Source organism: Saccharothrix sp. NRRL B-16348 (assembly GCF_001280085.1).
Taxonomy (GTDB): Bacteria; Actinomycetota; Actinomycetes; order Mycobacteriales; family Pseudonocardiaceae; genus Actinosynnema.
The window spans coordinates 1-43560 of sequence record NZ_LGED01000271.1 but is presented as its reverse complement, the minus strand read 5'-3'; the positions used below and the strand labels follow the sequence as shown (position 1 = coordinate 43560).

Here is a 43560-nt window from a genome sequence, read left to right as displayed (position 1 = left end):
AAGAGCTGCCGCGCACTCGTCCAACCGGGCCCTGAACACCGGCGACGACCCGTACAGCTCCACCGCCATCCCCGACCACTGCGAACCCTGACCCGGGAACACGAACGCCACGCCGGTCGAGGCGGCGGCCTGGCCGGTGACCACGTCGACCGACGGCTCGTCCCGGGACAGCGCGGCCAGACCCGCCCGCACGTCACCGAGCACCACCGCGCGGTGCGGGAACGCCGTCCGAGTGCGCACGAGCGACCTCGCGACGGCGCTCGGGTGCTGCTCCGGGTGTTCCGCCAGGTGCTCCAGCAACTGCCGGGCCTGCGCGCGCAGCGCGTCGCCGTCCTTGCCGGACAGCACCCAGGCCACCGCGTCTCCGGCCGGTTCCTCCGTGAGCGGCGGTTCGGCCTGTTCGAGGATCACGTGGGCGTTCGTGCCGCTGATCCCGAACGACGACACGGCCGCCCTGCGCGGCCGGTCCGCGGCCGGCCACGGCTCGGCGTCGGCGAGCAGCCGCACCGCGCCCCGGTCCCAGTCCACGTGGGGCGAGGGTCGGTCGGCGTGCAGGGTCCTCGGCGCGACACCGTGCCGCATCGCCTGCACGACCTTGATCACGCCCGCGACGCCCGCGGCGGTCTGGGTGTGGCCGATGTTGGACTTCACCGAGCCGAGCAGCACCGGTGTGTCGCGGTCCTGACCGTAGGTGGCCAGCAACGCCTGCGCCTCGATCGGGTCGCCCAGCCGGGTGCCGGTGCCGTGCGCCTCCACCACGTCCACGTCGGCCGCGGTCAGGCCCGCGTCGGCCAGCGCTTGCCGGATCACCCGCTCCTGGGCGGGCCCGTTGGGCGCGGTGAGTCCGCTGCTCGCGCCGTCCTGGTCGACCGCGCTGCCGGTGACGATCGCCAACACCGGGTGGCCGTTGCGGCGTGCGTCGGACAGCCGTTCCAGCAGGAGGATGCCCGCGCCCTCGGACCAGCCGGTGCCGTCGGCGTCGGCGGAGAACGCCTTGCAGCGCCCGTCCGACGCCAGGCCTCCCTGCTTGGCGAACTCGGTGAACGTGCGCTCGGTCGCCATGACCGCGACACCGCCCGCCAGCGCGAGGTCGCACTCCCCCGCCCGCAGCGACCGTGCCGCCAGGTGCAGGGCGACCAGCGACGACGAGCACGCCGTGTCGATCGTGACGGCGGGTCCGGTCAAGCCGAAGGTGTAGGCGAGGCGGCCGGACGCGACGCTGCCCGCGCTGCCGGTGCCGAGGTGGCCCGCGACCTCCTCCGGCGGTGTGCGGAACCGTGACGCGTAGTCGCCGTACATCACGCCCGCGAACACGCCGGTCCGGCTGCCGCGCACGGCGTCCGCGGTGAGGCCGCCGCGCTCGAACGCCTCCCACGCCACCTCCAGCAGCAGCCGCTGCTGCGGGTCCGTGGCCAGCGCCTCGCGCGGGCTGATGCCGAAGAACCCGGCGTCGAAGTCGGCCGCGTCGTAGAGGAAGCCGCCCTTGCCCTCGCCGTCCCAGCCGCGGTCGGTCGGGAAGTCGCCGATCGCGTCGACGCCCTCGGCGACCAGCCGCCACAGATCTTCCGGCGACCGGACGCCACCGGGGTAGCGGCAGGCCATCGCGACGATCGCGACCGGCTCCTCCGCGTCGGCCAGGCGCTGCCTGGTCTCCTGGAGCTCAGCGGTGACCCGCTTCAGGTACTCCAGCAGTTTCTGGTCACTGGCCACCGGGACGACCTCGCTTCACCTTGAGGCTGTTGTCGATGAACGCGAACAGCTCCTCGGCCGTCGCCGACGCGATGTCGTCGGACTGCCCGACGACCTGCTCGGCGGCTGCGGGAACCGGTTCGGCGGAGGGGAGTTCGGAGGACGGGGGTTCGGCGGGCAGCAGCTCGACGCCGAGCCGTCGGGCGAGGTCGGCCGCCGTGGGGTGGTCGAACACGACCGTGGCGGGCAGCCGCACGCCGGTCAGCGCGGCGAGCCGGTTGCGCAGCTCGACCGCAGTCAGCGAGTCGAACCCGAGGTCGAGGAAGCCCTGGTCCGGCGACACGTCGGCGTTCGACCCGAGGCCGAGCACACCCGCCACCTCGGACCGCACCACGTCCAGCAGCACGTGCGGCCTGCGTTCGGGTGGCGCTTCGGCGAGCCGCCGCGCCACCAAGGGCAGCCCGGCCGCGGAATCGGCACCCGGCGAGTCGGCTGAACCTCCGTCCGGCAAGCCCTGCCCAGGCACGGAATCAGGACCCGGCACCGCGGCTGAACGTCCGTCCGGCCAGCCCTGCCCAGATGCGGAACCGGCAGCCGGACGTCGGTCCAGCCGTGCCGCGACCAGCGCCGGCTCGTCGTGCCCGAGCGCCGCGTCGAACAGGGCCAGGGCGGTATCCGGGTCGAGCGGCCTCATGCCGGTTCGGGCGATCCGCTCGCGGTCGGTCTCCGACAGCGCGCCGGCCATGCCGTCCTCGTCGTCCCACCAGCCCCAAGCGATCGAGACGGCGGGGAGGCCCGCGGCCCGGCGGTGCGCGGCGAGCGCGTCGAGGTAGGCGTTGGCGGCGGCGTAGTTGGCCTGGCCCGCGGAACCCAGCGTGCCCGCCGTCGAGGAGAAGAACACCAGCGGCACGTCGGTCAGCTCGTGCAGGTGCCGTGCGGCGTCGACCTTGGGCCGCGCCACGTCCGCGAGCCGGGCGGGGGTCAGCGACTCCAGCACCCCGTCGTCCAGCACGCCCGCGCAGTGCACCACCGCGTCCACCGGGTGCTCGGCGAGCAGGCGGGCCAGCGCGTCGCGGTCGGCCACGTCGCACGCGATCACCTCGAACCCGGGCACCGGCGTCCCGGACCGGCTCGCGAGCACCACGCGGGAGCCGTGCACGTCACGCAGGTGCCGTGCGACGCGGCGGCCGAGCGCCCCCGTGCCGCCCGTGACCAGGACCGTGCCGGTGAGCCGCACGTCCGCGGCCGGACCGACCGGCCGCAGCCGCGGCACGAAGACCTCGCCGGCGCGGATCAGGACGTGCGGCTCGCCCTCGGGAACGACCAGGGTGTCCGGGTCGTCGGTCTCGACCAGCACGACGCGGCCCGGCTGTTCGAGCTGCGCCGACCGCGCCAGGCCCCGGACCGTGCTCGCGGCGAGCCCGCCGTCGGTCACCAGCACGAGGTTCGACACGTCCGACTGGATGGCGTGCAGCGCGCGCTCCGCCGCCGTGTGCGGGTCGTCCGCGTCGATCCGGACCACCTCCGGCGGCACCACGCCGTTCCCCTTCAGCGGTTCCCACCGCAGCACGTGCAGGTCGTGCGCCCGCGGCCGGGTGACCACGGACTCGATCACCAGCACCGGCCGGCCGTGCTCGTCGGTCAGCGCGACCGAACCGTCGCGGGTGAGCCGGACCCGGGCCGTGGTCGCCTCCCCGAACCGGGAGATGCCGGTGAGCGAGAACGGCAGACCGCTGCCGCCCAGCAGCCCCAGCCCCTGCAACGCCCCGTCGAGCAACGTCGGGAACTCCTCTGCCGACACCTCGGCGTACACCGCGTCGCCGTCCCGCCGCACCTCGCGCAGGCCCCGGAACGCCGGCCCGTACTCCAGCCCGTGCTCGACCAACGCCCGGTACACGTCCGCCACGTCCACGGGCGGGCCGTCGGGCCGCTCGAACGGCTCCGGCGCGACCGCCGTGCCCGAGTCGAGCACGCCGGTCGCGTGGCGGGTCCACTCGCCGGTGGTGCGGCTGTGCACGCGCAGCGCCCGCCGCCCGGACTCCGCGCCGTCCACGGTCACCAGCAGCTCCACCGGCCCGGTCAGCACCAGCGGCCGTTCCAGCGTCAGCTCGGCCACGCGGTCGCAGCCGACGTGCTCGGCCGCCCGCAGCGCCACGTCCACGAACGCGGCGGCGGGCACCACGACCCGGCCGTGCACGCGATGGTCGGCCAGCCACGGCTGCCGGTGGGTCGACAGCTTCCCGGTCAGCACCGCGCCGCCGGTGTCGGGGACCGTGACGCCGGTGTCCAGCAGCGGCGCGGTGTCGTCGAGCCAGAGCCGCCTGCGCTGGAACGCGTAGGTGGGCAGGTCGACGTGCCGGGCGCCGCGGAAGAACGTCGCCCAGTCCACGTCCGCGCCACGCGCGTGCAGTGCGCCGATCGCCTCGACCAGCGCGGTCGGCTCGGCCCGGTCACGGCGCTGCGCGGGTTGGGCGTCCACCAGCGCGCTCAACGCGCTGTCCGACCCGATCTCCAGCATCGTCGCGCCGTCGAGCCGGTCGACGGCGTCGGCGAACCGCACGGTGTGCCGGACGTGCCGCACCCAGTAGTCCGGGGTCGACAGCTCGTCGTCGGCGGGCGCGCCGGTCAGGGTCGACACGATCGGCACCGTCGGCGGCCGGAAGTCCAGCCGTTCGACCACCGCGCGGAACGCGGCCAGCATCCCGTCCAGGTGCGCGGAGTGGAACGCGTGGCTGACGTTGAGCCGCTTCGCCGAGTCGAACGCCGACGCGACGTCCAGCACCGCGTCCTCGTCACCGGTGAGCACCACCGACCGCGGCCCGTTCACCGCCGCCAGCTCGACCCCGGCGCGCAGGTGGGCGCGCACCTCGTCCTCGCCCGCCCGGACCGCGACCATCGCGCCACGGCTCGTCACCTCGCGCATCAGCGCGCCGCGCGCGGCGACCAGCGCCGCCGCGTCGGGCAGCGACAGCACGCCCGCGACGTGCGCGGCGCTCACCTCGCCGACCGAGTGGCCGACCAGCACGTCCGGCCGGACGCCCCAGTGCGCCAGCAGCCGGGCCAGCGCCACCTGGAACGCGAACAGCGCGGGCTGGGTGAACTCGGTGCGGTGCACCAGGTCCGACCCCATCGCCTCGCGCAGCGGGAAGTCGAAGTGCGCGCACACCTCGTCCAGCGCCGCCGCGAACACCGGGAACGCCTCGGCCAGCTCCGCGCCCATGCCTGGGCGTTGGCTGCCCTGGCCGGAGAACAGGAACGCGAGCCTGCCGTCGGTGGCCCGTTCGACGGGCAGCCGGAGCAGGTTGTCGGTGTCCACCACCACCGCCCGGTGCTCGAACCGCGATCGCGCGGCCAACGTCCACCCCACGTCCGCGGCCGGCAGGTCGGTGTCCCGGAGTGCCCGGTGCAGGCGTTCCCCTTGTGCCCGCAGGGCTTCCGGGGTCTTCGCGGACAGCACCAGCGGCACGACGGGGAGGTCCGCGGCCGGCGCCTCCGGCACGAACGGCGCCTCTTCGAGGACCACGTGCGCGTTGGTGCCCGAGATGCCGAACGACGACACACCCGCCCGGCGCGGCCTGCCGAGGACCGGCCACGGCGTGGCGTCGGTCGCCAGCTCCACCGCGCCGGACGTCCAGTCCACGTGCGAGGACGGTGCGTCCACGTGCAGGGTGCGCGGCACGACGCCGTGCCGCATCGCCTGCACCACCTTGATCACACCGGCGACCCCGGCGGCGGCCTGGGTGTGCCCGATGTTCGACTTCACCGACCCGAGCAGCAGCGGCGTCTGCCGGTCCCGGCCGTAGGTGGCCAGCAGCGCCTGCGCCTCGATCGGGTCGCCGAGGCGGGTGCCGGTGCCGTGCGCCTCGACCACGTCGACCTCGGACGTGGTCAGCCCCGCGTCGGCCAGGGCGGCGCGGATGACGCGTTGCTGCGCGGGGCCGTTGGGCGCGGTGAGGCCGTTCGACGCGCCGTCCTGGTTGACCGCGCTGCCCTTCACCACGGCGAGCACGGGGTGGCCGTTGCGCCGTGCGTCGGACAGCCGTTCCACCAGCAGCATCCCGGCGCCCTCGCCCCAGCCGGTGCCGTCGGCGGCGTCGGCGAACGACTTGCACCGGCCGTCCTCCGCCAGCCCGCGCTGCCTGCTGAACTCCACGAACGGCGCGGGGGTCGCCATCACCGTCACCCCGCCGACCAGCGCGAGCGAGCACTCGCCGCGGCGCAGCGCCTGCGCCGCGAGGTGCAGTGCCACCAACGACGAGGAGCACGCCGTGTCGACCGTGACCGCCGGGCCTTCCAGCCCGAACGTGTAGGCCACCCGCCCGGACGCGACGCTGCCCGCGCTGCCGTTGATGAGGTAGCCCTCGACGTCCTCCGGCACGTGGCGCAGCCGTGAGCCGTAGTCGTGGTACATGACGCCCGCGAAAACGCCGGTCTGGGAGCCGCGCACGGACGCGGGGTCGATCCCGGCGCGTTCGAAGGCCTCCCAGGAGGTTTCCAGCAGGAGCCGCTGTTGCGGGTCCATCGCGAGCGCTTCGCGGGGCGAGATCCCGAAGAAGGAGGGGTCGAACCACGCGGCGTCGTCCAGGAACGCGCCCTTCCTGGTGTGCGAGGTGCCCCGCCGGTCCGGATCGGCGTCGTAGAGCGCGTCGAGGTCCCAGCCGCGGTCGGTCGGCAGGTCGCCGACCGCGTCCCGGCCGTGCGCCAGCAGGTCCCACAGGGCTTCCGGCGTGTCCAGGCCACCGGGGAACCGGCAGGCCATGGCGACGATCGCGATCGGCTCGTCCACCGGGCGCGGCGCTTCGACCTCGGCGGTGACGGGCCCGGACCGCTCCAGGTGCGCGGCGAGGGCGGCCGGGGTCGGGTAGTCGAACACGAGGCTGGACGGGAGCCGCTGCCCGGTCACCGCGCTGAGCCGGTTGCCCAGCTCCACGGAGGCGAGGGAGTCGAAGCCCAGCTCGGCGAACTTCCGGTCCGCGGACAGGCGTTCCACCGGGTAGGACAACACGGCCGCCGCCGCGGCGCGCACGACGTCCAGCAGGGAGCCCTTCGGCTGGGTGGTCGTGGTCGGTTCCGTCCGGGCCAGCGGGAGCCCGGTGCCGACCCTCCGGGCGGCCTCGGGGTCCAACCGCACCGGCAGGACCACGGGTTCGGCCCGCCGCAACGCCGCGTCGAGCAGGGTCAGACCGTCCTCAGTGGACAGTTCGCCGAGGCCGATCGCGCTCATCCGGCGGACGTCCGCGTTCGCGCTCATCGCGCTCCGCTGTGCCCACAGGCCCCAGGCGAGCGAGATCCCGGGCAGCCCTGCGGCACGCCTGCGCGTGGCGAGCGCGTCGACCGCCGCGTTCGCCGCCGCGTACGCGGACTGGCCGGCGGAGCCGAGCGTCCCGGCGGCGGAGGAGAAGAGGACCAGCGGCACCGGGGTGAGGTCGTGCAGGTTGACCGCGCCGTCGAACTTGGGGCGCAGCACGAGGTCGAGCCGTTCCGGTGTCACCGAGTCCACGACGCTGTCGTCGAGCACACCCGCCGCGTGCACCACGGCGCGCAGGTCGGGGATGCCGGCCAGCACGGCGGCGAGGGACTCCCGGTCGGCCACGTCGCACGCCACGGTCTCGAACCCGTCGACGGGATCACCAGTACGGCTGAGCAGGACGACCCGGTGGCGTTCCTGGAGCCACTGCCCCACGAGCCGCCCGAGGACGCCGGTCCCGCCGGTGATCAGGACCGTGCCACCCGCCGGCCACGAGACCGCTTCGCCGGAGGGATCTTGCCCCGCCGCACCCAGACCCGCCGGCGCACCCAGCCCTGCCGTCGTGTCTTCCCCGTCCGGTGATTGCTCGACCGGGGCGAGCACCAGGCGTGGCGCGTGCAGGACTCCGTTGCGCACCGCCACCTGCGGCTCGCCGGACGCCACCGCCGCCGTGACGGCGCGGTCGTCGTCCACGTCCACCAGCGCGAACCGGCCCGGCCGCTCCGTCTGCGCCGATCGGACCAGGCCCCAGACCGCCGCGTGAGCCGGGTCGGGGTCGTCCGTCAGCACCGCCGACCTCGTCACCACCGTCAACCGGTCCGCGCTCCGCAACCGCTCCAACACCGCGGCGGTGACCTCGCGGACGTCACCCCGCGGCGCGACGAAGACCTCCGTCGGGCCGCCGCCGGTGGTCGCGGGGATCGGGTCCCAGCGGACCACGCACAGCGAGCCGCCGCGTTCCCTCAGCTGGTCGCCGCGAATCGGCCGGACCTCCAGCGACTCCACCGCGAACACCGGCTCGCCGTGCTCGTCCGTCGCCGCGATCGCGACACCCTGGCCGGTGACCAACAGGTGGACGCGCAGCCGGGTCGCCGCGGTCCGCGCCAAGGAGACGCCCCGGAACCGGAACGGCAGCACCGTGTCGTCCTCCGCGCGCGACAGGAACACCGTGTGCAGCGCCGCGTCCAACAACGCGGCCAACGCCGTCCCCTCGACCTCCGCGAACACCTCCCCGGCACGCCGCCAAGCCCGCCGCAAGCCGCGGAACTCCGGGCCGTAGTGGTAGCCGCGCGCCGCGAGCCCCGGGTAGAGGTCCTCGACCTCGACCGGTTCCGCACCTCGCGGCGGCCAGTCGACCGGAACCGCCAAAGCCGCCGCCGTCGTCACCGCGCCGGTGGCGTGCGTGGTCCACGAACCGTCCGCGCGCCGGGACCACACGGTGACCCGACGCGCCGAGTCGACCCGCACCTGCACGTCCACCGGACCCGACAGGACCAGCGGCGCGGTGAGCGTGAGGTCCGCGACCGCGGGGCACCCCAGCTCCTCACCCGCCCGCGCGGCCAAGTCGAGCAACGCCGTGCCCGGCACCACGACCGCATCCCGGATCACGTGGTCGCCGAGCCACGGTTGGGCGTCGAACCGCCCGCTGAACACCCACTCGTCCGACCCGGCCAGCCGCACCGCCGCGGTCAGCACCGGGTGCCCCAGCTCGCCGCGCGGCGGCGCCGCTTCGAGCCAGAAGCGCTCGCGCTGGAACGGGTAGGTCGGCAGCTGCACCACCCGCCCGGTCACCGGCCGTTCCTCGATCAGCGGCGTGCTGCCCCGCACCACGGCCGCGAGACCGTCCAGCAGTTCGGCGAGGTCGGTGCCCTCGACCGTGACCCGGTGCTCGAACGCGGTGCGCGCGGCCAACGTCGCCGCCACGTCGCGCGGCCGCAGGTCGGGGTTGGCCTCGACGTGCGCGGCGAGCCGCGCGGCCGACTCGCGCAACGCCACCTCGGACCGGGCCGACAACGTCCACGTGACCGGCCCGTCGACCTCCGGCAGGACGCCGTCGTCGGGTGGCGCCTGTTCCAGGACGACGTGCGCGTTGGTGCCGCTGATCCCGAACGACGACACGGCGGCCCGACGCGGACGCCCGGTGCTCGGCCACTCCCGCTGCTCGGTCAGCAGCTCGATCGACCCGGCGCTCCAGTCGATCTCGGGCGTCGGCTCGTCCACGTGCAGGGTGCGCGGCACCACGCCGTCACGCAGCGCGTGCACGAGCTTGAGCACGCCCGCCGCACCGGCCGCCGCCTGGGTGTGGCCGATGTTCGACTTGACCGACCCGAGCAGCAGCGGCGTGTCCCGGTCGCGGCCGTAGGTGGCCAGCAACGCCTGCACCTCGATCGGGTCACCGAGCTTGGTGCCCGTGCCGTGCGCCTCGACCACGTCCACGTCGAGCGGCGAGAGGCCGGCGTCGGCCAGGGCGGCCTGGATCACGCGTTGCTGCGACGGCCCGTTCGGCGCGGTCAGCCCGTTGGACGCGCCGTCCTGGTTCACCGCCGTGCCCCGCACCAACGCCAGCACCGGGTGCCCGTTGCGGCGCGCGTCGGACAACCGCTCCACCAGCAGCACGCCGACGCCCTCGGCGGCGCCGAAGCCGTCCGCGTCGGCGGAGAACGCCTTGCTCCGCCCGTCCGCCGCGAGCCCGCGCTGCCTGCTCAGCTCGACGAACAGGTGCGGGCTCGCCATCACCGCGACGCCGCCGGCCAGCGCCAGGTCGCACTCGCCCCGGCGCAGCGACTGGACCGCCAGGTGCAGCGCCACCAGCGACGACGAGCACGCCGTGTCCACCGTGACCGCCGGGCCTTCCAGCCCGAACGTGTAGGCCACCCGCCCGGACGCGACGCTGGCCGTGCCGCCGGTGAGCAGGTAGCCCTCCACCTCGGGCGGCGGGCTCGTGACCCGGGACGCGTAGTCCTGGAAGGTCAGCCCGACGAACACGCCCGTGCGGCTGCCGCGCAACGACTCCGGCGCCACACCGCCGCGCTCGAACGCCTCCCACGAGGTCTCCAGCAGCAACCGCTGCTGCGGGTCCATGGCCAGCGCCTCGCGCGGGCTGATGCCGAAGAACTCGGCGTCGAAGTCCGCCACGTCGTGCAGGAACCCGCCCGACCGCGTGTAGCTGGTGCCGGGGTGGTCGGGATCGGGGTGGAACAACGCGTCGTGGTCCCAGCCCCGGTCGGTCGGGAAGCCGGTGATCCCGTCGACGCCGTCCAGCGCGACGCGCCAGAGGTCGTCGGGCGTGCGCACGCCGGCCGGGTAGCGGCAGGCCATGGCGACGATCGCGATCGGGTCGTCCCCGTCGCGGGTGGCGACGACCGGCGTGACCGGGTCGGCCGAGCCGCTCAGGTGCCGGGCCAGCGCGCGGGCCGTCGGGTAGTCGAACACGACGGTCTTCGGCAGCTTCAGCCCGGTCGCGGCGTTCAGCTTCGTCCGCAGCCGCACCGCGCCGAGCGAGTCGAACCCGAGGTCGCGGAACGCGGTGTCCGGCGGCACCGCGTCGGCCGAGTCGTGCCCGAGCACCTCGGCGGCGAGCGTGCGGACCAGCGCGGTGAGGTCGGTCGGCCGGGACGGCTGCACGGGCCGTTCCCGCACGTCCGCGATGGTCACGCAGACGTCGCCGGCGGCCAGCGCGTGCCCGAGCGCGGCGAGCGCGCGGTGCGGCGGCATCGGCCGGTAGTCGGGCAGCTCCACCCCGGCCGCCATGCCCTTGCCCGCCCACGGCCCCCACGCGATGGACGTGGCGGGCAGGCCGAGGTCGTGGCGGTGCCTGGCCAGGGCGTCGAGGTAGGCGTTGCCGGGCGCGTAGCCCGCCTGCCCCTCGATGCCGCGGGTGCCCGCGACCGAGGAGAACAGCACGAACGCGTCGAGGTCGCGGGTCAGCTCGTGCAGGTTCCGCGCCGCGACCGCCTTGGCCCGCAGGGCGCGGTCGAGCTGGGCCGGGCTCAGCTCGTCCACCAGCGCGTCGTCCAGCACGGCCGCCGCGTGCACGACGGTGGTCACCCGGTGCGCGGCCAGCACCTCGGCCAACGCCTCGCGGTCGGCCGCGTCGCAGGCCACGATCGTGACCCGGTCGCCGAACTCGCGCCGCAGGTCGGCGGCACCCGGCGCGTCCGGGCCGCGGCGGCTGAGCAGCACCAGGTGCTCGGCGCCCGCGCGGACCAGCCAGCGCGCGACCTGGGCGCCCAACGCCCCCGTGCCGCCGGTGACCAGGGCCGTGCCGCTGGTGCGCCACTCGCCCGGCTCGCCGAGCGGCGCGGGGACGACGCGGCGGGCGAAGACACCGTCGGGCCGCAGCGCGACCTGGTCCTCGCCGCTCGCGAGCACCGACGGCAGCAGCGCCGCGGCCTCGTCGTCGGGGACGGACAGCTCGACCAGGCCGCCCCACCGTTCCGGGTGCTCGGCGGCCACCACCCGGGCCAGGCCCCACACCTGCGCCTGGGCCGGTGTGTCGCGGGTGCCGAACCACAGCGGCGCGGTGAAGCCGAGGTCGCCCCACGCCTGCGCCAGCGCCAGCGTGCCGGCCAGCCCCACCGGCACGGCCGCGTGCTCGGGGTGCGGTTCCTCGGCGAACGCCAGCAGCGACAGCACGCCGGCGGGTCGCTCCCCCGCCAACGCGCCGGTGATCGCGCCGGCCAGCTCGGCACGCCCGGCCGGGCCGTCGACCACGACGCGACGCGCACCCGGGAGCGTCAGCTCCACGTCGGGCGGCGTGAGCACGACCCAGGTGCCGGAGATCGTGCCGCTCGGCGTGATCGGCTCCCACTGCACGCGGGAGCGGTCGAGGGTGGGCCGTTCGCGGACCGCGGGCGTGCCGTCGAGCCAGAACCGCTGCCGCTGGAACGGGTAGGTCGGCAGGTCGAGCACCGTGCCGGACAGCTTCCAGTCCACGTCGACACCGCTCACCGACGCCTCGGCCAGCGCGGTGTGGAACCTGCCGGGCCCGCCGTCGTCACGGCGCAGCGACCCGACCGCGGTCGCGACCGCGCCGACCTCGTTCGCGGTGTCCTGGACGGCGGGCGTCAGCACCGGGTGCGGGCTCGACTCCACGAACACCGTGCAGCCGTCGGCCAGCACCGCGCGGGTCGCGCGCTCGAACTCCACCGTCTCCCGCAGGTTGCGGCACCAGTACGCGGCGTCCAAAGTGGACGTGTCGATCCGCCCGCCGGTCACCGTGGAGTAGAACGGGACCTCGACGGACGCGGGCGTGACGCCGGACAGCGCCGCCGCCAGCTCGTCCTCGATCACCTCGACCTGCGCGGAGTGCGCCGCGTAGTCAACCGGGATGCGCCGTGCCCGCACACCGTCCGCCGCGCAGGCCGCCACCAGTTCGTCCAGCGCCGCGGGCTGACCGGACACGACGACCGCGCGCGGCCCGTTCACCGCCGCCACGGACAGCCGGGAGCCGAAGGGTCGCAAACGTTCGCGCGCCGCGTCGGCGCCCAGTGCCAGCGAGGCCATCCCGCCCTGCCCTGCCAGCGCGATCAACGCCTTGCTGCGCAGCGCGACGACCTTGGCGCCGTCTTCGAGCGACAACGCCCCGGCCACGACCGCCGCCGCGATCTCGCCCTGCGAATGACCCACCACCGCGTCCGGTGTCACACCGTGCGAACAAGAGCTGCCGCGCACTCGTCCAACCGGGCCCTGAACACCGGCGACGACCCGTACAGCTCCACCGCCATCCCCGACCACTGCGAACCCTGACCCGGGAAGACGAACGCGGTCCCGCCGCGGGTCGCGGTCCCGGTGACCACGGTCGCCGCGGGCTCGTCACGGCTCAACGCGCGCAGCCCGTCGAGCACCTGGTCGCCGATCAGGACCGCCCGGTGGTCGAACCGGGTGCGGGAGGCCAACGTGAAGCCGACCGAGGCGGGCTCGGCGTCAGGCCGTTCGGCCAGGTAGCGGTGCAGTTCGCGGGCCTGGGCGCGGAGCGCTTGGCGGGTGCGGGCGGACAGCGTCAGCACCGCCGGCCCGTCCGCCCGCGCCACGGGCGCCTCGGGCGCTTCCTCCAGCACGACGTGCGCGTTGGTGCCGGAGATGCCGAACGACGACACACCCGCCCGGCGCGGCCGGTCGGCACGCGGCCACGGCGTGGCTTCGGTGGCCAGCTCCAGCCGGCCCGCGGTCCAGTCGACGTGGGGCGAGGGCCGGTCGACGTGCAGGGTGCCCGGCACGAGGTCGTGCCGCATCGACTGCACCACCTTGATCACACCGCCCACGCCCGCCGCGGCCTGGGTGTGGCCGATGTTCGACTTCAGCGAGCCGAGCAGCACCGGCGTGTCCCGGTCCTGGCCGTAGGTGGCCAGCAACGCCTGCGCCTCGATCGGGTCACCGAGCCGCGTGCCGGTGCCGTGCGCCTCCACCACGTCGACCTCGGCCGGCGTCAGACCCGCGTCGGCCAGCGCGTGCTGGATCACGGACCGCTGCGACCGGCCGTTCGGCGCGGTGAGGCCGTTGGACGCGCCGTCCTGGTTCACCGCGCTGCCCCGGACCACGGCCAGCACCTGGTGCCCGTGGCGGCGCGCGTCGGTCAACCGCTCGACCAGCAGCACGCCGACGCCCTCGGACCAGCCGGTGCCGTCCGCGGCCTCCGCGAACGACTTGCACCGGCCGTCCGGCGCCAGCCCGCCCTGCGTGCCGAACTCGGTGAACAGGCCCGGTGTCGCCATCACGGTCACGCCGGCCGCCAGCGCCAGCGAGGACTCGCCCCGCCGCAGCGACTGGACCGCCAGGTGCAGCGCCACCAGCGACGACGAGCACGCCGTGTCCACCGTGATGGCGGGGCCGTCGAACCCGAAGGTGTACGCGAGCCGGCCGGACGCGACGCTCGCCGTGCTGCCGGTGAGCCGGTACCCGACGAGGTCGTCGGAGGACTCGTGCAGCCGCGGCCCGTACTCCTGGGACATCGCGCCGACGAACACGCCCACCCGGTCGCCGCGCAGGGACGCGGGCGGGATGCCCGCCCGTTCGAACGTCTCCCAGGTCACCTCCAGCAGCAGGCGCTGCTGCGGGTCCATGGCGAGCGCCTCGCGGGGCGAGATGCCGAAGAACGCCGGGTCGAACGCGGCGGCGTCGGGCAGGAAACCGCCCTCGCCGGTGTCGTCCCAGCCGCGGTCGGTCGGGAAGCCGCCGATCGCGTCGACGCCCTCGGCCACCAGCCGCCACAGGTCTTCCGGTGACCGCACCCCGCCGGGGTAGCGGCACCCCATGGCCACGATCGCGATCGGCTCGTCCGGCTCGGCCTTCGGCAGCGGCACCCGTTCCACGACCGACGCGCGGGCAGGCGCCGACACGACCGGTCCGGCGAGCGGCGGCTCGGGCTGGACCGGCTGCTCCGCGGCCAGGCGTGCGGCCAGCTCCGGCGGGGTCGGGTGCTCGAACACCACGCCGGGCGGCAGGCGCAGCCCGGTCGCGTCGTTCAGCCGCCGCACCAGCTCCACGGCGCCCTGGGACTCCAGGCCGAGCTGCTGGAACGTCCGCTCCGGCGACACCTCGGCGTACCCGAGCAGGGCCGCCGTGTGCGCCAGCACCAGGGACACCAGGTCACCGGACGGTTCGGGGGTGACCGGCGCGGACTCCGCCAGCCAGTGCCGCGTGCGCTGGAACGGGTAGGTGGGCAGCGGCACGCGCCTGCCGCGCGGCAGGATCGCCGTCCAGTCGACCGCGACGCCGGAGACGTGCAGCCGGGCGACGGCTTCCAGCAGCGTGCGCCGCTCCGACTGGTCGCGCCGCAACGTCGGCACGAGGCGGGTCCGCTCGTCGGGGTCGAGGCAGTCCTCGGCCATGCCGGTGAGCACGCCGTCCGGGCCGGACTCCAGGAACGTCGTGACGCCCTCGTCGTGGAGGGTGCGGACGGCGTCGAGGAACCGGACCGTGCCGCGCACGTTGCGCACCCAGTGCTCCGGAGAGGACAGGTCGTCGACCACCCGCCCGGTGACCGTGGAGACGATCGGGATCGTCGGCGGGTGGAACGTCAGGCCCCGCACGACCTCGGCGAACCGCGCCACCATCGGCGCCATGCGCGGCGAGTGGAACGCGTGGCTCACCCGCAGCCGCTTCGTGCTGTGGCCGCGTGCCGCGAAGTCCGCGGCGACCTCGAGTACGACGTCCTCGTCACCGGAGATCACTGTTTCGGTGGGCCCGTTGACGGCGGCGACGGCCGCTCGGTCCTCGAACCCGGCCAACCCCGTGAGCACGTCGGCTTCGGCGGCCTGCACGGCGACCATCGCGCCGCCTTCGGGCAGTGCGCCCATCAGGGTGGCGCGGGCGGTCACGAGCGCGGCGGCGTCGGGCAGGGAGAGCACACCTGCCGCGTGGGCGGCGGCCACCTCGCCGATCGAGTGGCCCACCACGAAGTCCGGTCGGACGCCCCAGTGCGCCAGCAGCCGGGACAAGGCCACTTCCAGCGCGAACAGCGCGGGCTGGGTGAACTCGGTCCGGTGCACCAGGTCCGAGCCCAGCGCGTCCCGCACCGAGGCGTCGAAGTGCGCCAACACCTCGTCGAACGCCGCCGCGAACACCGGGAACGCCGCCGACAGCTCCCGTCCCATGCCGGCGCGCTGGCTGCCCTGACCGGCGAACATCAAGGCCGGCCGCCGTGGTGAGGCGACGTCCCGGAGCACGTCGCGCGACCGCCGGTCGTCCGCCAACGCGGCCAGCCCGTCGCCGAACACCACCGCGCGGTGCTCGAACGTGGTCCGGCCGGTGGCCAACGAGTGCGCCACGTCGACCGGATCGCGGTCCAGAGTGGACAGTGCGGCGGCCTGTGCCACCAACGCCGCGGGCGTGCGGGCGGACAGCACCAGCGGCACAACCGCCTCACCACCGGCACCGTCACCGGCCGGCTCGTCGCCGACCGGCTGGGCCGTCGTGGACTCGGGCGCTTCGGTCAGCACCAGGTGGCAGTTCGTGCCGCCCATGCCGAACGACGACACGCCCGCGACCAGCGACCGGTCCGCCTCCGGCCACGGTGACAGCTCGGTCTGCACCGCCAGGTTCAGCTCGTCCAGCGGGATGCGCGGGTTGGGCGTGGTGAAGTTCAGGCTCGCGGGCAGCTCGCGGTGGTGGATGGCGAGTGCCGTCTTGAGCAGGCCGACGATGCCCGCCGCGCCTTCGAGGTGGCCGACGTTCGTCTTCGCCGAGCCGACCCGGAGCCTGCGGTCCGCCCTCATCGCCGCGCCGAGGGCCGCCGCCTCGACCGGGTCGCCCACCGGTGTGCCGGTGCCGTGCAACTCCACGTACTGCACGTCCGAGACCGGCACCGACGCGTGCTCGTACGCGCGCCGGATCACCGCCTCCTGCGCCGCGGCGTCCGGCACGGTCAGCGGTCCGGCGCCGCCGTCGTGGTTGACCGCTCCGCCCCGGATCACGCAGTAGATCCGGTCGCCGTCGGCGAGCGCCCGGTCCAGCGGCTTCAGCACCACCAGCCCGCCGCCCTCGCCGCGGACGTAGCCGTTGGCCCTGGCGTCGAACGTGTAGCAGCGGCCGTCCGGGGACAGCGCGCCGAACCGCTCCAGCCCGACCGTGCCGGCGAACAGCAGGTTCAGGTTCACCCCGCCCGCCAGCGCGACCGCGCTCTCACCTCGGCGCAGGCTCTCGCCGGCGAGGTGCACCGCGACCAGCGCGGACGACTGGCCGGTGTCCACCACCAGGCTCGGGCCGCGGGTGTCGAGCAGGTGCGACACCCGGTTGGCGATCATGCTCCGGTGCCCGCCCGGCACGGTGTACCGGTCCGGTTCGCCGCCGAGCTTGGCGTAGTCGTCGGCGATGGCCCCGATGAACACGCCGGTGGCCGAGCCCGCGAGCGAGGCGGGCACCACGTGCGCGTCCTCCAACGCCTCCCAGGCCAACTCCAACACCAGCCGCTGCTGCGGGTCCATCGCCGACGCGGCCCGTGGTGGCACACCGAAGAACTCCGCGTCGAATGATTCGACATCGGCGAGGAAGCCACCTCTGCGAGGCTCCGGCCAACGACCGGCCGGCGCTTCCCCAATAGCATTCCGGCCATCTCGCAACAATCGCCAGAACGAGTCGGGATCGGGCGCTCCCGGTAACCGGCAAGCCACTCCGACGACCGCGACCGGCACCGCGTAACCTTTGCCCATCAAGGACGAACCCCCGTGCGTCTCCCGACCCGGGTACCGGGCCAACCGCGCGTCAACGCGGTGCGGTAACGAAAGACATTTGTCCGATAGCCGTGCACCAACCCCTCGATCCAGCATGGCAGACGCATTCACTGAGCGGCAACTGTAAACTCACTTCGCCATACCGAAGGGAGGTAATCGGGTAAACCTGGTATGGTCTGCGTACGGTCTTTCGCAGGAAACACAGAATTCACATGAAGTGAATTGACAAAGACCCCGGCCACCATGCGCGACCCCGATCCGCGTCCAGTCCATTGTGGACACACATCTGGGCGTCCTGGCGCCCGCCACAGCACGATGCCGCCGCACCGGTGGGTGCGGCGGCGGTCGGGTCACCGACTTGTGCGAACCGGTCGAGGTCCGAGAGCTCAGGGCGCGATGACGGGGAAGTACGTGAGCGCTTCGCCGGTTCCCGGGTCGTAGTAGCCGGCGAGTTCGAGGTTCCGCCACACGCCGGACCAGGTCCCGGTGTGCGGGTCGCGGATCGTCTCCGGGGACTGCCAGGCGCCCTCACCGGCTGCCATCACGTCCTCGTTGGTCCAGTCCAGCGGAAAGTAGGTGTGGTCGACGACGACGGGTCGCGCCGCGCCGGAGTCCTGGTGCTCGGTGGTGGCCCGGAAGACTTCCGGGTAGTCGGCGGGGCGGGCGAGGGTGGGTTCCCGGGCGGCGCCGGCCATGAACCCGTGCAGTCCTTCGAGGACAGGCCAGAACAACGATTCCGGTATGACCGCGCGAGGCCACCGCCCGTAGCTGCTCTCCAGCAGCACGACATCGTTGACCAAGTCGACCGAGCAGCCGTTGCCCACCAGCGTGCGGCCTTCGCGTTGGCAGTGCCGGATCAGGCCGACGAGGTGGTCCAGTCCGGAGAGGTGGGGTTGGGCGTCGGTGGTGAGCCAGGCCGCCAGGGGCAGGTAGTCGGCGGGCACCGACACCCGGAGCCTGCGTTGCCCGTCGAAGGTGAACTCGATCGAGTCGCCGATGCCGAACATGTCCACTCCGAAACTCCTCTGCGGATCACTGCTCTTCGGACGGGTAGTAGTGCAGCACACTTCTGTCGACCGGGTTGGTCGCCTTGCTGACGTGGCCGCTGATACGTATCGGACTGCCATCCGGCAAGCTTGCGATCCCCTCCCACGCAACACGCCCGTCCGCCTCGGTGTAATATCCGTAAAATGGCCTGCCGCCGTTCCATGCCTCTTCGGCGAGTTGCTTCACCTGGGCAGGCGTGAGGCCGCGCGGGAACATCGTGTGGGGCAATGGCTTGTCGATCAACTCGGTCGAGTTTCCGCGCTCCACCTCGATCCGCGGATTGGGATGCTTGTAAACGCCATTCTGAAAGTAGTGCCCACCCCCAGGTGGCGGATCTGCGTGCTGACCGCCCCGGAATCGCGGCCACAGGTCGGCGGGTCGTTGGCCCACGTCGCCTCGCCACACGTGCCCGCCCCGCACTCGGGGATAATTACCGCCAGGGTCTTGGCCGTAGATAGCTTGGTTGTGCACGCTCCGTGAGATTGGGCGGTTCTCGCCAGGGTCTTTCTGTATCCACTCGGCAGGGCCGGTGATCGACCTGGTAGCGCTCCGTTCCACGCCCGCCGGGAATCGCGGCTGCCATTGCCCGGCACCGCCCGAATGCCCGCCTCCCGAGCCACCGCCTCGTTGAGCGCCTTGATTGCCGCCGCCTCGAAAACCACCTCGCGGCTGGTTCCATCCCGACCGAGGACTTGCCGGCGGGAGCCCACCTCCACCGGTCCCACCCGTGCCGCGCCCCTGTCCCTGCTCCCGCATGGACTCTTGCAGCATCTGAGCCCAGGTGCGAAAACCAACGCTGCCGACGTTCGTTTGCTGCACTGCCGTAGAGATCGTGGGGCGTGGTGAGCCACCCCGTGGGGCAGTGCTCTCGGTCGGGGGCTGGGGCGGTCCGGGGGACGAAGGCCGGGGAGAGGGCGAGCGCTGGGGCGCGGGCTTCGGCCCACCGGGGTTGTTGTTGCGGCCGCGAGGCATCGGGTGGTCTCCTTTCCGGATTGGGGCTCGGTCACGGTTGTTTCCTCGGTGTCGGCGTGCGCGCCGTCGCCTCGCCGATTCCCGGAAAGGAGTCCGGTGGCTCGATGAGGACTACGCGGTCACCACAGTGGTGCCTCCCAGTCCTCTTCCTCGTTGTCGCCCGGCGCGCGGCGCGTCGTCCTGGCCTGTGTTGCGGATGCGGCCATCGCGGGAGGGCGCGGGTGGGGGTCCTGGACCGGGGCGGCGGGCGGCGCCGGCTCCATGTCCATCTCGGACAGTCCAAAAGCGAGGTTCTCGGCCAGCGGTGACGGCGGCTCGCCGGCCACCTCGGACAGGGACGGGAAGCGGTTCTGGTACTCCTCGGCGATGGCCTGGCCGCCGGCGGCGTCACCGATGGTGTCGGCGACGACCGCGCCCACCCGGTCGGCCAAGCGCGCCTGCGCACGCCGCAGGCAGGCCATGATCTGGGCGGCGATCTGGTCCGGCTTCATCCGGTCGACGTCGCCACCGAGCCGCAGGTCGGTCGGGATGCCGGAGGACGCCACGGTGAGCACGATGGCTCCGCCGGCGGCGGTCTCCGTCACCGACACCTCGTCGATCGCGCGGCGCGCCGCGTCGAACCGCTGGGCCTGCTCGGTGACCCCGGCCCGCCATTCGGTGATCAGCCGTGCGACATCATCAGCCGTTTCCACGGCGATTTCCTCCTTGGAAGTCACTTCCGCGCCAGGCCGTTCGGACCGACCCGTCCGGATTGAGGGCTACCGTCACGCCGTTGTAGCCGACGTACAGATATGAGTTGTGCCTTGGCTGCCAAATGCGCTCGCGCCAGTTGGTGTATGCCTCGTGACGCTCGCGGTGCGTAGGGCTGCGCTCATTGAGCCGGTCAGTGCCGTGCTGGGTGTCGCCTTGCATGTGTGGAGGGGGTGGCGGTGGTCGTCGCGGTGGCTGACCGACAGGCCGATATCTCGGTTGTGGGGTCGGGACCGACGCGATCACGCCAGGTGTGGCGGCGAAACCTGCATACGTGGTCGGGCGGGCACGAGTGGTCGGGGTAGCGACCGGCGCGAGGGATCCGGTGGTGGGGTTGGCTTGTCCGGCGTGGCCGGTTCCTCCGCCCGTGGTCAAGATCGGGATCGCCGACCTGCCCTGGCCCGTGCCCGGACCCGACCCGCGACTACCACGGCCTACCCCCGCAGTGCTTCCCTGCATGAGCGGCCGAATCGCTTGAGCGGATCCGGTCAGGTTCGCGGAACTTCTCGTCGAAGCGGTCACGATGCGAGTGATCCCGGAGTTGCTCCCGGAGTTGCTCCCGCCGCGCCCTCGTGAGGTGTTCGGCGTGTTGGGGTTCCCGCGATTTCCCCGGTTCCTGGTGGGCGGCGTCGTGCCGCGGCCGGCTGGGGGCACTGGACATCTCCTTCGTGGTGGCCGGATTCGGCTTCGTGGGATCAGGCCCAGGCGTCGACGATGGCGGCGACGTCGGCGAGCACGTGGTTCAGCGCGGCGGGGTGGCCGGAGTTGAGCACGTTGTAGTAGTCGGGCAGCCGGGTGATGATGTCGTTGACGCAGTGCGTCACCGACTCCTGGATCTGCGCGCGGGTGCTGCCCGCCATGTCCCCCGCGGCGGTCACCAGGGCGACGATCGACTCCGCCGCCTCGACCACCATGTCCAGGTCGTCCTGTTGGGTGGTGGCGTTCTCCCGGTACAGGACGCCCGCCTCGCCGCCCCAGTCCGCGGTGTGCCGGCGAACGCTCGTGTCGAAGCGGGTGCCGGCTTCCCGGGCGAGGTCGGCCACGCGCTGCCACTTCTCCGCGTACTCGGTGACCGACGCCGGGTCCCCGGCGAACCACTGCTGGGCCTCGCGCAACGGCCGCAACTGGTCGAGCAGGCCGGGGATGTCGGTGTTCGACAACGCGTCCACCGGATCCGGGGCCGGCCCGAGCGCGGACGTGCCGCCGGGCACCACGACGCTGTCCGGGTGCGCCCAGTCGTTGCGCCGCACCGACTCCTTGAGCTCGCGGAGCTCGTCGGCGCGGCGCAGTCCCTTGGTCGGTGGGGCGGTCGTGGTCGTCAGCTCCGTCATCACGACTCCACTTCGCGGATGTGCAGCATGTCCGCGTTCGCGCGCTCGACCTCGTCGTACTCGCGAACGGTGCGGAGCATGCCGTCCTGGTGAGCGCCCACCGACTCGACGGCCCGCTCGAACGCGCCGCGCGCCTCCTCGGCCGTGGGTTTGATCGCCGCCGCCAGCGGGGCGCCGAACGGCCCGAACGCCTCCTCGGGCAGGTGCGCGTCGGACGCGGCCTGCAGTGCGTCCGCCAGCTGCTCCAGGACCGCGCCGAGGTGCTGCTGGTGCGTGACCAACGCGGTGAGGTCGACGTCGAAGCCGGGTGCGGTGCCCGGGGCGGACCCCGGTTCGAAAGTGGTCATGGTGCGGTCGTCCTCGCGGTAGGGGCGTTGCTAGTTGGCGGGCGGAGGAGTGGTCGCGGGCGGCGTGTCACCGATCACCGGGGGCGGCGGGTTCACGTCGGTCATGGCGAACAGGTCCTCGCCCTTGATGTACGAGGCCGTCTTGCGCTCTTGGTCGCCGCCCTGGCCGGCGCCGGGACCCGTGCCGCCGCCCAAGGGCGCGCCTGCCGGGGGTGTGCCGCCGTGACCACCGGGCATGCCGAGCTGCGGTCCCCCTCCGGTGGGCGCGGACACGGCACCGGGCGGTGGGCTCACGCTGCTGTAGGTGGACAGCGCACCGGGCGGCAGGGGGCCGTTGCCGGGACCGGGGCTCGGTGACGAACCGCCGCCGCCGAACCCACCACCGCCGACGCCACCACCGCCACCGCCACTACTGCGGGTGAACAGGTCGGGCGGGTTGACCGGCAGCAGTTTGTGCAGGGCACGGTCGGTCGCGGGACGAGTGGTGCTCAGGTCGGTTTCGAGCCGATTGCGGACGTTCGCGGCCCTGGTGTCGCCGGGGAACTGGGCTCCGGGGATCTGGGTGACGGGCAGGTGCGGTCGTGGCGGCGTGAACGGGGGCGTGAACGACGCCGGAGCGGACGCCGGCACCGTGCGGCCGGACATGGACGGCGGCGTGAACGAGGGCGGCGTGAACGATGCCGGAGCGGACGCCGGCCTCGTGCTGTCGGGCATCGAGGGCAGCGGCGGCATCGACGGCGGCACGAACGACGACGGAGCGGAAGACGGCGACGTGCCACCCGGCATCGGCGGCAACGGCGGCATCGACGGCGGCACGAACGACGACGGTGCAGAAGACGGCGAGGTACCACCGGGCATCGACGGCAACGGCGGCACCGGTGGCGGCACGAACGACGACGGCGACGGCGCGGAAGACATCCCCGTGTCACCGGACATGGACGGCGGCATCATCGTTGACGGGTCGGGCACCTCGGGCGGCACGAAGGTGCCCCTGGGCGGAGCGCCGGAACCACCGGTCGTGCCGTCCGGCGACGGCATGCCACCACCGGCCATCATGGGATCCCCGGGATACCCGCCAGCACCGCTGAACATCGGGTCGCCCGGGCCACCGGCCATCATCGGATCCACGGGATACCCACCGCCGGACATCGGGTCGCCCGGACCGCCGGCCATCATGGGATCGACCGGGTACCCGCCCTCACCGCCGAACATCGGATCCCCGGAACCGCCGGCCATCATCGGATCCACCGGGTACCCGCCCTCACCGCCGGGCAACGGGTGCGGCAGCTCGCCGCCCTCGATGCTGCCGAAGCCCTGGGCGTTCTGCTCCTCCACCGCGGCGTACTCCTCAGCGGTGGCCTTGGTGCCCACGGCGGCGTTCTCCACGGCTTCGGCGGCACGCTCCAGCAGCTCGGTGATCCGCTGGGTGGTCTGCGCCATCGCGTCGGTGAAACCCTGCTTGCGGGCGGCCGGGCCGAACAGGTCCGGCGGGACCTCGATCACGCCCAACGTGGCCGCCGCCGTGCTCACCACGTCGGACGACCCGGAAAGCCGATTGCCGAAGTCGTTGATCTCTTCGCCCGTTACGCTGAAACCGGCGCCCATGCCTTGCCCTCCAAGCCCTTCTCGTTGTCCGGAGTCACGGCACCGAGGCGCCCCGAGGTGTCCTGTCCGAGCCCGGCGGCCTTCTCGAACCGCTTGAGCGCGTCGGCGATCTCCTCGCCGATGGTCTCCAGGGTGCCCATCCGCTCGGTCTGCCGACCGAGCGCGTCCTGCAGCATCGTGATGCGGCGGGCGGATTCCACCGCGGTGACCGCGGCGGCGGCGATCGACGCGGCGAGTCCGATCGCGATCGAGGCGCCGAACGTCCAGACCGCCGCCGCCATCGCGGCGCCCATAATGATGACGATGGCGCCCAGCGCGGAGGCGACCAGCTCACGGACGATCTTCCGCAGGGTGATCACCATGGAGATGGTCACGGCGGTCAACGTGCCCAGCCCCCGCACGACGTGCATGAGGCCCAGCAGCTCCTCGTGGAGCTGTTTCATGCTGGCGCGGAACGCCTCCCCGGCGTCACCCTCCCAGTCCTGGAGGGACGTGATGTCTGCCTGGTGCCCTCGCGCCAGGAAGGACAGGCCCTCGGAAGCCTCCTTCATCGAGTCCACCACGGTCTGCGCGGCGGCCGCGTCACCGTCCAACTCGTCGATGGCGTCGCGGAGGAAGCCGACCTTGTCGATCATCCAGCCGAACCCGGACGAGAAGAACTGGACGAACGGATCAGCGGGCGGGCCGCCGCCGTCACCGACGTTGTCCATGCCTTCCAGGACGTGGCCGACGATCGGCACACCTTCCTGCTTGGCCTCGTTGGCCAGGACGTTGACCTGGTGCTCGATCTCGATGGCGAACTGGCCTTCCGGCCCACCGGTGCCACCCGAGCCACCGGACGTTTCCGGCGCGGTCGTGGGCGGCTTCGTGTCGAACGTCGTCACCATGGCTCCATCTCGTCAACGGTGTCGTCCTCGGCCGGGCGGCGTCGGGGCGCCCTGGCCGCGGGCATCGGGAGCGGCGGGGCGTGCGGCGCGGGTGCGGGTTGCCGGGGCCCCTGCTCGACCAGTTCCTCCGGGACGAACCGGTCCTTCGGTCCTTCGCCGGTCGCGGCGGCGTCCGGGACGTCCTCCGGCGGCAGGTAGGTGATGAGGTTCTTGGTCTGCTCGGTCAGCGCCGGGTCGCCGAACGGGATGAACGCCTCCGACACCCGTGCCGCCACCTGGCGCTGCGCGTCGCGGACGGTGCTCATGATCAGCGTGGTGAGCTGGGTGTGGCTGATGGCGGCGGCGCGGTGGCCGAGGCTGAGGTTGTGCAGGGCGCCGTTCGGGCCGACCGTGACGGTGACCGCGTCGTCCCGCGAGCTGAGCGTGACCACCGCGTTGTCGATGTCCTCCTTGAGCTGTGCGCTCCGGTGCTGCACGTCCTCCAGCCACGCGGCCGAACCGACCGGCGGGCTGCTGTGCGATGTCGTCATGGCGTCACCTCGTTGAGTGTCAGGTCGATGCGTGCGGTGAGGCGGTCGTTGTCGGCGGGCGCGAAGCTCACCCAGTCCCCGTCCCGCACCCCGAGGTAGCGGCCTCTCGGGGTGTCGAACCAGGTGACCACGACCGGCGATCGCCGCTGACGCCGGGAAACCCCGAACTGGCCGCCGGCATGGCGGTGGTCCGCCAGTTCGGCCAGCTCCGCCGCGTCCCGAGTGGACAGTCCGGCTCTGACCATCGTGATCCGCTCGTGGTCGTCGTCGGTGGACGCGAACGTGAACGGGTCGTCGTCCGTCGTCGGTTTCACCGCGGCGGCCATCGCCTGGTACGGCACCGACATCGCACGGCCCGGGCCGGCCTGGTTCTCCGGCAGCACCGCGACGATCGAGCCGGCGAGCGCGGTCGGGCGGATCCCGACCAGCCACAGCTCGTCCTCGCCGAACGCCGCCAGCACGCCGCCGTGCCCGTCGCGGGCCGCCACCGCCCGCAGCGGGACGCCGATGTGGCCCACCGCGTCGACGGAGACGTCGGGCCGGGCCAGCAGCCGCAACTGCCCGGCCAACCGCTCGTCCAACCCCCGGCCGGTCACCAGGCCGCGTTCGGCGAGGTCCCGGTACACCTCCTCGGCGGCCTCGGCGCGTTCCGCGGCGGTCCGGCCGACGCTGGGCACGTCCAGCGGGTAGGGCTTGGGGCCGAGGTCGAGACCGTCCCAGACGATGTCGAACTCACGGGCCGACAGCACGAAGTCCGGTGCGATCACGACCGGCCCCCTTGACCCTGCTGCTCGCCGGGCGCCCGGCCGCCGATCACCGACGGAGCCAGGTCGGCGTCGGACACCTCGAAGAACCGCTCACCACCGACGTACTTGGCCTTGCGCTCCTCGTCCTCGGCACCCTGGCCGCCGCCGGCACCGCCCGGCATCCCGCCTCCCGCCATCCCGGCCGTGCCGGGCACACCGGGACCACCAGGCATACCGGGACCGCCGGGCCTCGGGAGCGCCGGCCCGGTCCCACTGGGGCCGCTGTTGGGTGGGGTGTAGGCCATCCGGTTGCGCGGGTCGCCGTCCGCGGGCACGTTGATCGAACCCCGCGGTCCCGCCCCGCCCCGGCCGCCTTCCCCGCCACCACCGCCGCCGTTCCGCGGCATCGCGGTATCGGGTGCCGGAACGTTCGCCGTACCCCTCGAAGTCCACGGCGACGTCCCGCCCGGCCCGTGCCCATCCCGGTTCGGCAGCCTGCCCGCGGACCCACCGGGATCTCCCGCGCCGAAGCCCGGCCCTCCCGCCGAACTCTGCGGCGCCGTCCAACCGGGCCGGTGCTGATCCACAGTGGACGGACCGCCCGGGACCCCGGGACTCGGCGCGGTGAACGAGGACGTGGCGAGCACTCCCTGCGCCGCCGGACCACCGGGCTTGTGGACGTCCAGGTCCGGCATCCCGGGACTCGGCGCGGAGAACGGGAGCGCCACGACCTGTCCCGGCGATGCCGCCGGCAGTCCCAGCTGTCCCAGCGGTGCCGACGGCAGTCCCGGCGGTCCCCACTGCGCCGCCGGTGCGCCCAGCGCCGGCAGTGCCGTCGGCGACGTCGTCCCCGCCGGCTGAACGGCGTCCGGGTCGGACAGCCCTCCGCTCCCCCCGTACCCGCCCGAGTTCGGCACGTCGACGGTGACCTCCCCGGCGGGAGTTCCCACCGTCGTGCGGACAAGGGGCTCCGACGTGGTCGACAACTCGCCGTCCGCCGGACTGCTGTGCTTCCAGAGCGTGGTGGTGCTGCCGGTGACCGGGTCCGGCGGCGGGCTGAACCACGGGGAGGCGGTGTCCACCGCGCGGGACTGCTCCTCCATGCGGGCCATCACGAGGACCGCGTGGTGGTGGGCCGACGTCGCCTGATCGCTCTTGTTCTTCACGTCCACGAGCGCCGCCGCGAAACCCGCCATGCCGCCGGTCGCGAAGCCGTCGGTGAGCGTGGCGTGCCAGTCGAAGTCGACCGGTTCCGGCATGGCGGCCCTGGCCTCGGCCATGATCCGGGCCTGTTCGCCCACCCGTTGACCGAGGTCGGCGGCGGTCAGCGCGGCGACCTCGCTCCAGTCGGCGAGCTCGCGGATCGCGCCGCGGGCCGACTCGGCCGACTCCCCCTGCCAGCCCTCCTCGCCGGCGACGAGGCAGTCCCGCATCAACTGGGCGGAGTCGACCATCTCCTCGCCGAACTCCAGCCACTCCTGTGCGAGCGCGCCGGCCTGTCCGGGGTCGTTGTCGACGTGCACCGACTCGTACAGCGTGCGGTGGTCGTACGCGGCCCAGTTCCACGCCTCCGGCAACGCCACGTCGAGGTAGGGACTGACCACGGCGATCGTGTCCTCGGAGGGCACGTTCTGCGGTGCCATTCGCTTGTCCATTCTCACTGGTCGGGGCTGGTGTGCCGGGGCGTGACCCTGAGGTACGGGCCGTGCCCGTCGGCCAACCGCCGGAAGCCGTCGGCCTGGTCCTCTTCGGTCCGCCGGTACAACTTCATGGCCTCGTCGACCGCGGCGTGGGCTTCCCCCAGCACCAGGCGGTACGGCGTCAGCACGCCCGCCAACGACAGGCTGCCGTCGTCGGCGCCCGCCCGGTGCTCGAACTTGGCCGCCATCGCCTGCCCGACCGGGTTGCGACCCAGCGGCGCGCGACGGGCGAGCCGCTGTGCACCGCGCAACCAGGCGTCCACCCGGTCCATCTGGTCGCGCAACATCGACAGGACCTTGTCGCCCACTTCCGGGTCGAGCGTCAACCTGCCCGCCACGACGTTGTCGCGGATCGCGGCAACCGCGGCGATCTTCCTGCCGACCATCACCGCCTCGTCGGTGCTGACCATCGCCTGGACTCCCCTGTTCGCCTTGCCTTGGTAGGCACAGCGTCCCGTTCACGGGCGGGGAAGTCGCTGGGGCTGTCCCTCGACGTCGGGGAGTTATCCCGCGTTCGCGGGTAGGGATATCCCTACGGCACGGCGGAGCGGGCGGTCAGCGACCCGCGGCACCGGTCTCCACCATGAACCAGCGGGCGGTGTTGTCGGTGCACTCCTCGATCGTCACGGGTGCGCCCTCCGGCCAGGCCTCGTCGCGCTCCAGCGCCAGGCAACGACCGCCGCTCGCGTGGTTGCGGATCCGGACGGTCCCGCTCGCGGCGTCGCGATCCACCCACCACTGCTGGTTGTCGTCGAGGTTTCCGTTGCAGGTCGAGACGACGACCTTGGTCCCGGCCGGTTGACTGGCGAAAGCGGGCAGGTCGAAGCAGTACCGGGCGGTGTCGTTCGCGTCCCCGATGTGGGAGAACATCAGCAGGTCGCTGCCGTTCGGTCCCGCCTTGGGGTGGGGCACGGTGTAGAACCACTTCTGGTTGGCGTCCGGGTGTTCGTCGCACCTGGACTGCGTGAGGTCGTTGTTCGTCGGTGTGCCGGCGTTCGCGCCGCGGATCCCCACGCACATGTTGGTCACCTCGCTCCGGAGCTTGATCTCCCGGGGAGGTGGCTGGCCCTGCGCCGTCTTGGTGACGGACGGACGTGTGGTCTCCGAGCGGACGGAGGACGGCGCCGACTTCGAAGAGGGTGGGGCTTCCTTCGTGGACGACGGGGTGGAGGTGGTGGGCGCGGGCCCGGGCTCGGACGACGCCTTGGTGGTCGTGGTCACGGTGGTGGTCGTGGCGATCGTCTTGGACACCGTGTGCGCGGCCAGGACAACGACCAGACCGGCGGCCACGACGAGCACCGCGCCGGCCGCCAACGCCCGCAGTCGGCCTCGCCTCGGCCCGGGAGGTTGCGGCCCGACAGGTTGCGGCCCGGTGGGCGGCGGCGTCGTGGCGGAGTGGGCCGGCTCCGGGTCGGCCAACGCGCGTGCCGCGAGGGCGGCGGCGCCGAGCGCCACGGTGAACTTCGGGTGGTGGGCCGCCCGCACCGGCTTCCCGAACGCCTCGGACACCAGTTGCCGCACCAGCGGAACCCGTGACGAACCGCCCGCGAGCAGCACCGCGGACAGCTCGTCACCGCGTAACCCCGCCGACGCGACCGTGCGTTCCAGCGCGCCGACGGTCAGCTCCAGCGACGGCCGGATCACCGCGTCGAACTCCGGCCGGGTGATCGTCAGCTCGCGCGGTCCGGACGGCAGCGGCACGGTCACCGTCACGTCCGGCTCGGTGGACAGCTCGACCTTGGCGTGCACGCACAGCGCGCGGATCCGGGCCACCGCCTCGGATTCGGCCGGGTCGGCCGGGTCCAGCCGGGTGATCGCGCCGTCCAGCCGCTCGTCGAGGTGGGCGAACAGCGCGTCGTCGAGGTCCATGCCGCCGAGGTGCTCCATGCCCTCCGGCGTGCCCAGGATGTCCATGCCACCCGGTCGCACCCGCAGCACGGTGGTGTCGAGCGTGCCGCCGCCGAGGTCGTACACCGCGACCACCTCGCCGTCGCCGAGCGTGCGTTCGCGGCTGTAGTGCGTGGCCGCCGCTTCCGGCTCGGTGATCAGCCGGAAGTCCGCGACGTCGGCCAGCCTGGGCACCTCGGCGAACTGCTCCCGCCGGTAGGGGCCCCAGATCGCCGGGCAGGTCAGCACGATCGACGCGGGCGGTCCGCCCATCGCGTCGGTCACCTGGTCGAGCACGGCGCGCAGCTGCGCGGCCATCAGCGCGGTCGGGGTGTAGGCGCGGCCACCGAGCAGCAGCGGTGTCGGGTCGCCGAGCCTGCGCTTGAACCCGCGACCCAGCCGGCCGGGATCCGCCGGGGCGTCCTCGGCGGCCTCGCCGGTCAGCAGCGTGCCGTCCGGCGCGCCGTAGGCCAGCGACGGCACGACGACCTCCGGCGACAGCGGCACCACCCGTGTCCCCGCCGCGTCGGCGACCGCGGCCGACGTGAACGTGGTGCCGAGGTCGATCCCCGCGGCGTATCGCACGACGCCCCCGTGTTCATGGTCCTGCCCGCCCATCGCGCGAGTCAATCACAGGCCGGAGCGGACCGATCACACATCGACCCAGAAGGGTAGTGGGGATACCCCTACCTGCCCGAAGGGGCAGCACCCTTGCCGCCGTGATCGCCCTGCGACGAGCCTGGTCGAGTGCACTGCGTGGTCCACTGGCTCCGCCGGACCGGCGCCCTCCTGCCGGGGTCGCTCCGGCCACCCGACCGTGCCGCCGAGCGACGGCGCCACGGCATCGAGCGCACCCTGCACGACGGCGCGGTGTCCGAGATCTCCACGCTGGCGCTGGAGCTGGGCATGATCTCGGCCCTGGTCCGCGACGCGGAGGTGGAGGCGAAGCTCGCGGCCGCGCAACGCCGGGTCCAGCACGTCGTGGACCACCTGCGCCAGGTCGGGTCGGAGATCTACCCGCCCGTGCTGGCCTCCGCCGGTCTCGGGCCCGGTCTGCAGGCCGTCGCCGAACGCCGCGGGCTGTGGCTGCTGCTCGACCTGCCGCGCGGCGCACTCGACGCGGAGACCGGGTCGCGCGCCGGTCTGCTGGTCGCCGACTACTTCGCCACGTTGCGCCCCGGTAGCGTGGTGCGGGTGCGCGTACGGGGACGGCGGATCATCCGGGTGAGCATCACCGACCAGCAGCCGGGCAGCTCGCTGCGACGCGAACACCGGGCGGTGCTGCGGTGCGGGTAGCGATCGCCGAGGACGGCGCGCTGTTCCGGGAAGGCCTGGCGCTGCTGCTGGAGGCGGCCGGGCACGAGGTCGCGGGCTCGTTCGTGGACGGCGACGCGCTGGTCGCCGCCATCGCCACCGATCCGGTCGACGTCGCCGTCCTGGACATCCGGATGCCGCCCGGCCCGGAAGGCGGGCTGGTCACCGCGGAACGCGTGCGCGCCCTGCGCCCCGAGATCGGCTTGCTCCTGCTGTCGCACTACGCCGAGACGCACTACCTGATGCGCGTGCTGGAGATCGGCTCGGAGCGGATCGGCTACCGGCTCAAGGAACGCGTCGCCGGCGTGCAGGTCCTCGACGACACGCTGAGCCGGATCGCCGCCGGGGAGATCGTCATCGAGCCGGCCCTGGCCCGGCGGCTGGTCCAGGGCGGCGCCCGGCACGCCGACACCCCGATCGCCGCGCTGAGCGAACGGGAGCTGGACGTGTTGCGGCTGATGGCGGAGGGCCGCGCGAACAACGCGATCGCGGGCGAGCTGTTCATCTCGACCAAGGCCGTGGAGAAGAACATCGCGGCGATCTTCACCAAGCTCGGCCTGCCCGGTGACGCGACCGTGCACCACCGCCGCGTGCTCGCGGTGCTGGCCTACCTGCAGACAGGGCGCATCGGCGGCTCGGCACCGTGAGCGGGCGGGCGCTGGTCCCGGGGCTGCGCAGGCTCAGGTCCGGTTACCGGCCGCCGTACGAGGTGGCCGCCGCCGAGCCGCCCGAGCGGTTGACCGCCGCGCTCGTCCGCAACCTCGCCGAAGGTGTCGGCGGTGAGGTCGCCTACGCGGTGCCCGCCGGGCGCACCCACGCCGTGGTCGAGTCGTGGCCGCCCCACGTGGCCGGCGTCGTCGACGCCGTCGGTGTCGCGCAGGTCGACGGTGGCGGATCGCTGTTCGTCGTCGCGCCGAGCCGGTGGGACGACGGGGCGCGCGCGATGCTCCGCGACACCGCGGGCTGGCTCGGCACGGCCGTTCGGCTGGAGCGGCTGCGGGCCGACCGCGACGCCGCGGACCTGCGGGCGCGCCGGCTGCGCGCCGAGTCGGGCGCCGTCCGCACGCGGCTCGCGCGGGTCCGCGACCTCGAACGGCACCGGCTGGTCGGTGCGATCACCACGACGACCCTGCGCGACCTCGCCGTGGTGCGGACGTTGCTGCGCGCGGTCGCTGAAGAGGACGCCGGGCTGCAGGCGGCCCAGGAGGCGCTCGAAGACCTGATCGACGACTTCCGGGTCGTGGTGCGCGGGGTGTTCCCGGCGATGCTGCCCGACCGGGGTGCGCGCGCGGCGCTGGAGGAGCTGGCCGCGACCCTGCCGTGCCCGGTGAGCTTCACCGGCGATCTCGGGCCGCGGGTGGGCTGGCAACTGGAGTCCGGCTTCTACCACGCGGTCGCGTCCGTGCTGAACCTGTTGGCGGGCAAGGAACACGCGGTGTCGGTGGCCTTCGGCCGGGACGACGCGCTGCGGGCCCGCGTCACCGCCACCGGTCCGCTGACCACCGAGGAGCTGCGCACCGCGTTGAGCCACGACATCGAACGGGTCGCGGTCCTCGGCGGCGAGATGACCTGCGGGGTCGCCGACGGGACCGCGGTGGTCACCGTGCGGCTCGCGGAGCGGATCGAGCCGGCCGCGGTGACCAGGGTCGACCCGGCGGGCGCGGAGCGCAGCGCCATCTACCGGCAGGTGCGCGACCTGGTGCGCCAGGGGCAGGCGGCCACCGACGGGCTGCCGGAGCGGGCGGGCTGGGACGCCGTCGCGGAGCGGTTGGCCATGCCTCCCCGGCTCGCCGTCGTCGGCGCGGACCCGGGCGTCGTCGGGCGGGGTGCCGTCACGCAAGGTGCCGCCGCACAGAGTCGAGCCGAGCTGAGTGCCGCCGCGCAAGGTACCGGCGGGCAAGGTCCCGCCGAGCTGAGTGCCGCCGAGCTGAGTGCCGCCGCGCAGAGTTCCGCCGAGCTGGGTGCCGCCAAGCAGGATCCCGCCACACAGAGTCCCGCCGAGCTGGGCGTCTCCGTGTTGATGGTCGACGCGCCCGCGGACCGCGCCCTGGCCGAGGAGTTCCTCGCCGACGACGGTCCCCGCGGTGGCGTCGACGCCGTGCTGTGCCAGTCCGCGCCGACGCGGGAGTTCCGCGAAGCACTGAGGGCCGGGCGGCACCGGGTGGCGCTGGCCGAGGCGGGCTCGTCGGTGGCGCTGGCCTCGGCACTGGCCGCACGGGGTCCGGTCATCGCCGCACGCCGGGCGGTCCGGGCGATGGCCGGGCTGGTCCGCGCACTGCCCGGCGATCACCCGCTGCGCTGGGCGGTCGAACGGGTGGGCGTCGACGCGCACGAGTTCGCCGAACTGGACCTGCTGGACGACCTCGACCGCAGCGCCCTACTGCGTGGCGTCGCCTCCTCCGCGGCCCGCCTGCTCGGCGCGGACGGCGTCGACCCGCGCAGCAGGCTCGGTCTGCCCGAGAACGCGGCCACCGCCGAGATCACGTCCACGGCCCGCGCCGAGGTGGCCCGCTGGCGTGCGCACGCCGAGCACCCCGCGACCGGCGGCCGCGACCGCGCCGCGTGCGAGGTCCTCGTGCGCACCGCGGAAGGCCTGCTCGCCCCGTGAACCCTCAGAAGGGGACGAGGCCGCTGACCGTGGTGCCCGCACCCGGCGCGGAGCGGACCTCGACAACGCCGCCGACCGACGCGGCCCGCGCGGCGAGGTTGGGCAGGACCGCGTTCGGCGCCGCCACGGCGAATCCCGGCCCGTCGTCGGCGACGGTGAACTCCAAGCCCCGGTAGCCGTCCCGCACGGTGACCGTGACCCGCGCGCCCTCGGCGTGCTTGCGCGCGTTGTTCACCGCTTCCAGGACGACGAAGTAGACCGCCGACTCGACCGGCGCCGGATAACGGCGGCGCAGGCCCGCGCTGTCGAGCGTGACGGTGTCGTGCCGGGCCAGCTCGGTGCGCAACGCCGCCGCGACACCGTCGGCCACCAGCGCACCGGGGAGGATCCCGGTGGCGGTGTCGACCAGCACGCGTTCGGCTTCGTCCAGCCGTGCCACCAGGTCCGCGACGCGGTCCCGGCCGGCACCCTTGCTGATCGCGTGCTCTACGAGCGCCAGCGACATGCGCAGGGAGACCAGGTGGTGCTGCGCGCCGTCGTGCAGGTCCCGTTCCAGGCCGCGGCGCTCCTGCTCCATCTCCGCCGCCGCCCGCCACCGGTCGTCGACCAGCACCCGCGCCGCGGCGTCGCCGTCACGGCGGAGCCGGTCGGTCTCCTCGGCGAGCCGGATGGCCTCGACCGGCGCGCCGAGCACGGCGGCGACGGCGGACAGCGGGCCGACCGACTCCGGGGTGACGGCCAGGACGCCCGGCACGACACCGCCGTAGCCGATGTGGTGTTCCCGCCACGGCCCGTCGCCGTCGCCCCACTGGTGCCGGCGTTCTCCGATGACGATCGCGCAGCCGGTCGCGCCCGCCGCCTCACCGATCACGCGGGCGAGCGCGCGCGGATCCGGGTCGTGACCGTCCCGCGCCAGGTAGGCCGTGATCGCCTCGGCGATGCGCCGTTCCCGGTTGCGCACGCTTCGACGTTACCCAGTCGCGGGTCGGCGGTCGGTGGTGCCCGCCGTCCCTGCCGGGTCGCGGCCGAGCCCGGCACCACCGGGGTGCGCCCGGGCAGGCTAGTTTGCTCGGATGAGCCTCCTCGATGACGTGGCCGAGCGTGACGGCTGGCGGTGCTGGGTGTGCGACGAACCGGTCGACCCCGGCATGTCGGTGAACGACCCGCGGGGGCCCAGCGTCGACAGCCGGACGGCCGACCGGAAGGCCAAGGTCGCCGAGCGGCTCGCGCACCGGGGGTGCAACACCCGCAAGGGCGCGGTCAAGGTGGTCATCGCCTGGCCGGACCGCCTGCACGTGGCCGAACCCGCGCCGCTGATCACCGTCGCCGGCAGGCTCGAACGCAAGGGTGGCCGCGAGATGGTGGCCCGCTGTCCGACCGAGCAGGACGCGCAGGAAGCGGCGGACTGGCTGGTGGACCGCTTCTCCCGACTGGTGCCGGGGCTGCCGGTGACCGCCGCCGTCGAGGCGGGCGGCGGCCAGTTCCTCGTCGTCCTCACCACCGGCCGCCGCTGAACGGTCCGTGGTCACCGCCGCATCCTCGGGTCGTGCGAGGGGTCGGCGTACAGGGGCGGGCAGCCGTGGTCGACGGCTTCCGGGCGCAGTTCGTAGTGCCAGGGTTCGTTTCGGTAGATCTGGCACAACCCGTACCCGGCGCCGTGTTCGGACAGCCACGCCCTGGCCTCGGCCGGCCCGATGTCGACCGCATTCCCCGACACGTGGGCGGACGTGTCCGGAGTGGCCACCCAGCGGGCCGCCGCCATTTCCGAGCCGTACTTCGAGACCGCCTCGTTGAATAGCAGTTCCTGGTATTCCGGTGAACGCCAACCGCCATTCACGAAGAACTCCACGCCGTCGGCCGCGGCATCGGTCGCGGCACGGCGCAGCGCAGCGAGCAGAGCGGGATCGAGGTTGACCACGGCCGGAATCCCGTCGTCGAAGACCGGCACGGGGTCGGGCACAGCGCCATGTGCGCGGCGGATCGCCGAGGACGCCGGCAATCGGGCGTGACGGGTCGCGGTGCGTGTTGGTTCGCTGTGGCGCATGCCACCAATGAAGGCGACGCGGTGTTGCCGGGGCGTTTGAACTTTTCGATATGCCGACGATATGCACCCGCCCGTAACATCGGGGCATGCGCGTTTTGGTCGTCGAGGACGAGCCCTATCTGGCCGAGGCCATCCGCGATGGGCTGCGCCTGCAGGCGATCGCCGCCGACATCGCCGGTGACGGCGACACCGCGCTGGAGCTGTTGGGCATCAACTCCTACGACATCGCCGTCCTCGACCGCGACATCCCCGGCCCCTCCGGTGACGAGGTCGCCGAGAGCATCGTCGCGTCCGGCAGCGGCATGCCGATCCTGATGCTCACCGCCGCCGACCGGCTCGACGACAAGGCGTCCGGGTTCGAGCTCGGCGCCGACGACTACCTCACCAAGCCGTTCGAGCTCCAGGAGCTCGTGCTCAGGCTCAGGGCGCTCGACCGCAGGCGTGCGCACAGCCGGCCGCCCGTGCGGGAGATCGCGGGCCTGCGGCTGGACCCGTTCCGCCGCGAGGTCTACCGGGACGGCCGGTACGTCGCGCTGACCAGGAAGCAGTTCGCCGTGCTGGAAGTCCTCGTCGCCGCCGAAGGCGGTGTGGTCAGCGCCGAGGAGCTGCTGGAACGGGCATGGGACGAGAACGCCGACCCGTTCACCAACGCCGTGCGTATCACGGTGTCGGCGCTGCGCAAACGCCTCGGCGAACCGTGGGTCATCGCCACCGTCCCCGGCGTCGGCTACCGCATCGACACGGCGCCCGACGCCGGCCGTGAGGGGCGGGGCCGTGGATAGGCAGCCGGGGATGAGCGTCCGCCTCAAGCTCACCCTCAGCTACGCCGGGTTCCTCATGATCGCCGGCGGCCTGCTGCTCACGGTCGTCTGGGTGTTCCTGCTGCGCTACGTCCCCGAGGAGATCCACACCGAGCCGCCGGGGCGGTTCCGCCCGGGCCCGTCGGTGCCCGATCGCACGGCCCTGGAGGAGGCCTTCGCCCCGAAGGCGGGCCTGGTGATGGCGCTCCTGCTGGTGTTCGGCCTGCTGGGAGGGTGGCTCCTCGCCGGCAGCATGCTCGCGCCCCTGACCCGCATCACCCACGCCACCCGCCGGGCCGCGGACGGATCCCTCTCGCACCGGATCGGGCTGGAGGGCCGCGAAGACGAGTTCCGCGAGCTCGCCGACGCCTTCGACACGATGCTCGCGCGGCTCGAAGCGCACGACGCCGAGCAGCAGAGGTTCGCCGCCAACGCGTCCCACGAGCTGCGCACCCCGCTGGCGATCACGCAGACGCTCCTCGACGTCGCGCGCAACGATCCGGACCGCGACGCCGACGAACTCGTCGAACGCCTCCACTTCGTCAACACGCGGGCGATCGACCTGACCGAGGCGCTGCTCCTGCTCAGCCGCGCCAACCAGCGGACCTTCACCCGGCAGCACGTCGACCTGTCCCTCGTCGCGGAAGAAGCCGCGGAAACACTCCTCCCTCTCGCCGAGAAACGCGGCCTCACCATCGAGACCTCCGGCGACGTGGCACCCACCACCGGCTCACACACGCTGCTGCTGCAGATGACGACGAACCTGGTCCACAACGCGATCGTCCACAACCTGCCGGACCGAGGCACCGTGTGGGTCACGACCGGCGTTCGCCTCAGGAACGCGGAGCTCACCGTCGAGAACACCGGTGAGAAGCTCACGCCTCAGCTGATCTCGACGTTCACCGAACCGTTCCAGCGCGGCACCCAACGCGTGCGCTCCGACCACGCCGGTGTCGGGCTCGGCCTGGCGATCGTCAAGAGCATCGCCCAAGCCCACGACGGGCACCTCACCCTCACCCCGCGGGCCGAGGGAGGGCTGCGCATCACGGTGCGGCTGCCGCTCGACTACTCGATGGGAAAGTCGAAGTAGTGGTCCGGATGGGGTTCGCCGTTCAGCGTGTAGTGCCACCACTCGCATTCGTACGCGCTGAACCCGCACGACTCCATGATCGAGCGCAGGTGCCGGCGGTTGTCCGCTTCGACCGGCGTTATCCCCGGTGCGCCGTGGTGGGAGATCGGATCCATCAAGTCGTGGTCGCCGCCCATGGCCGCGAGTTCACCGGTGGCCAGGTGGTAGAGCGTCAAGTCGACCGTGCTGCCCCGGCTGTGCCCCGACCTCGCGGCCACGTACCCCTTCTCGAACATCTCGGCGCGGTCGATGTTCGGGTAGTGCCGCTGCTTCGTCCGACCGTCCTCGGGCTGCCGCGACCAGCGCAGGAAACAATCCACGGCGCGTTGCGGGCGATAACCGTCCCAGACGAGCAGGCCGAAGCCGAGGGTCACGGCCTTGTCCTGCGCGCTCTCCAAAGCCGCGCCCAACGCCCGCGTGCCGACGACTCGGTTCACCGCGTACCCGTCCACGGGTTTGCCGGTGAAGTTGTCCCAGGTGGCGTACTTGGCGTCCCAGCGCAGGCCGGGCACGAGCTCGTCCAGGTAGACGAAGTCGTCCCTCATCGGACTTTCCCGGTCAACGCCAGCGACACGACCCGGTCGATCACCTCGCCGAGCGGCAACCCGGCGGCGGCCATCATCCTCGGGTACCGGCTGTACGAGGTCAGGCCGGGCAGGGTGTTGACCTCGTTGAGGACCACCGTGCCGTCCTCCTTCAGGAACATGTCCACGCGCGCCAGCCCGCGGCACCCCAGGGCGCGGTACACGGCCTTCGCGGTCTCCTGGACGAGCGAACGCGACTCGGCCGGGATGTCGGCGGGCACGATCGCGGTCGAGTTCTCGGACCCGGTCTCCGGCGCGCTCTCCTGGTGGATCCGGAAGAAGCCGTGGGACAGCGCGATGCGGTCCACCTCGCCGGCGACCAGCTCCGGCTCGTTCCCCAGGACGGCGCAGCCGATCTCGCTGCCGACGACCGCCTCCTCGATCAACACCTTCGAGTCGTACCGCCTGGCGGTCTCCACCGCGCTCCGCAGGTCTTCCGCCCGGGACACCTTGCCGACCCCGAAGGACGATCCCGAACGGGCCGGCTTCACGAAGACGGGATACGTCAGCCGGTCCGCGTCGACCTGCTCGTCCGCCGTGACGGTCCGGAAGTTCGGCGTCGCGATCCCCGCACCGCGCGCCACGAGGTAGGCGAGGGACTTGTCCATGCACAGGGCAGAACTTTGGACGTCACAGCCGGCGTAGGGGATGCCGGAGAGTTCCAGCAGACCCTGCATCGCACCGTCCTCGCCGAGCTTGCCGTGCAGCACGGGCAGGACCACGTCCAGGCCGATCGTCCGGTACCGCCCGTCCTCCTCCAGCACGAGCAGGCCGCGCGTGCCGCTGTCCGGCGACAGCACGACCGGCCGGCCGCCGTTCTCCCACTCCGCGTCGGGCCCGTCGCAGAGCAGCCAGGCGCCGCTCGTCGTGATCCCGATGTAGTACGGCTCGTACTTCTCGGGGTCGAGGTGCTTCGCCACCTCCCGGGCGGATTTGACCGAGACCGGGTGCTCTTCGGAGCGACCGCCGAACACAATTCCGATTTTCATATCCACAGCTGCTTTCTAAGGTCGAAGTCGCGGCAGTTGACGATGGAGTTCTCCACGGTGTCGCTCAGGGCGTGGTCCGTGTAGTAGGCCGTGTGCGGGCTGATGATCACGTTCGGCAGGGCTTGCAACCGCGCCAGCTGCGTGCCGGCAACGGGCCGATTTCCGCAGTCGGCGTAGAACATCCCTTCCTCGCCTTCGAGGACGTCCAGCGCCGCACCGCCCAATCGGCCGCTCTCCAACGCCGACACCAGGGCCTCGGTGTCGAGGAGCGCGCCCCGCCCGGTGTTGACGACGAACGCGCCGGGCTTCAGCTGCTCGATGCGCCGCCGGTTCAACAGGTGGTGCGTGTCCGCGTTCAACGGCGTGTGGAGCGTGACGATGTCGCTCTGCTGCAGCAGTTCGTCGAGGGGGACGTAGTCGGCGGACGTCCGGGGGCGGATGTCGTGGGCCAGCTTCTGGCAGCCGAAACCCCACAGCCGGTCGATGACCGCGGCGCCGATGCGGCCGGTGCCGACCACCCCGACGGTCAGGTCGCGCAGTTCCTTCCCGCGCACGTCGTGCAAACGGTAGTCGTGGGCCTCCGCACGCCTGATGACGGATTTCGCGTTCCGCAGCACCATCAGCATCAGCATCACCGTGTAGTCGGCCACGCTGTGGGGCGAGTAGGCGACGTTCTCGACGGAGATGCCGACGCTCGCCGCGTGGTCCACGTCGATGTGGTTGTAGCCGACGCTCCTCGTGGAGATGTACTTCACGCCGGCCCGGCTGAGCGCGTGCAGGGTGGCATTCGTGATCCGGCTTTTGTGGCCGACGCTGACGCAGCGGTTCCCCGAGGCCAGTTCGACGTTCGCTTCGGACACCGCCGCGTCGGTGATGGTCGGCACGACGCCGAAGCGGGGCGCCAGCTCCCGGAACAAGGCGGCCTCGTCCGGCTCGCAGCCGTACACCGTGATCCCGGTCGTCGGGCCGGCCGACGGGGACAAGGACACCGGCGATCGGGTGCGGCGGGCCGACGTCCGTGCCGGTTCGCTGTCGGTCATGCCGGACAGTCAAGACACCGCGGTGTTGCCGGCGCGTATGCGGTTTTCGATATGCCGGCGATATGTTACCGCCGGGTAGCACGTGGCACTCCGCAGCCGGGCGGTCTGCCGGGGCGAGCCGGGCGCACGAACGGGCGAGGCTTGCCGTCTGCGGGGGCGGACCGCGGCCGAACCGCTGCCGGAGGCGACGGCCTGTGGTCCGCTGGATCGCACTCGACACGAGCGAGGGAAGGCGGATCGGCGATGGCGAGAACCGTTTACGACGCGGCACTGAAAGCACACCTCACCACCGACGACAACGGCCGGGTGCGCCACATCCGGCACGACGGGCAACGGCGGCTCGTGGCCGACGAGGACCCCAAGCCGGCCGCGAGCCGGTACCTCGACGAGGTGGCCGACGTGCTGACCATCTCCCGGGAACGGTTGCGCAACCTCAACACCCCCGCGCAGAACCTCCTGCCGGTCGCGCAGGGCGTGGAGTACCGGCTGGAGGAGGAGAGACAGCGGTCCGGTGCCACCGTGCTGGGCTACTGCCAGACCTTGTTCGACATCCCGGTGTGGCGGCGCGGGCTGACCGTGAAGATCGCGCACGACCCGAACCGGGTCGTGGCCGTCACCGACAACACCGAGGAAGACCTGGAGGGCGAACTGCCACCGCCGGAGGCGGTCGAGCGCTACCGGCGGCTGTTCCCCGCCACCCCCGTCCGCGGCGCCGCGCCACCCGCCGGGGACGACACCGGGCCGTTCCTGCGATCCCTGCTGGGCGTAGGCGACCGCGCGGACGACGAGGCGGGCCTGATGAGCGGCAGGTTCGTCGTCTACAAGTACGTCGCCGACCGGCGGTTCGCGGGCCTGCCCACCGCGGACGACCAGCAGGGCGTGCCGACACTCCCCCTGCCCCCGGTGGCCGAGGGCGTCCGGGAGGGCCGCGCGCACCTCGTCGCCGAGCTGGTCTTCCGCTACGACCTGCCCGGGCACGGCGACCTGGTGTGGCTGGCCCTGGTGGAGCCGGAGACCGGCTCGGTGCTGTACCTGGAGTGCCTGACGTGCGACGTGAGCGGCCTGGTGTTCCGGCAGGACCCCAACGTCGCCACCGGGGACCTCGCCATCACCTCCGCCGCCTCGGACGCCGTCCTGGAGGACCACGACTCCCTGCAGGTGCTCCAGTCGCTCGACGCGCCCGTGGGCAACACCCAGCACCTCAGCGGCACCTACGTCGCCGTGCAGAACGTCAAGAACCCCGCCATCGCCCCGCCGACCAGACCCGCGGGCCAGGACTTCGACACGTTCGCGCCGCGCACCGACGACTTCGCCGCGGTCAACGCCTACTACCACCTGACCGAGCTGTTCCGGTACGTCGAGGACCTCGGCTTCCCCGCCTCCTCCTACTTCGACGGAACCGACTTCCCCGTCCCGGTCGACCACCGCGGCCTCGGCGACAACGGCGCCCAGCAGATCAACGCCCACTGGGGGCCCAACGGCGCGGGCGGCACCGGGCACATGTGCTACGGCCTGTGCGACGTGATGAACCTCGCCCAGCCGCTCGGCCGCGCCGTGGACCCGTGGGTGCACTGGCACGAGATGGCCGGGCACGGCTCGCTCGGCGACCACGTCGGCACCGGCCTGCTCGGCTTCGCGCACAGCACGGGCGACGGCCTGGCCGCCATCCGGCAGGACCCGGAGTCCGCGTTGCGCGCCCTCCCGGAGCGCTTCCGCTACGCGCCGTTCCGCCCGTTCATCACCGAGCGGCGCTTCGACCGGGCCGTCCCGGAGTGGGCGTGGGGCGGGCCGAACGACCCGGCGAACGTGAACTACCTGGGCGACTACCGGACCGAGCAGATCCTGGCGACCTGCCACTTCCGGCTGTACCGCTCGCTGGGCGGCGACCACACCAGCCCCGCCCGCCGTGCCTTCGCCGCCCGCGCGACCATCTACCTCATCCTGCGCGCCACCGGGAACCTCACCGCGGCGACGAACCCGACCAACATCGACCCGGTGACCATGACGCACGTGCCGGGGCGTGGCGCGCAGCTGTGGTGCGAGGAGCTGCAGGACGCCGACCTGGAGAACTGGACGTCCGAGGGCCTGTTCGGCGGCGCGTACAACAAGGTCGCGCGCTGGGCGTTCGAGAAGCAGGGCGGCTACGACGGCGCCGCGCCGGAGGTCGACGTGCACATCGACGACGGCCGGGCGGGCGAGTACCAGTTCCAGGCCGTGCACTGGCACAACCAGTCGGTGTGGAACCGGAACAGCCCAGACGGCCTGCCCGGCCACCAGAACGCGGTGCCGGGCGTAACGAACTTCGTGTACGCCAAGGTGAAGAACCGCGGCACCGCCCCGTCGGGCGAGGTCGTGGTCAAGGGCTTCCACTGCCTGCCCGGCGCCGGGCTGACCTGGCCGGTGGACTTCACGCCGATGGGTCCGGCGGCCGGGCTCGCGATCGGCGGCATCGCACCGGACAACAGCGAGGAGGTCGTCGTCGGGCCGTTCGAGTGGGTTCCCAACGAGAACGTCTTCGGGCACGACTGCGCGCTGCTGATCGCCTCCGCCGAGGGCGACCCCAGCAACGTCGACCACTTCACCGGCAACGAGACCGTCGAGGAGTGGCGGCTGGTGCCGCACGACAACAACGTGGGCCAGCGCAACATCGTCATCGTTCCCGGCGGCGGAGGCGGGGAGTCGCTGGTGAACGCGCTCGACGGCGCGGTGTTCGTCGCGGGCAACAGCCGCCCCGAGACCGCCGCGCTGCACGTGCGCGTCCGGCTGCCCGTGCTGCTGGAGCGCAAGGGGTGGCGCCTGGACCTGCCCGACGCCGCGGACCTGCGCCTGCGGCCGGGCGAGAAGCGCACCCTGCGGCTGCGCGTGGTCGCCGGCGAGGACTTCACCGCCGAGGAGGTCGGCAACACCCGGGACCGCGACCTCCAGGTCGTGCTCGACGCCGACGGTCTCGTGCTCGGCGGCATGACCTACCGCCTCGACCCCGAACTGGCCGAACCGCCCCGGTCGTGACGGTCTCGTGCTCGGCGGGCGGGTCGGAGGTGGCTGATGCGGATCACCGGTGCCGGGACCGGTCCCGGCACCGGTGGCTACGGTGACCGCCATGTCCCGGATGACGCGCCGCCGCGTCCTGGTCGGTGCGGTGGCCGTGGTGCTGGCGCTGGCCGGTCTCGGCGCCTACCTGGTGTGGCCCGCACCGACCCTCGACGCCGCGGACATCGACGCGGCGCTGCCGACCGAGCGCGACCTGCCGGGGTTCGTCGCGCACGACGGGCTCACCGGCGCCCTGTCGGTGCCGACCTCCAACGACAAGGGGCGGTCCGTGCTGACCGGCGCCGCCTTGGAGGAGCAGTGCCGGAAGTGGCGTGAGGAAGGCGACGGCTGGGCGTGCGAGCACGTGCACGGGGTGGGCATGGTCGTGCTCGAACTGTCGGAGAACGTGTTCTTCCGGGTGCTGTCCAACGTCCTCGCCTACGACGACGAGACCGCGGCGGAAGCCGGCTGGAACGGGTTGGTCACCGACATCCGCGACCGCGTCGAGGAGGAGGGCATCCCGAACGTCGAGGAGAGCAACCCCGGGTTGGGTGACGCGAGCGTGTCCTTCAAGCTCCCGGCTGCCGGCGCCACGTCCATGGCGATCCGGGTCGGCACGGTCGTGGTGGCCGCCACCGTGTGGGACGGCAGCGACCAGGTGAGCGAGCAGGACGAGCGCGACATGGTCCGGAAGTGGCCGGCGTTGCAGCTCGCGAAGATCGATCAGCTCGTGGGCTGACCGGACACAGTGGAGGTGGCGTTCATCCGTCGGGATGAACGCCACCTCCACGTCACACGGCGCCGGGGAACGGGCTAGCAGGCGCCGTTGGACTCCTTCAGGCCCGTGTTGGCGCCTGCCGTGCGGCTCACGATGCTCGGCACGCAGGTGGCCTGGTCGAGCGTGAAGCTGTAGGGGACGCTGACCGTGGTGGTCGACTTGACGTCCGGTCCGGCCGGGTTGTTCTCGCTGCCGGGGGCGGACCAGGTGACGTTGTCGAAGATGTTCCCGCTGACGTGCCAGTACCCGGCTTCGTTGGTGTAGAAGGTGCCGAGGACGTCGCGGGAGTTCTTGAAGTAGTTGTTGTCCACCTTGGCCTTCGCGCCGGCCCGGGAG

Annotated in this window: 28 protein-coding genes and 1 pseudogene; 8 read left to right on the top strand and 21 right to left on the bottom strand. The window is 73.0% G+C overall.

Annotated elements, in window-relative coordinates; genetic code table 11:
• The 15 genes and pseudogenes from ADK67_RS47025 to ADK67_RS46955 all read right to left on the bottom strand — a co-directional run.
• Positions 1–1710 (bottom strand): type I polyketide synthase (locus ADK67_RS47025; protein WP_157621639.1); only part of this gene is annotated, 1710 nt, incomplete at its 3' end.
• Positions 1700–11350, bottom strand: coding sequence for an SDR family NAD(P)-dependent oxidoreductase (locus ADK67_RS55595; protein ID WP_442974265.1), 9651 nt, complete (start codon positions 11348–11350; stop codon positions 1700–1702). The genes ADK67_RS47025 and ADK67_RS55595, both read right to left, overlap by 11 nt.
• A gap of 579 nt (positions 11351–11929) precedes the next feature.
• A pseudogene (locus ADK67_RS55590) lies at positions 11930–17085 on the bottom strand (beta-ketoacyl synthase N-terminal-like domain-containing protein); the annotation flags it as partial.
• Positions 17086–17492: 407 nt separating this feature from the next.
• Complete coding sequence (locus ADK67_RS47010) at positions 17493–18113, bottom strand: EndoU domain-containing protein (protein ID WP_231648706.1); 621 nt, start codon at positions 18111–18113, stop codon at positions 17493–17495.
• 25 nt (positions 18114–18138) lie between these two features.
• Positions 18139–18396 carry a hypothetical protein gene (locus ADK67_RS51955; protein ID WP_157621638.1) on the bottom strand — a complete coding sequence of 86 codons (258 nt, stop codon included), beginning with the start codon at positions 18394–18396 and terminating at the stop codon, positions 18139–18141.
• 848 nt (positions 18397–19244) lie between these two features.
• Positions 19245–19817 carry a YbaB/EbfC family nucleoid-associated protein gene (locus ADK67_RS47000; RefSeq protein WP_053723140.1) on the bottom strand — a complete coding sequence of 191 codons (573 nt, stop codon included), beginning with the start codon at positions 19815–19817 and terminating at the stop codon, positions 19245–19247.
• A gap of 753 nt (positions 19818–20570) precedes the next feature.
• Positions 20571–21206 carry a WXG100 family type VII secretion target gene (locus tag ADK67_RS46995; protein ID WP_053723139.1) on the bottom strand — a complete coding sequence of 212 codons (636 nt, stop codon included), beginning with the start codon at positions 21204–21206 and terminating at the stop codon, positions 20571–20573.
• A complete protein-coding gene (locus ADK67_RS46990; RefSeq protein WP_053723138.1) occupies positions 21206–21553 on the bottom strand; it encodes a hypothetical protein in 348 nt (115 codons plus the stop codon). The genes ADK67_RS46995 and ADK67_RS46990 overlap by 1 nt, the downstream gene beginning before the upstream one ends.
• A 30-nt stretch (positions 21554–21583) precedes the next feature.
• Positions 21584–23158, bottom strand: a complete 1575-nt coding sequence (locus tag ADK67_RS46985; protein ID WP_053723137.1) for a hypothetical protein — start codon at positions 23156–23158, stop codon at positions 21584–21586.
• Positions 23137–24042 (bottom strand): WXG100 family type VII secretion target, encoded by a 906-nt coding sequence (locus tag ADK67_RS46980; protein ID WP_157621637.1) that lies wholly within the window; start codon positions 24040–24042, stop codon positions 23137–23139. The genes ADK67_RS46985 and ADK67_RS46980 overlap by 22 nt, the downstream gene beginning before the upstream one ends.
• A complete protein-coding gene (locus tag ADK67_RS46975) occupies positions 24039–24575 on the bottom strand; it encodes a YbaB/EbfC family nucleoid-associated protein (RefSeq protein WP_053723135.1) in 537 nt (178 codons plus the stop codon). The genes ADK67_RS46980 and ADK67_RS46975 overlap by 4 nt, the downstream gene beginning before the upstream one ends.
• Complete coding sequence (locus tag ADK67_RS46970) at positions 24572–25342, bottom strand: ESX secretion-associated protein EspG (protein ID WP_053723134.1); 771 nt, start codon at positions 25340–25342, stop codon at positions 24572–24574. Before ADK67_RS46970 ends, ADK67_RS46975 begins: the two co-directional genes overlap by 4 nt.
• Positions 25339–26964, bottom strand: a complete 1626-nt coding sequence (locus tag ADK67_RS46965) for a hypothetical protein (RefSeq protein ID WP_053723133.1) — start codon at positions 26962–26964, stop codon at positions 25339–25341. The genes ADK67_RS46970 and ADK67_RS46965 overlap by 4 nt, the downstream gene beginning before the upstream one ends.
• A 14-nt stretch (positions 26965–26978) precedes the next feature.
• Positions 26979–27431, bottom strand: a complete 453-nt coding sequence (locus tag ADK67_RS46960; RefSeq protein WP_053723132.1) for a hypothetical protein — start codon at positions 27429–27431, stop codon at positions 26979–26981.
• Between the two features lie 145 nt (positions 27432–27576).
• On the bottom strand, positions 27577–29493 hold the full coding sequence (locus ADK67_RS46955; RefSeq protein WP_157621636.1) for an Hsp70 family protein: 1917 nt from the start codon (positions 29491–29493) through the stop codon (positions 27577–27579).
• Between the two features lie 171 nt (positions 29494–29664).
• On the opposite strand from ADK67_RS46955, the gene ADK67_RS46950 reads away from it, so the two are divergent.
• From ADK67_RS46950 to ADK67_RS46940, 3 genes are read left to right on the top strand one after another with little or no spacing between them, the layout of a single operon-like run.
• Positions 29665–30204, top strand: a complete 540-nt coding sequence (locus ADK67_RS46950; RefSeq protein ID WP_197289941.1) for a histidine kinase — start codon at positions 29665–29667, stop codon at positions 30202–30204.
• Positions 30195–30869, top strand: a complete 675-nt coding sequence (locus tag ADK67_RS46945) for a response regulator transcription factor (protein WP_082404881.1) — start codon at positions 30195–30197, stop codon at positions 30867–30869. The genes ADK67_RS46950 and ADK67_RS46945 overlap by 10 nt, the downstream gene beginning before the upstream one ends.
• The gene (locus ADK67_RS46940; RefSeq protein WP_053723129.1) at positions 30866–32830 is read left to right on the top strand and encodes a hypothetical protein; all 1965 of its coding nucleotides are present in this window, start codon (positions 30866–30868) and stop codon (positions 32828–32830) included. Before ADK67_RS46945 ends, ADK67_RS46940 begins: the two co-directional genes overlap by 4 nt.
• A gap of 4 nt (positions 32831–32834) precedes the next feature.
• On the opposite strand, the gene ADK67_RS46935 is transcribed toward ADK67_RS46940, so the two are convergent.
• Positions 32835–33791 carry a sensor histidine kinase gene (locus ADK67_RS46935; RefSeq protein ID WP_053723128.1) on the bottom strand — a complete coding sequence of 319 codons (957 nt, stop codon included), beginning with the start codon at positions 33789–33791 and terminating at the stop codon, positions 32835–32837.
• 112 nt (positions 33792–33903) lie between these two features.
• Between ADK67_RS46935 and ADK67_RS46930 the strand changes: the two genes are divergently transcribed.
• Complete coding sequence (locus ADK67_RS46930; protein WP_053723127.1) at positions 33904–34344, top strand: hypothetical protein; 441 nt, start codon at positions 33904–33906, stop codon at positions 34342–34344.
• 11 nt (positions 34345–34355) lie between these two features.
• Here the strand turns inward: ADK67_RS46930 and ADK67_RS46925 are convergent, their stop codons facing one another.
• Positions 34356–34790, bottom strand: a complete 435-nt coding sequence (locus ADK67_RS46925; protein ID WP_053723126.1) for a M15 family metallopeptidase — start codon at positions 34788–34790, stop codon at positions 34356–34358.
• Between the two features lie 170 nt (positions 34791–34960).
• On the opposite strand from ADK67_RS46925, the gene ADK67_RS46920 reads away from it, so the two are divergent.
• Positions 34961–35656, top strand: a complete 696-nt coding sequence (locus tag ADK67_RS46920) for a response regulator transcription factor (protein ID WP_053723125.1) — start codon at positions 34961–34963, stop codon at positions 35654–35656.
• A gap of 10 nt (positions 35657–35666) precedes the next feature.
• A complete protein-coding gene (locus ADK67_RS46915; protein WP_269436188.1) occupies positions 35667–36764 on the top strand; it encodes a sensor histidine kinase in 1098 nt (365 codons plus the stop codon).
• Here the strand turns inward: ADK67_RS46915 and vanX are convergent.
• From vanX to ADK67_RS46900, 3 genes are read right to left on the bottom strand one after another with little or no spacing between them, the layout of a single operon-like run.
• Positions 36740–37348: a D-Ala-D-Ala dipeptidase VanX gene (gene vanX / locus ADK67_RS46910; protein WP_053723124.1), complete on the bottom strand. Its 609-nt coding sequence runs from the start codon at positions 37346–37348 to the stop codon at positions 36740–36742. The two genes, ADK67_RS46915 and vanX, sit on opposite strands and share 25 nt — an antisense overlap.
• Positions 37345–38376, bottom strand: a complete 1032-nt coding sequence (gene vanA / locus ADK67_RS46905) for a D-alanine--(R)-lactate ligase (protein WP_053723123.1) — start codon at positions 38374–38376, stop codon at positions 37345–37347. Before vanA ends, vanX begins: the two co-directional genes overlap by 4 nt.
• Positions 38373–39329: a D-isomer specific 2-hydroxyacid dehydrogenase family protein gene (locus ADK67_RS46900; RefSeq protein ID WP_442974264.1), complete on the bottom strand. Its 957-nt coding sequence runs from the start codon at positions 39327–39329 to the stop codon at positions 38373–38375. Before ADK67_RS46900 ends, vanA begins: the two co-directional genes overlap by 4 nt.
• A gap of 330 nt (positions 39330–39659) precedes the next feature.
• On the opposite strand from ADK67_RS46900, the gene ADK67_RS46895 reads away from it, so the two are divergent.
• Positions 39660–42425: a hypothetical protein gene (locus ADK67_RS46895; RefSeq protein WP_053723121.1), complete on the top strand. Its 2766-nt coding sequence runs from the start codon at positions 39660–39662 to the stop codon at positions 42423–42425.
• A 91-nt stretch (positions 42426–42516) separates the two neighbouring features.
• Positions 42517–43185, top strand: coding sequence for a hypothetical protein (locus ADK67_RS46890; protein WP_157621635.1), 669 nt, complete (start codon positions 42517–42519; stop codon positions 43183–43185).
• Between the two features lie 74 nt (positions 43186–43259).
• Here ADK67_RS46890 and ADK67_RS46885 read toward each other — a convergent pair.
• Positions 43260–43560, bottom strand: a 301-nt coding sequence (locus tag ADK67_RS46885) for a hypothetical protein (RefSeq protein WP_442974263.1), incomplete at its 5' end; no start/stop codon positions are given.

Bases quoted from the DNA above. Each gene is read 5' to 3' on its own strand.
- ADK67_RS47010 (WP_231648706.1), bottom strand. From the start codon at position 18,113: ATGTTCGGCATCGGCGACTCGATCGAGTTCACCTTCGACGGGCAACGC.
- ADK67_RS46995 (WP_053723139.1), bottom strand. From the start codon at position 21,206: ATGACGGAGCTGACGACCACGACCGCCCCACCGACCAAGGGACTGCGC.
- ADK67_RS46990 (WP_053723138.1), bottom strand. From the start codon at position 21,553: ATGACCACTTTCGAACCGGGGTCCGCCCCGGGCACCGCACCCGGCTTC.
- ADK67_RS46985 (WP_053723137.1), bottom strand. From the start codon at position 23,158: ATGGGCGCCGGTTTCAGCGTAACGGGCGAAGAGATCAACGACTTCGGC.
- ADK67_RS46975 (WP_053723135.1), bottom strand. From the start codon at position 24,575: ATGACGACATCGCACAGCAGCCCGCCGGTCGGTTCGGCCGCGTGGCTG.
- ADK67_RS46965 (WP_053723133.1), bottom strand. From the start codon at position 26,964: ATGGCACCGCAGAACGTGCCCTCCGAGGACACGATCGCCGTGGTCAGT.
- ADK67_RS46960 (WP_053723132.1), bottom strand. From the start codon at position 27,431: ATGGTCAGCACCGACGAGGCGGTGATGGTCGGCAGGAAGATCGCCGCG.
- ADK67_RS46930 (WP_053723127.1), top strand. From the start codon at position 33,904: ATGAGCCTCCTCGATGACGTGGCCGAGCGTGACGGCTGGCGGTGCTGG.
- ADK67_RS46920 (WP_053723125.1), top strand. From the start codon at position 34,961: ATGCGCGTTTTGGTCGTCGAGGACGAGCCCTATCTGGCCGAGGCCATC.
- ADK67_RS46915 (WP_269436188.1), top strand. From the start codon at position 35,667: ATGAGCGTCCGCCTCAAGCTCACCCTCAGCTACGCCGGGTTCCTCATG.
- vanX (WP_053723124.1), bottom strand. From the start codon at position 37,348: ATGAGGGACGACTTCGTCTACCTGGACGAGCTCGTGCCCGGCCTGCGC.
- vanA (WP_053723123.1), bottom strand. From the start codon at position 38,376: ATGAAAATCGGAATTGTGTTCGGCGGTCGCTCCGAAGAGCACCCGGTC.
- ADK67_RS46895 (WP_053723121.1), top strand. From the start codon at position 39,660: ATGGCGAGAACCGTTTACGACGCGGCACTGAAAGCACACCTCACCACC.
- ADK67_RS46890 (WP_157621635.1), top strand. From the start codon at position 42,517: ATGTCCCGGATGACGCGCCGCCGCGTCCTGGTCGGTGCGGTGGCCGTG.